This is a genomic window from Streptococcus australis (assembly GCF_047463015.1).
In the GTDB taxonomy this organism is placed as follows: domain Bacteria; phylum Bacillota; class Bacilli; order Lactobacillales; family Streptococcaceae; genus Streptococcus; species Streptococcus australis_F.
The window spans coordinates 1-57,671 of the sequence record NZ_JASHER010000001.1; the positions used below are offsets into that span (position 1 = coordinate 1).

Below are 57,671 nucleotides of genomic sequence, written 5' to 3' on the forward strand. Positions count from 1 at the left end.
ACCTTACCGGTTGTTGGGTCGGTTGACTTGAGGTGACCTTGGTCATCCACTTCACCAACTGTGTAGTTACCCGCTGGGACCAATTCATAGGTCTTGCCTTCGAATGCAATCTCTTGTGGGCGGTTGTCTACCACTGTATCGTAGTCTTTGTCCACTGGTTGAGCGTCTTCATCCGTCACGTCTGACTTGATGGTCTTGCCTTCTGTATCTACATAGTGTACATAGACGTTACCCTTAGGTTCTTCTTTCAATTTGTAGATGTAGGTAACGTTCTTATCTTCTTTAGCAACTTCTCCAGTTGTAGGATCAGAAGACTTGAGGTGTCCTTGGTCATCCACTTCACCTACTGTGTAAGTACCTGCCGGTACCAATTCATAGGTCTTGCCTTGGAATTCAATTTCTTGTGGGCGGTTATCCACGACTGTGTCATAGTGTTTGTTAACTGGCTGTTGATCTTCGTCAGTTACAGAATTCTTAAGGGTTGTTCCTTCAGTATCTTTATAGTGAACGAAGACATTTCCTTTAACATCAGACTTGACAAAGTAATAATTTACATCCGTCGATGGTTTAATCGCAGTTGGAATTGAGTAGTTGTTTGAGAATGATGAATAACCCTTCAAATTAGAGTATACTTTACCATTTGGTGCTGTTGGGTCATTCGCAACAGATCCTTCTGCTTGGATTTCTGGAACTTTACCAGCAATAACGTTGTAACTGTTATTACCAGCACCCGCAGGTGTCAGTGAAGTACTTGGAGCACCTTTGAATGGACGTGGATAAGTGTGCAAAGTTCCGTCCATTTGTTTATAAGTATCTGTCTCAGTAGCAGACGACCAACCAGTGATAATGAGGGATTTGCTTCCAGCAGTTTCATTAACTTCCAGATAGTAGTCCCCATTTTTACTGTTTACTTTTGTAACTTTTGTCTCGTCAGCCTTCCACTCTTCACCAGCCTTGTTAACTTTACTTGTGTAGATGAGTGTGTACTTAGACACATCTTCAGTACCAATATCAGATGTAGCAAAATTGTTCACTTGAGATGGATCAAGGGCGTAGAATTTCGTTACAGTTGAACCTTCCGTATCAACGATTTCAGAAATACGTTTCACATAGTAGTGGTTTGCTCCACCTTGAAGTTCAACCAATTTTTGACCAACAACACCTTTACCAAGGATACCAGATGTTTTTTGAGTTGCGTCTGTTGTTGCTGGAACTTGTTTGTAACCCTCAATATTACGGTTTCCTGAAGCTGTGAATTGTTGACCTGCAAGACCAGTTTGAGTATAGCTTGCAAGAACTGTTTCATTTCCAGTCGGTGTGTATGTTTGACCTTCTGTGTACTTGCTACTGTCAACAACTTTATAGTAAGTTGTTTGATCAGCTTTAGCATAAGGAACAGAAGTTTGAACGTTTGGTTTATCTTCATTTTCGTTACCTGGGTAGTTGGTATCACGAATTTGAAGTGTTTCATACTCAAGGTTAGCGTTGACCAATGAGAAGGTTACGTTACCTGGATTAGTTCCGTTAGCAGCTGCGTATGTCAAAGTATTGGTTACATCAGAGTTGTTGTTTGTGATGTAGCTTGGAAGAGAGATATTGCTTTCACCAGCATGAATAGTACGTGTATAAGCTTCTGTACCATCAGATTTCTTCACAATACGCAAGTAAACATCTGGATTAGCTGAAAGGCTACCAGTGATGGCTGAACGGTCTACTGCAAGAGTAGCGTAGTAATCAAAGTTTGTTTTAGCTCCAGTAGCGTGATCTGTTTTAAGGAATTGCCATACACCAAAAGTATAGCGATCAGCATTTGGATCCAAAGCGTAACCAGATTTATTGAAAGCTGCATCTTCAATCGTTGCACCATTCGCATTTGAAATAACTGGATTAGTATCGACGCTACCAGTAGTGCTTGTTGATATTGGAGCCAACTGTGCAGCTACTGCTGGTGCACCATTAACAGTTGTATTTCCATTGAAACCAGCATCCTTCAAGGTTGCCATCATATCATCTACTGACTTGTTCAAGCGTTCTCGTTGTTCAGCATATGATTGTGGTTTTACTTCAGAATTGCTCGAAGCTTCTTTTGTTGGCAATTCAGCTTGAACTTTTGCAACAGCCTCTTTGATAGCAGCCTTCTGCTCTTCATTTTGATGGTTGGAAGCATATTTTTCTGCTATTTGATTCAATAAAGCTGCTTCAGAAGCATTTTGTTCCAAGATTGCTTTATCATCCGATGCTACAGCACTTTCGACCACTTGGGATGAACTTGCTACTTGAGGTTTTGTTTCTGTAGCAGTTTCATTTTGAGGGACTGAGACTTCTTTCGAACCTTCTTCAGTCAATGGAGCTGCTTCAGGTGAAACGACTGGAGCACTCACTGCTGTAGAGGAAGAAACTACTTCGTTTCCTACTTCATCCGCAAACGTAGTATTTGCAACTGTAGTAGCACTTAAAACAGCCGCTGCTACTACGATCCCTTTTAAGAAGTGATGGCTCTTAGTAGAAACAGCATCTTCACGCACCTCAGCTACAACTGTCTCTTCGACTTGACCACGAATCACTTTGAGCAAACCAAAGTTTGAAGTGGCCGCACGCAACCAGTTCTTACCTGACTTGATCAATTTGAAACGAGTCACTCGATCAGTTTCACGGAATTCTCCGTTTGAACGTTTAAAAATCATTTGATTCTCCTTTTTTTAGTTTTTCAACTATATTATACCCTTTTCCTGTACTTATGCAAGCGTTTTAATGTTTATCAAGTTTATCATAAGGAAATAGCGTTCTGAAACCATTCAAACGAACAAAAAAGCTACCCGAAGGTAGCTTTGATTTCTAATTAAAGTGAGTTAACATCCACTTTGATACCAGGACCTTGAGTTGTAGTCAAAGTCAAGCTAGTTACGTAAGTACCTTTAGCTGTAGCTGGTTTTGCTTTTTGGATAACATCGTTGAAAGCTTTGAAGTTTTCAACCAATTTATCAGCGTCAAATGACACTTTACCGATGATGGCTTGAACGATACCTGCACGGTCTGCACGGTAAGTGATTTTACCACCTTTAGACTCTTCAACTGCTTTAGCAACATCCATTGTTACAGTACCAGTTTTAGGGTTTGGCATCAAGTTACGTGGTCCAAGGACACGTCCAAGACGTCCAACAAGAGCCATCATATCAGGTGTAGCGATAACAACGTCGAAGTCCAACCAACCGTCGTTGATTTTCGCAACAAGGTCATCTTCACCTACGAAGTCTGCACCAGCTGCTTTTGCTTCTTCAGCTTTTGCACCACGTGCAAATACAAGAACGCGAGCGGTTTTACCAGTTCCGTTTGGCAATACCATTGCGCCACGGATTTGTTGGTCAGCTTTTTTCACGTCGATGTTCAAGTTGTAAGCAACTTCTACAGTTGCGTCAAATTTTGCAAAGTTAGTTTCTTTTGCAAGAGCTACAGCTTCTTCTACGCTGTATGCTTTTGTGCTGTCGATTTTTTCAAGTGCAGCACGAAGTTGTTTGCTTTTTTTAGCCATTTTATCTTTCTCCTTGTAATGTGGTCATATCGATTTTCATCTCCCACGTCACTCGTCTCATGATCAAGTGTATTGCGGGCAAATAGGATTGTTACAATTAGTCAGTAACAGTGAATCCCATAGAACGAGCAGTACCTTCGATCATACGCATTGCAGACTCAATGTTTGCAGCGTTCAAATCTGGCATCTTAGTTTCAGCAATTTCTTGTACTTGCGCACGAGTAACTGTTGCAACTTTCGTTTTGTTAGGTGTACCTGATCCTTTTTCAACACCTGCAGCTTTTTTCAAAAGAACAGCAGCTGGTGGTGTTTTTGTAACGAAATCAAATGATTTATCTTCATAAACAGTGATCACAACTGGGATAATCATTCCAGCTTGGTCAGCTGTACGAGCGTTAAACTCTTTAGTGAATCCCATGATGTTGATACCTGCTTGACCAAGTGCTGGTCCAACCGGTGGAGCTGGAGTAGCTTTACCAGCAGGGATTTGCAATTTTACAAGTTTTTCGACTTTTTTAGCCATTTCTTAAATCCTCCTTTGTGGTTTTGGCGGTAATTACAGATTTTTACCTCCCACAAGTATGCTCTGCGCATACCTTTCTATTATACACTATTTTCTTCCGAATGCAAGAAAAAATTTCATTTCCATCACACTTTTTTTACTTTTGTGATAAAATGGAGGTATGTTAATAAAAGTTGCTTCCCTTGTATTTATTTTTTTGACCCTGATTCTCAGTGGGATTATTATTCGAGTCTTTAAACTGCGTCGATATGGCTGGAATTTTGCCGATCTGGCTTTTCCTCTGTTCGCGCTTGAATACTATTTGATTTCAGATGCGGCTTACTATCATAATTTGTTGCCGCAATTGTTATTGGCCTTGTCCCTCTTAGCTATCGGCTTGACTATCTATTTCTTGAAAAAGAGACGTAGCTTTTACTATCCGAAATTTTTCAAGTACTTTTGGCGCGCAGGCTTTCTCATTACCTTCTTCCTTTACCTCATTATGACGATTAGCCTCTTTATCTGATTTTAATAATAAAATAACGGTATTAACTAGATCCAAGATGATTTAGCTAATACCGTTTTTTTTATTTGTTTCTGGACTTATGCAGATGGGTCACCAAGGTATAGACAAGACGATTCATCACCCATAAAACTCCTTCCATGACCAGTCCTAGGACAAGAGTCAAGATCCAGCCAGTCAGATGAAGATGGCTGAGATTAAAAATGGAAGAAAATACAAAGACCGACAGACAAAATCCTGTTACATTAAGAAGGATGATGCCCAATTTTACATGATTGAAGGGAAGGCTGAGTTGGTATACTTTTGTAAAGCCAATCAAAGCCAGCAGGTAAATCGAGATGGTTGAAATATCTCCCTGACTTAATCCAAGGAAAGGACCCAGAACCACAAGAAAAAGGACTGATATGAGATTGGTCAAGGCAGCTGGAAGAGCTTGCTCTATCACGGTTTCAATAAAGTCTCCTTCTATCCGGGCACGATTCTTCTCCAAGGCCAGTAAGAAACCGGGGATTCCGATGGTAAATCCACTGATCAAGGACATCTGAGAAGCCTGAATGGGATAAGTGAAAGCAAAGAGAATGGCCAAAATAGCCAATAATATTGAAAAGATATTCTTGACCAAAAAGAGACTCGCTGAACGTTGAATATTGTTGACCACTCGGCGGCCTTCATCTACAATCGAAGGCATGTGGGAGAAGTCCGAATCTAAAAGCACAACCTGAGCTACCTTTTTGGTCGCATCATGCCCCGTATTCATGGCAATACTACAATCAGCTTTTTTCATAGCGAGGATATCATTGACCCCATCTCCTGTCATTCCGACCTTATGACCATCTGCCTGCAAGCTCTCTACGAGGATTTGTTTTTGCTCTGGACTAACCCGTCCAAAGACTGTGTAGGTCCGTGCTGCATCTACTACCTCCTCATACGTCTTAAGCTGACTCGCATCGACCACTTGATCTGCATCAGGAATACCTGCTTTTTGAGCTACGGCGGCAACTGTTACAGGATGATCCCCTGAGATAACCTTGATGGTCACCCCTTGTTTTTGGAAATAAGCAAAGGTTTCAGGAGCAGTCGATCGTACAGGATTCTCCAAGACCAAAGCTAGGAGGGGAAGGACTGGAGCTTCTAATACTTCCGTCAATTGCTCCCCCTGGTAATGCCCCAAAATAAGGACACGCGCCCCTCGTTCAATCTCTCGCTGCCAGACTTCTTGGTAAGCATCGAGATCATCTCGAAGCAAAACATCCGGTGCCCCTAATAGGTAAATGCCTTGTTGGAACTGAAGGCCCCCAAATTTCTTCTTAGATGAAAAAGGAAGACGGTCTTGAACGGTCCATACTTGGGTGGGTTGGACTGAGTGATACTGCCGAATGGCCGTGATGGTATCATTCCGATCTTCACTTGCCTGAAGATAGTGACTTAATATTTCTTTGCCTTCTTTTTCATCTAGTGCCAAGGGGAGGAGCTCACTCACCTGCATTCTGTGTTCGGTAATGGTTCCCGTCTTGTCTAGACAGAGGACGTCGATACGGGATAGGGTTTCAATCCCCTTCATACTGTTGAGTAGGACCTTCTGAAGGGCTAAGCGGGTTGCTCCAAGCACCAAGGCCAGGGTCATTAAGAGGTAGAGTCCTTCTGGAATCATCCCAATGATGGCACCAACCATAGAGGTAATGCTAACTTTGAGGGAGTCTTGATTTCCTAGATAGCTCTGCAAGAACAAGAGCAAGCCAATCGGGATGAGAATCATTCCGATCATTCGGACGAGACCATCCACCGCATGAACCATTTCGGATTCTTCGTGTCCCTTGACTTTCTTAGCAGATAGACTCAGCTGATTAATATAAGACGCATCTCCTACTTGTTCCAAGACGGCAACTGCTTGACCTGAAATGACAAAACTCCCTGACATGAGTTTCTGATTCTCACCTTTAGGGATTTCATCTGCTTCACCTGTTAATTGAGACTCATCGACCATGATCGAGCCATCCAGAACCTTGGCATCCGCATAGATCTGATCTCCTGATTGGAACAAGACGACATCTCCCTCTACCACCTGGTCGACAGGAAGGTCCAGCCGTTCTCCTTCACGAATCACTCGAGCTTTCTCCACTTGAAGGAGGCGCATCTTATTCAAAATCCGACGGGACCGCAATTCTTGAACAATCCCGATCAAGGAGTTAACGACTACAATGGGAACAAATAACATATTGTTCCAAGACCGTACTAGTATCAATAAGATAGCTAGAATACCAAAAACCAGGTTGAAATAGGTAAAGACATTTGAATAAATAATCTCTCTGGTCGACTTTTCCGCCGTGATGGTTACTCGATTTTGTTTGCCTTCTCTAATTCTGCTTTGGACTTGCTCATTCGTTAGCCCGCTATATCGCTTCTCTTCCATATTTTCTTCTTTCTTTTTTCTGTATCTAGTTTAGCAAAAAGAATGTCTTCTGGCTTGAGACTAGAGACCGAAGATTGTGTAGACCTATTCGTGAAGTTCAAGAGGCAAGCCATCTGGATCAAAGAAGAAAGCCATTTTGCGCCCATCAAAATCATCCACCCGTAGCTCTGTATGAGGGATTCCTAATTGGTCAAACTCTGCTAGACAGGCTTGAACATCTTCCACTTTAAAAGCCAGATGACGGAGTCCGGTATGTTCTGGATGAGGGAGAAAGGGTCTCTTGGGGGCATCTGGTTTGATAAATATTTCCAAGGTCAGGTTTCCCTTTCGAATATTAAAGAGAATATCCTGCTTTTCTGGTCGATGGTGTTCGTCTAAAGGTTCAAAGCCTAACTTGTCTACATAAAATTCTCTGGTTTTATCATAATCGTGGCCAATAATGGCAATGTGGTGAATGGTATCGAGATGCATCTGCTGTCCTTTTCTTTTTTATCGTAAACAAAACCTGCCCCTTGTACAGGCAGGTTTTTGCTATTGTCAAATATCTCATTCCTTCTTCATTTAAAGAAAGATTAATTGGTCTGTAAGACCTTTCTTGGCTTGGTTCCTTCAGCTGGTCCGATGACACCTGCTGCTTCCAAGTCTTCCATGAGGCGAGTGGCCCGGTTAAAGCCAACCGATAAACGACGCTGAATCATGGAAGCACTGGCTTTTTGAGTTTCAATGACGAGTGCTTTAGCCTCTTCAAAGAGAGGATCGCCTTCGTCTGAGCCACCCATACCTCCATCAAAATCTGACTCAGATACTTCACCTGGATCAAAGGTATCATCATAATCCGCTTCTGCCTGCTCTTTGACAAAGTTGACAATCCGCTCCACATCATCATCAGAGATAAAGGATCCTTGTAGACGGATCGGGTGATTTTCATCAATCGGTTTAAAGAGCATGTCTCCACGACCAAGCAATTTCTCTGCTCCATTTTCATCCAAGATGGTCCGTGAGTCGGTCCCGGATGATACCGCAAAAGCGACACGAGAAGGCACATTGGCCTTGATCAAACCTGAGATAACGTCAACCGATGGCCGTTGGGTTGCCAAGATCATGTGGATCCCTGCTGCACGCGCCTTCTGTCCCAGACGAATAATGGCATCTTCCACTTCTTTACTTGCGACCATCATCAAGTCTGCCAACTCATCGACAATGACCACGATCAAAGGAAGGGGCACTTGCTTCATCTCAGACTGAGCATTGTACTCAGCCACCTTGGCATTAAAGCCAGCAATATTGCGAGCACCAACTTTCGAGAAGAGCTCGTAGCGATTTTCCATCTCATCAACGACCTTCTGTAGGGCCCGACTGGCCTTGCGTGGGTTGGTCACCACTGGGATCAACAGGTGAGGAATATCATTGTAGACAGAAAGCTCCACCATCTTTGGATCGACCATCATAAATTTGACTTCGTCCGGACGGGCCTTCATCAAGATACTCGAAATAATGCCATTGACCGCTACCGACTTACCAGAACCGGTCGAACCCGCTACCAAGAGGTGGGGCATCCGAGCCAAATCAAAGGTCCGAGCTGAGCCATCTACAGCCTTCCCAAGAGGAATCTCAAGGAGTTTGGTAGGATCAGTTTTGGACTGTTCCCACAATTCACGGAAAGAAACGGTCGCAATCTCTGAGTTGGGCACCTCAATCCCGACCAGAGACTTCCCTGGAATCGGTGCTTCAATCCGCACATCCTTGGCTGCTAGGGCCAAGGCCAAATCATCTGCTAGGTTGGAGATGCGGTTGACCCGCACACCGACAGCCGGTTTTACTTCATACTTAGTAACAGAGGGGCCGATTTCCGCCCGCTCCACTGTCGCCTTGATATTGAAACTTGCAAAGGTCTCTTCCAAAATGCGAATATTCTGACGAACGATATTTTTCTCTTTGGATTGATTTTTCGGCTTGTCAGGTGCGAAGAGATCAATGGTTGGAAGTTTGTATTGAAGGAGTTCCTTAGGCGTGAAGTCTACAGTGACTTCTTCATCCATATCCTCCTCTTCTGCGACTTCCTCCATCTCCTCTGGGTAGTCCTCCGACCATTCTTCCGAATAGCCTTCCTCTTCATTTGGTAGATAAATTTGAGGGTAGGCCTCCTCTGCAGGCGCTTCTGTTTCGATCACAGGTTCCATGACCTCGCCTGTCTCAAGATCTACAGGATAGCTTTCTATACTCATGGGACTAGCTTCTGCAAGTTGCTCGATGCGGGCAGCCTCCTCTGCTTCTGCTTGAAGGGCCTTCTTCTCTTCACGCTCGACAAAGCGCTCTTGGCGACGAATTTCTCGTTTTTCCATAAAGGAGTGAAAAGCTGCGACAGCTTGCTCATACAAGTCATAAACCGAATAAGAACTCATCAAGAGAAGTCCTAATACGATCAAGAGTCCTCCAATGAAATAAGTCCCGATGTTCGAGAGCAAGAAGGCAATCGGCGTGTACAAGATAGCACCCAGTAAACCACCTCCTGCAAAAGAAGAGACGCGAAGGTGCACGAGGTCCCCTAAGATACGTGAGAAGGTTGGCCCGAAAGAAGAGCCGTCAAGTTTCAAGAGGGAGACAAAGTAAGCTTGATAGATCAGTAGCAAGCCTGCAAAAAGACTTAAAAAGCCAGACAAGGTCCCCTCATGCTTCTCAATCCATTTGAAAAAGAAGAGGTAGACAATAACAGCCGTCATCGCTACGTAAGCCAGACTACCTACCAAGAGACGGATAAGGTTGTAGGTCACTAAGCCTAAGGCTCCTAATCGTAAAAAGGCGAAAATGAAGACGAGAGTTAAGACAATCGTCATAATCATTCGGCGAATTGCTTTTTTTCTTTCTATTTCTGCTTTAGACAGTCGTCTTGTCGACCGTGTTTTTTTTGATTGATTATTGTTTGCCATAACCTTAATTATACCACATTTCTAGACTAGTTCTCTAGTAAAATCCTTTTCTCTCATCTGCGAAAGCAACAACAAAAAACAGCACCTCACAGGTACTGTTACTTATAGATTTTTCTTTGGGTGGCGGTCGACGATAACTTGATGCTCTTTCAACGCTTGTTTTCCTTTTTCCGTCAACTGATAGCCCCGAACTGTGAACTCTTGTGCCAACTCTTCTTCGGTAAAGTGATCCGCCAAAGCTTGGTTCAAATCGGCTGCTTTCATTTTGGACAAGCCCGCGACTCCCTTCTTTTTGAGAATGGCTTTTTTCATGGTCGCATTGATATGGTCCAGCGAATCAAAAGCGGATTCGATAACTGCATACCCCTTATCTACCAAAGCCTTCAAATGTTCCGGCGCATGAATCCCATAAGTATATTCGAAGTACTTAGGAAACCAAGTCTCCGTCGTAAATGTTCCAAAATGGATCCGCTACAAGAGAATGATATCCCCCGCAAGCAAGCCATCTTGGAGCAACTCCATATTTCGTTTAGAAACAGGCTTTGGATCCAACAACCAAGCTTCCAAGTCTCTCTCAAGCGAAATATAAGGTTTCACCTCGTAATCTGCATAAAATTTTTCTAGTATATCTGAAATAGTTGTCATCTGTTTCTCCATTTTAATCCTATCTCTCTTTACCTATTTATACCTTCATTTGGAAAAATTCTGTTTTGATTGGAGGATTTATAGATAATTCCCCTCATCCTTCAAGTATTGTTGCGCCTTTCGAACGATATAGAGCGACTCATCTTCTGAAACCAACTTGCGAAAGAGCTCTTCCGCTCTAGACTTATCGCCTTTAAGAGTAGCATTCAAGGCTTGGTAGTAGATCATTTCCAACTGCTGGTACTTGAAATCATTACATAAATCTTCGAAATAGTCATTGCTTTGGTGGGCAATGGTTAAATCATAAAGAGCGAGACAGACCTTTTTAGTTTTCTCAGCTAGTGTAGGGTCTGTAATGGTCAAACCATTTAGCCTAGCCTCCAGCTCTTCTCTAGACAAATCAGTATCTGTCAGCACGATCGAACGAATAAGATAACTCTCAAAAAAGTTCTTATATTTCTGCGGTAGTTCCTTCTGGCTGAGTGCTTCCCTAGCTTCTTTTATGACAGTATCGAAATCTCCCATCATAAAAGAATAGGCAACCGATGTCAGCTTCATATCTATCTGTAAAATGGGCTTTTTCACATTCTTGTTCAACTGAAGGTATTGCTGCCAAAAAGCTAAATCTAAGTCTACATGCAGCAAGGTGTTGCACTTGTTGGTGTAGCTCTTCTTAAGCAAGTAGATAAATAAAAACAAGCCTGCAAGGACCAATAAGAGGCCAGCAGTCTGAAGAAGAGTATCTCTGACCACGAACCCCACGCAAATAATCAAAAGCATTGCCAAGACGCCTGCAGATCTAATATAGAGTCTATAGTTTTTACGTAGAGTTTTATAATCCATCTTGTAGCCTCCTTTCCATGATTTGTTTTATTTTAGGAATTCGTTCATTTTCCAACAAAACGACTTACCTCCCATCATACCTCATTTTTCATAGGCCCGCAAGCTGAATATCGCCTCATTCCAAGGCTAGATTTGAATCAAATGGAAAATTAAGGTACAATAGAGGATAGACTAATGTGTTGAAAGGATTAATATGAAAAAATTAATTGCCCTACTTGTATTTTCCGGTTTAGCTTTGGCAGGATGTGGCTCTAATCAATCAGATACAAAGACATCCTCTAGCTCGGCTTCAGAAACTAAGCAAACAACTACTTCTAGCGTAGATGCTAGTGAACAAAAGAAATTAGATCAGCTTCGTAAGGATATCCAAGATGCGATGACCAATGAAAATGCGGTCTTTCCTCAGCTCTCCAACGAAGTTGCTGAAGATGAAGCTGTCGTGAAAATCACGACCAACAAAGGGGACATTACCGTTAAGCTCTTTCCGAAATACGCACCTTTAGCCGTTGAGAATTTCTTAACTCACGCTAAGGAAGGCTATTATAATGGTCTCCTCTTCCACCGCGTGATTAATAACTTTATGGTCCAAACAGGAGATCCTAAAGGAGATGGTACAGGTGGTGAGTCCATTTGGAAAGGAAAAGATACCTCTAAAGATTCAGGAGCAGGCTTTGAAAATGAATACTCCCCTTACCTCTACAATCTTCGTGGTGCTTTAGCTATGGCCAATTCTGGACCAAATACAAATGGTAGCCAATTCTATATTAACCAAAATAAAGAAGACTGGTCCAGCAAGCTTCCAACTGAGCGCTTCCCTGCTAAAATCATCGAAGCCTATAAGAATGGTGGGAACCCTACCCTTGATGGTGGGAACTACACTGTCTTTGGACAAGTCATCGACGGCATGGATGTAGTCGACAAAATCGCCGAAGTTGAAACGGACGACAAAGACAAACCAAAAGAAGATGTCAAAATTGAAAAAATGGAAATCGTAAAAGACTACGATTTCAAGAAATAAGCAAAAGAGAACCAAGCGGTTCTCTTTTTGTGTTTACGTCAATTCATTAAAGTCCCAGATTTGGTCCATCCAACCTTCATAGAAATCTGGCTCGTGGCAAACCATGAGGATCGATCCCTTGTACTCTTTAAGGGCCCGTTTCAATTCATCTTTGGCATCCACATCCAAGTGGTTGGTCGGCTCATCTAGTACCAAGACATTGTTTTCACGGTTCATCAAGAGACAGAAGCGTACCTTGGCTTGCTCCCCACCGGATAGTACCTGAATTTGGCTCTCGATATGCTTGGTCGTCAAGCCACAGCGAGCAAGGGCAGCACGAACCTCTGCTTGATTGAGAGCTGGAAAGGCATTCCAGACTGCTTCCAGCGGTGTCTGACGATTGCCCCCTTCGACCTCTTGCTCGAAATAGCCAAGCTCTAGGTAATCTCCCCGCTCTACTTCTCCAGCAATCGGTGGGATGATTCCTAGCAAGCTCTTCAAGAGAGTGGTTTTCCCGATCCCATTAGCTCCGATAATGGCGACCTTTTGATTGCGTTCAAAGGTTAGATTCAAAGGTTTGGTCAAAGGACGGTCATAGCCAATCTGGAGATCCTTGGCCTGGAAGATAAAGCGTCCAGGAGTCCGGGCATTTTTAAATTCAAAGGAGGGCTTTGGTTTCTCACTTTGTAACTCAATGAGTTCCATCTTGTCCAGCTTCTTCTGACGAGACATAGCCATATTCCGTGTAGCCACACGTGCCTTATTGCGAGCTACGAAATCTTTCAAATCAGCAATCTCTTTTTGTTGCCGCTCATAAGCCGCTTCCAATTGCGATTTCTTCATTTCATAGACTTCGAGGAATTGGTAGTAGTCTCCGGAATAGCGGGTCAACTGCTGATTTTCCACATGGTAGACGATGTTGATCACATCATTCAAGAAAGGAATATCGTGGGAAATAAGGACAAAGGCATTTTCATAGTTCTGCAAGTAGCGTTTGAGCCAATCGATGTGCTCCGCATCCAAGTAGTTGGTCGGCTCGTCCAAGAGAAGGATATCTGGTTTTTCAAGGAGCAATTTAGCCAAAAGGACCTTGGTCCGCTGCCCACCTGAAAGGGCCGTCACATCGGTCTCCATGCCAAAGTCCATGACCCCAAGAGCACGCGCCACTTCATCAATCTTGGCATCCAAAGTATAGAAATCCCGACTCTCTAACCGATCCTGGAGCTCTCCGACTTCTTCCATGAGAGCATCCATATCCGCTCCATCCTCAGCCATTTCCATATAGAGGTCATTGATGCGAGCCTCTGCTTTAAAGAGTTCATCAAAGGCTGTCCGCAAGACATCGCGCACCGTTTGCCCTTCTTTTAGGACAGCATGCTGGTCAAGATAGCCAGCGGTCACATACTTAGACCACTCAACCTTCCCTTCGTCGGGTTGCATCTTGCCGGTCACGATGCTCATGAAGGTGGATTTTCCTTCACCATTGGCTCCAACCAAACCGATATGCTCTCCCTTTAACAAGCGGAAGGACACATCCTCAAAAATAGCCCGGTCTCCAAAGCCGTGGCTTAAATTTTTCACCTCTAAAATACTCATGATTGACTCTCTTTCATTGATTTCACTCGTATGATTATATCATCTTCAAGACAAAATGAAAAGGGAGTCCAACTCCCTTTTTTCTTACAAACCTAAGTCCGCATATGGCTTCCGGTAACCCACTTGAACAACTTTTCCGTCCTTCACTAAGAGAGGGCGTTTGATCAGCATGCCATCGCTAGCTAAAAGGTCTGCCGCTTCTTCTATCGAAAGCTGATCCACCTTGTCTTTCAAGCCCAACTCCCGATACTTCATCCCACTAGTGTTAAAGAAGGATTTGATTGGTAGGGAAGACTCCTTGATCCAGGTTTGCAGTTGCTCACTGGTCGGAGTGTCTACCACAATATCTTGGCTATCAAACTCACAGCCTAAGCTCGTTAATTCCGATTTCGCCTTGCGGCAGGTCGAACATTTTGGGTATTCAATAAATGATAACATCTTTTCTCCTTATTCTTTCCAAGATATGGCCTCATGTTGCAACAGCCAACGCTTGCGATCTAATCCAGCCGCATAGCCTGTCAACTTTTTCTCCGTCCCCAGCACCCGGTGACACGGGATGAGGAGGAGCAAGGGATTTCGACCTATTGCTTGACCGATGGCTTGAGCCGATCTGCAAGACAAGGCATGGGCAATCTCTCCGTAGGTTCGACTTTCCCCATAAGGGATCTGAGCTAGATAGGCCCAAACTCTTTGTTGAAAGTCTGTCCCTTGAGGAGACAGGGGAAAGGGCATGGAAGGATTTTCCCCTATAAAGTATCGATCCAGCCATTCAAAGACAGCTCCATGAAGTGGCTGACAAGCTTCTTCGATATGCTCAAGCCCCTGCTCACAATTGGCTTGGTCACAAAACCAGATCCCAACTAGGCTTTCCTCATCCACCACAATAGATAGAGGTCCTAAGGGACTCTGATAGAGTTGGCGATAGAACCTAGTCATTTTGAGATTGTTCTGCACGGTAGTCCCAACGATCATCTTCACTAATCACTTGGAAGAGGCTGGTTTCTGCCTTCCGTTTGATCTTCTGATAAGCGAGACGAACTCCATCAATTGGCACCTTTCCACAGTAATGGAAGCCTAACTTCTCTAAAAGGTGTTGCATGACCTTGTTGTCAGGATGGGTATCACAGCGAAAATCTGGGCCCTTTTCTCCTTCGATCAAACCTTGAAGGAAGGTTTGGGCTACTCCTCGACCAGCAGCTTCTTTGGCAACAGTGACCCGGTGGAAACTGATATAGAGATAGTTATCATGTTCCCATTTTCCATCATAAATGTCATTATAGGCGGCTTCATTTCCCTTGTAGAGAGCGGCATAGGCTACGACTTCTTGATTCTCTACAGCTACATAACCACGGCTTTCGAGGATATCCTCAAAAATGATTTCTTGATTGGGATAACCATCCTGCCATTGGTCCACACCAGCTGCAGCTAAGCTGTCCTTGCCATCTTGGATGATTTCCATAATCCGATTGATTTCATTGGGATAGGCCATTCTAATTTCCATCAGACTCTCCTTATTCTTCCTCTTGGTGGTATCGGGCATAAAGTTCACTCTTTTGTAGCCCAAATTGTTTGGCAACCTGTTTAATCGCTTGGTTCTTTTTCATACCAGATTGGACCAGTAGATCAATCTCTTGGATCAGATCCACTTCTTCTAGATCTGGCTCCTGCTCACTGGCCCCCTCCACGATCAGGAGACACTCTCCTTTAAGGGGATTTCCCTCTAGATAGTCCACTAACTCTGCGATGGTCCCTCGCGTATACTCTTCGTAGATCTTGGTCAGTTCTCGGACCAGGACAACTGGGCGGTCTCCATAGACTGCCAGCATATTTTCAAGGGTCGCTCGTACCCGGTGCGGGGACTCATAAAAGATCTGAGTCTCAGGATAGGCTAGCTTTTCCTGGAAAAAGGCCTTTTGCTGCCCTTCCTTGCGTGGAAGAAAGCCATAAAAGATATGGGGCTGGGGTGCCAGGCCACTGGCAATTAGGCCGGTAATGCCGGCGCTCGGGCCAGGAACTGCCACAACAGGGATTTCTCGCTCAATCGCTGCCTTGACCAGGTCGTGACCTGGATCCGAAATACTAGGCAGTCCTGCATCCGAAACCTGGGCTAGGTCCTTTCCAGACTCTAAATGAGCTAGCAAATCAGGGATTTTCTCCATGGCATTGTGCTCGTGAAAGCTGGTTTGCGGAGTAGAAATCTCAAAATGCTTGAGCAAGAGTCCTGTATTGCGTGTATCTTCTGCTGCTATCAGATCCACCTCTTTTAGAGTTTGGATCATGCGGTAGCTCATGTCATCCCGATTGCCAATTGGGGTTGGCACTAAAAAGAGAGTCCCTGTCGCTTTATCCCCTTTAAAACTTCGTTGAATCTGCATGTTTACTCCCTAAATAACAATTCATCACAGAAAATACACTCTTCATCATTTTCACGACGTTGACCATAGGAGTCTGTACAAACATGAAATCCATCGTTGTAAATTCTTTGTAAATTTTCACGACCATTGCGATGAAATTTAGGGGAGCTGGTTTTCTCCACTTCTCCTAAGCGCTCTCTCAATTTATCATTTTCAAGACGCAGAGCTGTATTTTCCTCGACAATGAGTTTGAGATTTTTCTTAATAGCTTCAACCTCTGCTAATGTAACCAGCAATTCCTGGGAGAAGCCATCCAAAGCATCAAATAATTCTTTTTTATTCATCTCTTTACCTTCTATTTTTCAACTGTAGGACCATATACTCGAGAGCATTTTGAAAACTCACATTCCGTTCCCACATCAGTTTGGCCAAGACCAATTTTTCTAGATAGTCTCTTCCTAAGGACTGACTGATGGAGCGTGCAAAGAGCAATTCCAACAAGCGAAAGGCTTGGGCCTGCTTTTCTTTATCATCCGTCTCTTGAACCAAGCGAGAGACCAGTAAGTAGATATGCGGATCTGCTTTTAGACAAGCTGCAACGAAACGCTCACACTCCCTCGCCAGATCGAAAAAGGAGGTATTCTGAGCGAGAATTTGAGCCTCTTGGAAACCTTGACTAAAGTTGGCTAACAGATCTGCTTGTTGAAGCAAGAGACCTTCCTGAAGGAGATACTCTTTTAGGAAATCTTGGTTTTTTGGAAAATGGACCTGCTGCGCCCGACTTTTTATGGTCGGGAGAACCAGTTGCTCATCTGCTGTCAGCAGAAAAATATGAACTTCACTCTGAGGTTCTTCAATCACCTTGAGGAGGGAATTGGCCGCATTGACATGCATCCGGTCTGCATCGCAGATGATAAAGACTTGCTTGGATCCTTCGTAGCCTGACTGAGAAAAATGCTGGATCAAATCCCGGATCCGATCCGTTTTGATGATTTGATTGACCGGTCGGACAACCGTTACATCTGAGAATTCATCCTCTTCAATCAAGCGACAAGCCCGACAAGTCCCACAGGGCCAAACACCCTTCTTGTCCGTACAAAAGAGACTTTGGGACAAGAGCTGGGCCATCTCAAAACTGCCAAAATCTCCTGTAAAGAGATAGGCGTGGCTCAAGCGGTCCTGTTCTAAAATAGCTTGGAAGCGATCGACTAACTGAGGTTGAAGTTTTTGCACTTGTTCTAACTTCATTCACTAATCTCCAAGACTTCTTTCAATAATAGCCAAGTATCCTCGACCACCTGGTCAAAAGGTTGACTGGCATCAATTTTCACCACACGTTGTGGTTCTTTTTCGAGGATGGCCAGATAGCCTTGACGGACTTTCTGATGGAGACTGAGTCCTTCTAGATCCAAGCGATTGACTTCACGGCTAGCACTCTTAGCAATTCTCGCCAACCCTTCTTCTACATCAATGTCAAAGTAGAAGGTCCGATTGGGTTTCAGACCATCAGTCGCAAATTGGTTCAACCATTCAATATCTGCTACTGCTAATCCACGCCCAAAGCCTTGGTATGCTACCGAACTGTCGATAAAACGATCCATGATAACTAGCTTCCCTGCTTTCAAAGCTGGAAGGACACGTTCTGCCAAGTGTTGGCGACGACTGGCGATATAAAGAAGCAATTCTGTCTTGGGATCCATTTCCGTATGGGATGGATCTAGAATGACCTCGCGTATTTTTTCTGCTATTTCGACACCCCCTGGCTCCCGCGTGGTAATATAGGCAATCCCTGCCTTTTCCAAGCGTGGTAGCAAGGCTTCTAAAACGGAGGATTTCCCTGCACCTTCTGGGCCTTCAATTGAAATTAATGTTCCCTGTTTCATTCTCTTATCTTAACTTTCTATACTCATTTCTCTAGCATGCATCACTTCTTTTTATTTTACCAAAAATAGGGGTAAAAATCCTGTCCGAATTCGTGAAAATTGATGAAAATTATTTCCTATTTTTCATTTTTTTGGTAAAATGTATGGTGAAAAATGAATAGGAGAACGAGCATGTTTAAGGCAAAAAATATTCTGGCCATTATTTTGGGGGCTGGCATTTTTTCTTTTGGAATCTTCTTTTTAGTCATTCCATTTCACTTTTATGAGGGAGGAGCTACAGGGATTACCCTGATTACCTACTACCTCTTTAAAATTCCCGTTTCGGTCATGAACTTGGCCATCAATATTCCCCTCTTTTTCCTAGCCTGGAAATTACTGGGGCTCCGATCCCTCTATCTCAGTTTGATTGGAACTTTTTCGGTCTCTATTTGGATGGCCATCTTCGAGCTGATCCCTGGAAGTCATCATCTTCAAACTGCAGTCTTTACGGCTCTTGACGGAGATATCCTTCTGGCCTGTATCGGATCAGGGGTTATCCTTGGAACTGGACTGGGGATTATCTTCAACGCTGGAGGAACAACAGGTGGAACCGATATTGTCGCACGTATCTTTAACAAGTACACGACGCTTTCCATGGGACGCCTCATGTTGATTGTGGATGCCATCGTCTTGACAACTGTTTTGATCGTCTTTAAGGACTTCCGAATTGCAGCCTACACCCTCCTCTTTATCCTGATTGACACCGTCGTCATTGATATCGTCGGTGAAGGAGGTTTTGCAGGAAAAGGATTCCTCGTGGTTACATCTAAACCAGATGAAATTGCCAAACAAATCACGACTGATTTGGGCCGAGGAGTCACCTTCGTAAACGGCATGGGCTATTATAGCCAACAAGAAATGAAGATTGTCTACTGCGTGGTCTCACGGAATGAAATGAAACAAATGAAAGATATCATCAATAAGATCGATCCATTTGCCTTCATTACCATTACAGAAGCCCACGAAATCCTAGGAGAAGGATTTACCTTGGATACCAACAAGCAACCCATTGCTCGCTAAAACAAAGAGCCTGAGAATATCTCAGGCTCTTTCTTTATTTAAAAGGCTTTTGCAGATGTGCGACTAATTTCATCCACACGAATACCATTTTCTTCAAATTTCTTCTTGATAACTTCCGTATCGGTAATGCCATCAATCTGAACTTCGATAACGACATGATCATCTTTGGTTGGGATATTGACTGTATTGGCGATATTGTATCCTTCTTCTACAATCAAATGAATGATTTGTTCTAGAACACCAACCTTATCTTCTGTCACAAAGCGAACACGAACTCCTTCTTCTCCATAACCGGATACTTCGAGGAAGGCACGGAAAATATCACGGTCTGTGATGACACCGGATACTTGGTCATTGTCTACAACCGGAAGAATTCCCACCTTGTTCTTATACATGAGATAGGTCGCATCTTCGAGGCTGGCAAATTTAGAGACAGTAATGACATCACGAAGCATGACATCTTTGACCTTGGTCTTGTTCAACAGATAGTTCATCTCAAAAATAGACAAGCTTGTTGCTTTAGATGGACTTGCTTCTGCAATCGTGCCCTCTGTCACCAAGCCGACCAATTTGTCATTTTCAATGACTGGCAAGCGGTGCAAGCCTTGTTCCCGCATCAAATCTGCCGCATGAGCAATTGTTGTATCTGGACTAATATACACTACTTTACGGGTCATAAAATCTTTAACAGCCATAATCATTCTCCTATGCTTTTCTTAGTTTTATTATACTTGATTTTTAGAATGATTTCAAACGCTTTCAGCAGTTTTCTCTTGTTTTCAAAATTTAGAAAAATCAAACAAGAGAGATGAAAAAAGAAAGGCCTTTAGGACCTTTCCTTTCAAACAAACTTTAAAAATCTTATCCACCAAGGTAGGCCTTGCGGACTTCTTCTGAGGCTAAGAGTTCTTTTCCTGTTCCGGTAAGAACGACTTTCCCTGTTTCGAGAACATAACCGCGGTCTGCGATGGCAAGGGCCTTGTTGGCATTTTGTTCAATCAAGAGAACCGTTGTTCCTTGTTTTTGGATATCTTGGATGATATCAAAGATTTCTTGGATAAAGATTGGGGCCAATCCCATAGAAGGTTCATCCAGGAGCAAAAGTTTTGGCGTCGACATGAGGGCACGACCCATTGCAAGCATTTGTTGCTCCCCACCAGATAGGGTGGCTGCATCTTGGTTCTTCCGTTCTTCCAAACGTGGGAAACGGGAGAAGACCTTCTTCAAGTTCGCTTGGTTTTCTTCTCGGTCTTTCTTCAAGAAAGCTCCCATTTCCAAGTTTTCCATAACGGTCAAGCCTGGAAAGACGTGGCGACCTTCTGGAACTTGAGAGAGTCCTGCTGCTACAATCTTTTGAGCTGGAACCTTTTGAATCTCCTGACCCAAAAACTCAATTTTCCCAGCACTTGGACGCACCAAACCTGAAATGGTACGAAGAATAGATGTTTTCCCAGCACCGTTAGCACCGATAAGAGAAACAACTTCTCCTTCATTTACCTCGAAACTGACATCACGGACAGCCTGGATCATGCCATAGTGTACAGAAAGATTTTCAACTTTTAACATAGACATTAGGCTTCACCTCCTAGATAGGCTTCGATTACACGTTTGTTGTTCTTGATTTCATCTGGCGTTCCATGGGCAATCAAGCGGCCATATTCTAATACATAAATCCGTTCTGTTACTTCCATGACCAAGCTCATATCGTGCTCAATCAGCATGATCGTAATATTAAATTCTTTTTGAATGCGACGGATCAATTGGGTCAATTCTGCTGTTTCTTGAGGGTTCATCCCTGCAGCAGGTTCATCCAAGAAGAGGATTTTTGGCTCTGTAGCAAGGGCACGAACGATCTCCAAGTGACGTTGTTGTCCGTAAGCCAAGTTTTTAGCCAAAGTATCTGCTTCTTTTTCCAAACCGAAAATGGCTAACAATTCAAGGGCTTTTGCTTTCAAAGCTTCTTCATTCTTGTAATAGCTTGGCAAGCGGAAAAGACTCGCAAAGACATGTGGTTTGTGGTGGTTGGCAAAGGCAATCAAGACATTGTCCAAAACGCTCAAATCTTTAAAGAGACGAATATTTTGGAAAGTCCGTCCCAGACCACCTGCAGCGATTTTATAAGGTGCTTTACCATTTAATAGGTGACCATCTAAGGTAATGGTCCCTTCACTTGGTTCATATACTCCTGTTAGGAGGTTGAAGAGGGTTGTTTTACCGGCACCGTTGGGCCCGATCAACCCAACCAATTCCCCTTCATTGAGTTCCATGGTCACATCCCCAACGGCTGTCAAACCACCAAAGTTTTTTGTTAAATTTTTTACTTCAAGAAGTGCCATTAGTTAGCCTCCTTTTTTGAGAGTAGTTTTTTCAAGCTGAATTCCCATGTTCCAAGAAGACCACCTGGACGGAAGATCATCACGAGAATCAAAGCCAAGGAGTAAATGATCATACGAACGCTTGAGAAGTCTTGAAGCACCATGTTCAAGATCCCCAAGACGATGGCCGCCACAACTGTTCCTGACATCGATCCCAAACCACCGAAAACGACAATGATCAAGACATTAATGGTATTAGTAAAGGAATAATCTTTCGGAACGACAGATCCAATGAAACCGGCTTGGAGAGATCCTGCAATCGCTGCTGTAATCGCACCGAAAACAAAGGCAATAACTTTAACTTTGGTCGTATTGATCCCAACAGATTCTGCTGCAATTTCATCTTCACGAACAGAAAGGGTGGAACGCCCAATTGGACTGCGTAAGAAGTTGATGGTAAAGATAGTTGTAATCACGACAAAAAGGTAAACCAATTGCCAGGTTGTAAAGGCTGGCAAACCAAGGATCCCAGCGGCACCATTTGTCAGAGTACCCCCATTGACGATCAAAATCCGGATGATTTCAGAAACCCCCAGTGTCGCAATCGCGAGGTAGTCCCCTTTCAAACGAAGGGTTGGAACCCCAACGATCAAGGCAACGAGACCTGCGATCAAAGCACCTAAAACCATCGCACCAAAGAAAGCCCCGTAGGTTGGTGATTTGGAACCGAGAATGGCTGCAGAATAGGCACCAATCGCCATAAATCCAGCATGTCCGAGTGAGAATTGACCTGAAAAACCAACGATGAGGTTCAAACCAACAGCAAGGATGATATTAATCCCGATTTGTTCCAAAATTTGGATATAGAAGAGGTTGAGGACACCTGCTGCAACCAAGACTTGGATCAAGGCAAAACCTGCGATCAAAAGACCAAGCCAGACTAAATTCACTTTTAAATTTTGTTTCATGGCTTACACCTTCTCTTTCACATTTTTACCGAGGATACCTGCTGGACGGATGAGCAAGATCACAATCAAGATGGCATACACAATGGCATCACGGAAATCTGAGAGACCGATCGCTGTGGCGAAGGTTTCCAACAAACCGATAACAAATCCACCTAGGGCCGCACCTGGAATGATTCCGATTCCTCCAAGAACGGCTGCGACAAAGGCTTTGATCCCTGGTGTCATCCCCATCAAAGGTTCGATCGAGTTGTAATACAAACCGATCAAGACCCCACCAGCACCAGCTAAGGCTGATCCCAAAGCAAAGGTAAAGCTGATGGTCCGGTTTACGTTAATCCCCATCAATTGAGCGGCATCGCTATCAACAGAAACGGCACGCATGGCTTTCCCCATCTTTGTCTTTTGGATAATAAATTGAAGAGCGACCATCAAGAAAATAGACACTCCTAAGATCATCAACTGAATGTTGGAGATCGAAATAGGACCAAAGTTGTAACGAACAGTTTCAATGACTTGCGGAAAGGAACGGGTATTGGCCCCTACAAAGAAGACCATCCCATATTCAAGCAAGAAGGAAACCCCGATGGCAGTGATCAAGGCTGCAATTCGAGTCGAATGACGAAGCGGACGATAAGCCAAGTATTCAATTACAACCCCTAAAATAGCTGTCCCGACCATAGCCAGAAGCAAGGCTACAAAGAAGTTAACTTTCAATGAGTTCAATAAGAAATACCCCATAAAGGCACCTACCATGTAGATATCCCCATGGGCAAAGTTGATCAATTTGATAATTCCATACACCATAGTATAACCAAGGGCCAAGAGTGCATAGACACTTCCCAAGATTAGACCGTTCACTAATTGCTGGAGCATTTGAACCATCCTTTCTAATAATAAAGAGCGAGGCCAGGAATTTTCATTCTCCCAGCCTCTTGTACAAACAACAAATGATAATTAAGGTTTAACCGACTCAACTGACTCAACTTTACCATCTTTTAAGCCAATCATAAGTGCAGATTTAACCGGATTATGGTCTTTGTCAATAGACATTGTACCAGTAACACCTTCCAAGTCTTTCAACTTCGCAAGGTTGTCTTTCAATTCGACAGAGTTCTTAGCACCTTTAGATGCTTCTGCAACCATGTAAACTGAATCATATGCCAAAGCTGCAAACATTGAAGGTTCTTCGTTGTATTTTGCTTTATAAGCTTCTACGAATTTCTTGGCTTTATCAGTCATTTCACCTTCAGTAGAGAATCCAGCTACGTAGTAGATGTCTGTAGCTGCAGCAGGTGTTGCTTGTTCAACGAATTTAGCATCGCTAAATCCATCACCACCAATGATTGGTTGTTTGATTCCCATACCACGTGCTTGGTTTACGATTTTACCAGTTTCAGTGTAGTACCCTGGAAGGACAATCGCATCGAAGTCTTTGTCTTTGATTTTTGTAAGAGCAGCTTGGAAGTCTGTATCCTTAGATTGGAAAGTTTCTGTTGCTACGATTTCACCTTTATAAGATTTCTTAAAGGCTTCAGCAATCCCTTTCGCATAGTCAGATGAATTATCGTAATAAAGAACAACTTTCTTCGCTTTCAAGTTATCCGTTGTATATTTAGCAATGATTTGTCCTTGGAAGCTATCGATGAAGGTTGCACGGAAAAGGTAATCTTGACCTTTTGTCAAATTATCTTGTGTTGCTGATGGTGTTACCAATGGAACACCTGCTTTACCAGCATTCGCAACAGCCGCGGCAGTGGCACCTGAAGTAGCAGGCCCTACAAGAGCGTTCACTTTTGATTGAGTGACAAGGTTTGTAGTGATTGTAGCTGCTTCAGCTGTTTCAGATTTGTTATCTTTGTCTGTGACAACAATCTTCTTACCATCAGCACCACCATTAGCATTGATTTCATCAACGGCTAATTGAGCACCTTTTTGTTCAGCACTACCATATGCTGCTACTTCACCAGTTTTTTCAAAGTTAAAACCGATTTTTAGTTCTTTTCCGATTTCGTTACCAGTTGTGTTTGAACCTGAAGTTGAAACTTCACCACAGGCCGCAAGAAGAGCGACACTTGCAATTGTTAAAAATGAAAGAGCAAATTTTTTCTTCATTTGTAATAATCTCCTTAAATAATCTTAAAATAAATAGATATTAAGAATATACCGAATTATCTGACAATTGTCAATATAAAAAACGCAATCCTTTAAATGATTGCGTTTTCTACTTGTGTTTCATCCTGTTGACGATGCAAACTTCCTACAAAATCACGATCCAATTCTTGAATATGGCAAATTTGAACCTTCTTTACAAAGCGTTCTTTTTTTAATTGCTGCATAATTTCAAGAACTTGAGAACTATCGACATAGACCTGGACATAGCGCATTTTTTTGGAATGATAGATCACATCCCCAATTTCCTGTAATTTCTTTGCATCTCGATTATAATACAATTTTACAATTAAGCCTGTTCTAGCTTGCTTCTCAAACATACACAATCCCTTTCTGCTTCTGTTACAAGTATAGCAAATTTCAGGTAAAAATACTATCTTTTTCTAGAAAGTAAAGAATGTCCTAAAAAAACCTCTCCTGTCAAAGGAGAGGGCTGGATAGTTAAGATTTCTTATCCGAGATTGTTGTTAGCCATGATTTCATCGATGAAACCATAAGCTAAGGTTTCTTCTGCAGTCATCCAATTATCCCGTTCTGCATCAGCGTGGATTTTCTTGATGGTTTGACCTGAATTTTCTGCCAAGATTTTTTCCAATCTGTGACGTGTTTTCAAGAGGTGTTCTGCTGCAATGGCCATATCCGTTTGTTGAGTACCGCCACCAGTACCACCCATTGGTTGGTGGATCATGTACTCAGCATTTGGCAACATGAAGCGTTTGCCTTTGGCACCACTTGATGCAATCACAGTCCCCATTGAAGCGGCCATCCCCATGACGATGGTTTGGACGTCTGATTTGATAAAGTTCATGGTATCGACGATTGCCAAACCTGCAGAGACAGAGCCTCCTGGCGTATTGATATACATATAGATATCTTTGGTATTATCTTGGGCATCCAAGAAGAGCAATTGGGCAATAATCGAATTGGCCATTTGGTCTTCTACCGGTCCTGTCACCATGATAATACGGTCTTTTAAGAGGCGTGAGTAAATGTCGTATGAGCGTTCGCCACGACTAGTTTGTTCAATTACTACTGGAATCATTCATTCATCTCCTTTTATCCATTATAACCGGCACCATCTCACGAGTTTCATCCGGTTGATTCGAGAGGCTAGCTCTCCTTCCATTCTTTATAAAAGCTATTATATCCCATTGGTCAACAAAGGTCAAATTTTTACTTTCCTAAAGATGGATTGGAAATGTGCTTATTTGGTACCAAACAAACGGTCCCCAGCATCACCTAAACCTGGAACGATATAGCCGTTTTCGTTGAGGCGTTCATCCAAGGCTGCAGCAAAGATTTCGACATCTGGATGAGCTGTTTGAAGAGCTTCCACTCCTTCTGGTGCTGCAACCAAGCAGACAAACTTAATATGGCTTGCACCACGTTTCTTTAATGAATCGACCGCTAGGATTGCAGATCCCCCAGTCGCCAACATTGGGTCTACCACAAAGATTTGACGTTGGTCGATATCTTCTGGCAATTTCACCAAGTATTCAACTGGTTTCAAGGTTTCTTCATCCCGGTACATTCCGATGTGACCAACTTTAGCAGCGGGTACCAAACTCAAGAGTCCGTCTACCATCCCGATCCCTGCACGAAGGATTGGAACAATCGCTAGTTTTTTACCAGCAATCTGTTTTTGAACTGTTTTTGTAATTGGTGTTTCGATTTCTACATCTTCAAGAGGAAGTTCGCGCAAAACCTCGTATCCCATCAACATAGCAATTTCATCTACTAATTCACGAAAAGCCTTTGTAGAGGTATCAGTCCGACGCAAAATAGACAATTTATGCTGAATCAGTGGATGTTTAATAACTTCAAGTTTTCCCATTGTGGTTCCTTCTTTCTCTATATTCATCTTATTATATCAAAAAGGAAGAAAAAGGCCTACAAATATGCAAACCTTTTCTTTTCTTATTTTAATGACTATCTTATAGCCACTCCTTGTACTTGCCAATATAATAGTGTTTGACCAGGGTGACACTTGCCATATAAAGGAAGAGGATTCCCGCCAGTAATAGGAAGTAAAGACTATTTAGTGGCGCTACTTTCAACAAGGAAGCCAGTGGGCCATATGGTAGGAAGGTCACAAAGAGGGCCCCCAATAAAGTCGTTGCCATGACTGCAAGGGCTGGCCAACTTTGAACAAAAGGCAATTTTGGAGAGCGGAGCATATAGATGACCATAGTTTGGGACCACATGGACTCGATAAACCAGCCGGTTTGAAAGAGCATGATGAAGAGTCCCGCACTGTCTGCTCCATGGACATAGCCATAGCCTGTAATCATAGGTACGATGATAAAGTAGAGAGCGATAAAGGTCAAGATGTCAAAGACAGAGGAAATAGGACCAAACCAGGCCATAAAGCGGGTAATGGATTTTGCTTCCCAAATCCGAGGTTTCTTCAAGAAGTCCTTATCCACTCGGTCAAAAGGCAAGGCGATACAGGAAAGGTCATAAACCAAGTTTAAAACGATGAGATGGATGGGGGCCATTGGAAGAAAAGGAAGGAAAATACTAGCAAAGAGAAGAGAGAAGATATTTCCGAAATTAGAAGAAACAGTCATCTTGATGTACTTGGTCATGTTGGCATAAACTTTGCGGCCTTCTACCAAGCCTTTTTCGAGGACCATCAAGTCTTTATCCAGAAGGATAACATCTGCTGTTTCTTTGGCAATATCGACAGCTGTATCAACCGAAATCCCCACATCTGCCACTTTCATAGAAGGAGCATCGTTGATCCCATCTCCCATATAGCCGACCTTGTGGCCATTTGCTTTGAGTTGCAAGATAATGCGTGCTTTTTGATCTGGAGATAATTTTGCAAAAACGGTGGTGGTTTCTACTGCTTGGGCCAAGTCTGAATCAGAGAGACTGTCGATATCGCTACCCAGCAAAATGCGGTCAACATCCAGTCCCACCTTTTCACAAACCGCTTGGGTCACTTTCTCATTATCACCCGTAAGGATTTTAGTAGCAACTCCGTATTCCGCAAGGGTATTGATGGCTGGTGCTGCGGATGGTTTTGGTGGATCCAAGAAGGCTAGGTAACCCGTCAAGATCATGTCTGCTTCATCTGCCACTTCAAAGGCATAGCCTTCCTCAAGATTTGATTTGTAACTAACCCCTAGCACGCGCAAACCTTGTTCATTCAGTTGAGCTACTTCTGCCAAGACGTCTTCCCGCACTTGGTCTGTCAGGGGAATAATCTCATCCTTGTATTCCACATAGTTAGAGACTGCTAGCATTTCTTCCAAGGCTCCCTTGGTGACCATGCTCACGACTCCCTCCTCATCTTTGACAATGACACTCATCCGCCGGCGTTCAAAGTCAAAAGGCAATTCATCAATTTTTTGGAAGCTTTGGTCCAAGCCTCTGACAATCTCATGTTTCTTAGCTTCTCTTTCTGTCCGACTGATAATGGCCCGGTCCATCAAATTTTTTAGGCCGGTTTGGAAGTAAGAATTGAGATAGGCCCGACGAAGGACAGACAAATCCAAGTCCCCATGAATGTCGAGGGGGTATTCGAGTACAATCTCATCTTGGGTCAAGGTTCCTGTCTTGTCCGTACAGAGGATATCAATAGCGCCTAGATCTTGAATAGCGTTGAGCTTTTTGATGACCACCTTTTCTTTGGCCATGATAATGGAACCCTTGGCCAAGCTGGCTGTGATAATCATTGGGAGCATTTCCGGAGTCAAGCCCACCCCTACACTGAGGGCAAAGACCCCTGCTTCCAGCCAGTCCCCATCTGTCAAACCATTGATAAAGAAGACGATGGGTACCATGACCATCATGAGTCGGATCAACAACCAAGAGATGGTGTTCATTTCTCGTTCAAAAGAGGTTGGTTCATCATACGTATTGATGGTTTGCTCAATCGCTCCCATCATGGTTTCATCCCCAACGACCAAGACCAAGGCTGTTGCTCGACCCGAGATGACATTGGTCCCCATGAAAGCTAGACTTTCACTCTCCAAAAGACTGTCCAGATTTTGGCCACTTGCTTTTTTCAAGCAGACTTTTTCGACAGCATCGCTCTCTCCAGTCAAACCGGATTGTTGGACGAAGAAGTCTCGTGAATCCAACAAGACCACATCTGCTGGGATCATGTCGCCTGCACTCAGTTTGATCAAGTCTCCCACCACAATCTCATCAATGGGAATTTCTTCTTCCTTGCCTTCTCTAATCACTGTTGCTGTATTGACAATCATGCGAGAAAGGTTGCTAGCAGCCTTGTCACTTCGCAATTCTTGGATAAAGCGAATCCCTCCAGAGAGAAGGACGAGAACGACGATGATGAGAGAGGTCGTTGGATCTTCCTCACCTGGTTTGGCTAACCAAACATTGGTCACCAGAGAAACAAGAGCAATGAGCAGTAAGATGACTGTGAAGGGATTGATGATGGATTCAACAATCCGTTTCCAGATAGAATCATCTTGCCCCTTTGTGAGGACATTTTCTCCATAGCTATCCCGGTTTTCCTCTACTTGGTCTTCCGTCAAACCAGACCAGCTAGATTGATAGGTTGCTAAGGTTCTTGTTTCTACATCTTGCAATGCAGCTATGAGTCTTTCTTTTGTTGTTTGCATTGGAATCTCCTTTTAAATCAGGAGCCAAACGCTTATAGAGTCCCGATGACACAAATCAGCGATTGGCTGGCTATGTGCGGTTCGGGATGATCGTCGATTTGTATCATAGTGTTCTCCTTTTCTACTTGATAGGTGAGAGGCTTCTTAAGCATAAGAAAAAAGCCCTCCCCTTTTATAGGTAGGACTCATTAAACTCGTCGTTTATTTTTTAATAAAAATTCTCAAAAAATAGACCGTCCAAGCTTTAGCTCCGCAAGGCAATGAAATGAGCTTAGTCTTGACCTTTGCGATCAGGACTGTTGACCAACGAGTAGTGTCTCCACTGCTTTGCGGTAGTCATCCGTATCCTTGTGGTAGCCTCACCTACCGTTATTCCCCTTGAGTATACTCCTCCCCTATAGAAAAGTCAACCCTTAAAATCAACCTTTTTTAGGAAAATTTGTTACGATCCGATCGACAATCTCTTGGACTAGGGTTTTCGGAGCTGCCACATTCAAACGGGCATGTTGCTTCCCTTCTACTCCAAAGTCTGTCCCTTTATTAAGGATGACCTTAGCCTGGTCATGAAGTCGAGCATGGAGTTCTTCCTCTGACAAACCGTAGGCAGAAAAATCAAGCCAGAGCAGATAGGTCCCTTGCGGTTTCATCACACCAATGTCTGTCTGCTCACGCAAAACTTCTACAGTGTAGTTGATATTTTCTTCCAAGACTTCCTTTAAGTCCTCTAACCAAGCCTTTCCATTCTGATAGGCTACTTCGGTGGCGATAAATCCAAGGGCAGAAATTTCATGTTGATTGTTTCGCAACTGCTGAGCTTGGAAGGATTTTCTTAGTGCATCATTTTCGATGATGGCATAGGAATTTTTTGTCCCTGCGATGTTGAAGGTTTTGGTCGCACTCGATAAGACAAGGGTGAAGTCCTTAAAGCTTGGATCTACCGTATTAAAAGAAACGTGCTGGTGCCCAAACAATACCAAATCTTGGTGAATTTCATCGGAAACAAGCAAGACCCCATATTTTTGACAGAGGCGACCAATCTTTTCTAGGACTTCTCGTTCCCAGACGCGACCGCCTGGATTATGAGGATTGCACAGGATGTAGAGCTTGACTTGGTGCTCCACAAAGTCTTTTTCCAATTGCTCAAAATCAATTTGGAAAAGTCCATCCACTTCTACTAAGGAATTGGTCACTAATTTGCGTTGATTGAGGCGGACGCTACGGGCAAAGGGTGGATAGACTGGCGTATTGATGAGAACAGCCTCTCCTTCCTTAGTGAAAGCCTGAATAGCCGTTGAAATAGACGGAACCACACCTTCCATAAAGACAATGGCTTCCTTCTCAAACACATATCCATGCTCTGACTTTTCCCACTCCTGAACAGCTCGGTAAAGCTCTTCACTAGGATAGGTGTAGCCGTAGACTAATTGATCCGCGTAATTTCGAATGGCTTGTCGAACCGCAGGTAAGGATTCAAAATCCATATCTGCAATCCAGGCAGGAAGAAGTTCTGGATCTTGCTCTGACTCCTTCCACTTGCTAGTATGATGCCCCAAACGATTAGGGACAGTCAAAAATTGTTCTTTTCCCATGATGGACTCCTATCTAGCCAATGCTTGTTCTAAATCCTCAATCAAATCTCGCGCATCTTCAATTCCGATGGAAAGGCGAAGCAAGTCATCCGTTAACCCATAGGAATGACGAACCTCTGCAGGAATATCCGCGTGGGTCTGTGTAGTTGGGTAGGTAATCAAACTCTCCACTCCACCTAAGCTTTCTGCAAAGGTTAAGACTTGCAAGTGGTTCAAAATGGTTGGAATCTTTTCTTGGTGGCTTACTTTAAAGGAAACCATGCCTCCCTTGCCAGTATACAAGACTTCCTTAACAGCTGGATGCCCCTTCAAGAATTCCACTACCTTCTTCGCATTTTCTGTAGAGCGCTCCATACGAAGGGCTAAGGTTTTTAAACCACGGATCAATTGGTAGCTGTCAAAAGGAGAGAGAACAGCTCCAGTTGTGTTTAAGTTATAAAAGAGTTGCTCATAAAGGCCTTCATCATCAGTCACCACAACACCAGCCAAAACGTCATTATGACCTGCTAGATACTTGGTCGCTGAGTGGAGGACGATGTCTGCTCCTTCTTCAATTGGACGTTGGTAGATAGGGCTATAGAAGGTATTGTCTACAATCACTTTTGCCCCTTTTTCATGAGCGAGTTTAGCTAATTTCTGGATGTCAAACTCCAGCATGAGTGGGTTGGTAGGCGTTTCAATATAGAGAATATCCACCTCTCCCTTCAATCCTTCTACCAATTCTTCTTCTGAATTTGCATAGGTAAAGAAAAAGCGTCCTTCTTGTTCCATTTGGTTGAACCAGCGGAAAGAGCCTCCATAAAGATCTCTTACTGCCAAGACCTTACTGCCAACAGGAAAAATACTAAAGGCTAAGACAATGGCAGACATACCTGAGCTCGTCACCAAGGCATGCTCTGCACTCTCAATAGCTGCCAAGGTCTTTTCAGCGTTTACCCGAGTCGGATTCTTGGTACGGATATAGTCAAAACCAGTAGATTGACCAAACTCTGGATGCTGGTAAGTGGTTGAAAAATGAAGCGGAGTAATCAAAGCCCCTGTTGCTGGATCCGACTTGATTCCCGCTTGAGCTAGGATGGTGTTAATATTCTTTTTGTGACTCATACAAACCTCCAATGGACGTAAATTCAATTGTCTCTATTGTATCACTTCTTTAGATGATTCGGTTTTTCCTTTTTCAAGAGCTAGATATAGCTTCAAACTATAATGAAAAAAGAGGTGGGATAGACCCAACCTCTACTGGTTATGAAATATGAAATTTATTTCGAAGACTGGCTGCCTTGCTACCAATGAAGCGATCTAAGAAACGAAGACGAAGACCGAGGCCACCGTATACGACGATTCCCACACCACCAATCAGAGCTACATAGAGCATGCTGGTCACTCGACCATTTGGTTTGATCACCATGCCGAGGATAAAGCCTGCAACTAGGACTACCAAGAGCATAATCAAGGTGAGAATGGCTGTCAATAAGCTTCGTTTGAAGACTGTCTTGCGATTGAAATGAGTCACCTGATGAATTTCCTTGTACATAAGAACAATCGGAATCATGAGGCCAATCGTAGTAGAAAGAAGAGGACCATAAGCCTTAAAGAGATAAATGAACGGTACTTGGAGAATCAGTTTTACCAATACTCCATAACCAAAGTAAAGAATCGCCTTCCGATTTTGGAAAAGAGCCTGGATCATTGGAGAGAGAACCGTATACAAGCCTAGAATGACCGTTTGTAACATGGCTAGGATAAAGAGTCCCAAAGCCAGGGAATCTGGTTTCCCGTAAAAGACCGTATAGAGAGGCTCTGCAATAGCTACAGCTCCAATCGTCGCTGGAAGCAAGAAGGCTACTAGCATGGTCAAATTATCTTGAACCAGCTTACCTGCAGCCCGGAAATCGCCCTTGACATAGTTCTCTGTAAGGAGAGGGATTCCCACCCCACCGATCGATGTCGCAACTGCAATTAAAATCATGGTGATCTTGTTCGGATTCGCTGAGAAGTAGCTGAACTGAACCAAAAGCTCTGAACGAGTGAAGTTGGTGAACCAAGACATGACATTGCTATAGGTCATCTGGTCGATAATTTGAAAGAGTTGAATGGCTGATCCTGTCACAATGAACGGAATCGCTTCACGAATAGTATCCCACAAGAGAGCCTTGGTATCAATCTGGCTATCAGACTCCGGGCGATGAATAATGTGCTGTAGAAGTCCTGTTTTCCAGAGGTAATAGACGAGGACTAGAAGACTCGCTCCCATCCCAATAAAGGCTGCAAAAGTGGACTGGGTCACGGCTTCAACGTAATCACCTGAACCGACCTTCATAATGAAGTAGGCTGTCAAGAGCATCCAGATAACCCGAATCACTTGCTCAGCAATTTGACTGATAGCATAAGGTTTCAGATTGTTATGCCCTTGGAAGAAGCCACGAATGACACTCATGGAAGGGAAAATGAGGACCGCCCAAGATAAGCTCTGCATGACAGGGATTAGGTCTTTCCCACCTCCTGATAGGTTTGCAAAGACTGGGGAAAGCACATACATGATAATGGCAAAAATCAAGCCCAATAAAGACATGAACTTAAGGAAGCCACGAATCATGGCAAAACTGTGCTCTTCTTGCCCCTTGGTATTATACTTAGCGACTTGCTTAGCGACTGCTACTGGGACACCTGCTGTTGAAATCAGCAAAAACCAAGCGTAGATATTGTAGCCCATAGTGAAGAGACCGTTTGCCTCTGCTCCATGTTTACCCATCCAGATATACCAAGGGATGATATAGGCCGCACCCAAGAGACGACTAATGAAATTGCTAGCTGTTAACCAGACTGTACCTCGAAGCATCTGGGCCTGTTGATTACTTGTTTCGTTACTCATATGTTTCCTCTACTTTATAGTCTTCTTTCATTATAAACTTTTCCTTTACACTTGTAAAATAAGGTCTTTCAGTTTAAAATAGGATTATGATAAAGATAGAAACTGTACTAAACATTTTAAAAGAGGATCACAACTTTCGTGAGATCCTACAAGACGGAGAATACCACTATTCAGCAAGTGGTGTTTCTTTTAATCAAATAAGCTACGATAGTCGAAAAGTCAACTCCGAGACCCTCTTTTTTGTCAAGGGGGCAAATTTCAAGAAGGAATTTTTGGAGCAAGCGATCGAGCAAGGTCTCCAGTGGTATGTCGCTGAGCAAGACTTTGAGGTCAGCATCCCAGCCATTATCGTTACGGATATCAAACAGGCTATGAGCTTGATTGCCATGGAATTCTATGGCCACCCTGAGCGCCAGCTAAAACTCTTAGCTTTTACAGGGACCAAGGGCAAAACGACTTCTGCTTACTATGCCTACAAGATTCTTGAGCAAGGACACCGTCCAGCCATGCTATCCACTATGAACACAACCTTGGATGGCAAGACCTTCTTCAAATCAACCTTGACCACTCCAGAAAGCATTGATCTTTTTGAAATGATGGCCCAAGCAGTTGCCAACGATCGGACCCACCTGATTATGGAGGTTTCTAGCCAAGCTTATTTGGTGAAACGGGTTTACGGTCTGACCTTTGATGTCGGTGTCTTCCTCAACATCAGCCCTGACCATATTGGACCAATTGAACATCCAACCTTTGAAGACTACTTCTACCACAAACGTCTCTTGATGGAAAATAGCCGTGCTGTTGTTGTCAATAGCGATATGGATCATTTTGAGATTCTTGCGGAGCAGGTCGCGGAGCAAGACCACGACTTCTACGGCAGTCAATCAAGCAACCAAGTCCAGAACTCAAAAGCCTTTAGCTTTTCTGTCACTGGTAAGCTGGCGGGAGATTATGATACCCAGCTCATCGGTCACTTCAACCAAGAAAATGCTGTGGCTGCAGGTCTTGCCTGCCTTCGCCTAGGAGCGAGTCCCGAGGATATCCAAAAAGGGATTGCTAAGACGCGTGTTCCTGGCCGAATGGAAGTCTTGACTCAGAAAAATGGAGCCAAGGTCTTCATCGACTACGCCCATAATGGAGATAGCTTGAAAAAGCTGCTCTCAGTAGTTGAAACCCATCAAACGGGGACCATTTCACTAGTCCTTGGATCAACCGGTAATAAGGGAGAAAGCCGCCGCAAAGACTTTGGCTTACTCTTAGAAGACCATCCTGAGATCCAAGTCTTCCTCACAGCGGATGATCCCAACTATGAAGATCCTTTGGCTATCGCTGAAGAGATTAGTAGTTATATCACGCGACCTGTCGAAAAAATCGCAGATCGCGAGCAAGCCATTCAACTAGCTATGGCAACGACCAGCAAGCCTGAAGATGCCGTCATTATCGCCGGAAAAGGAGCTGACTGCTACCAAATCGTCAATGGCGTAAAAGAAGAATATCCAGGCGATGCCGCCATCGCTGAACGTTACCTATAATCAAACGAAAGAAGAGGCTGGGACAAAAGTCCTAGCCTCTCAATTGTCTTTGGATTGTCGAGCAAGACGCAGTGGTTGAGTGGGCTCTACTACGCTGATTTCATCAGCTTTTACAGCCCTACTCAACTGTGCGGAGGTGGGACGACGAAATCGAATTCTAACGAATTACCGATTTCTGTCCCACTCTCTTTCTATTGTTTACTAAACATCAGTCTTTCCTTATCCAAGTCCACTGCTAATTCATATTTGCCTTCATCATTTTTGCGGATATAGCCTAAGACTTCTAAGCTATCAACAAAGATGTCTCTGCGCTTTTGCTGGACTTCTTCTTTTTTGAGGAACTTGAGCAAAAAGCTGGTCATATACTTGAGAGCATACTCGGGATTCACATCGCCCAAAATAGCATAGAGTTTCTCTTGCTCCTCCGTCAAAGGATATTGGTGTTTCACCTTGTAGAAGTAATTGGAAAGTGTCTGTGCATGTCGTTCGAAGTCAGTCTCCTCTATCAAAATCGCTGCATTGGTAGTATTGCGGAGTTCTGTTTGGAAGACCTTGGCTTTTAATTCTTGATAAACTGCACTGTCCTCTCGAACAAAGACCTCTTGATCCAGTTCAACTCGATCAGCTGACTCTAAGAAAGGCAAATTGAGAGTGTAGCGTTTATTTTCTCGAAGGATGAAGCCCGCTTTGATATACTCCTCCATCAGCTTATCCACTGGTTGATCTGGAAATTGGGCCTTGATTTGCCGCAGGATCACATCATCCTGCTGGTCCAGATAGTTGATCAAGTCCTTGAAAAATGGCTGACGTGTCAAACGTGTGGGATTAATGATTGTAATCATCCAAATACCTTTCTTTAAACTGTAGATGGGGTGATTGAGCTAACTGACTCGGGTTAGTCCCAAGCTGATCTAGGGGAACGGCTAGGCCAAGTTCCTTGTAGTAATCCAGCCAGAACGGACTAATCTCCTCTTCCCCATCTCCAAACTTCATGGGAATGGTCTCAAAAACAGGGAGTAGTTCAGCGATGAACTGGGAACAATAGAAACCTTTTCCATCTGGATAAAAGGACGCATTGTAGGGAGCTCCTAAAAGGCTCTCTGCTCGCTTTTTGACTTCTTCGTAATCAATCGCCGTATAGCGATAAAGGTCATAGACTTTTCCAGCTTCAAAGAAATCTTCGGGTGACTGGGAAAGAACGCCACCTTCCACCCTAGCATGATAGACCTGTCCGTCCAAAAAGATAGCCACATGGCTATAGTTGCCAGTTGATGCCTGGATGGCTTGCCCTATATCCGAATCATCTTTCACAAAGATTAAATCACCATTTTCTAGCATATTTCTCTCCTAGAAAAAAAGGAGCCAAAACTCCTTTTTAACAATAGGCTTCCCCATCTATCATTATGCATTAAAGCTTTCAGTCAATTGTGGTACCACTTGTTTCTTACGTGAAACAGCACCTGGAAGGAAAGCGTGGTTGTTTTCAAGTTTGAAGTTGAAAGCTGCTTCTACCTTATCCATGTTAGCACCAAGAGCCAAAATTTCTGAGTTAGAGTTGACAATGTCTGTAATCATCAAAACAAAGTCAGAGTAGCCGTTAGCTGCATTTGCGGCTTGGATAGCTGCTTCGATTTCAGATTGGCGTTCCAAGACTTCAGCAATATCAACTGTATTCACTTGAGCCACACGAACGTTGTTTCCGTTGAGTTCAAAAGTCTTAGCATCGATGTCGATCAATTCTTCTGCTGATTTGCTTGCCAAGTTGGTACCAGCCTTAAGCATGGCAAGACCGTATTCTTCCAAGTTCACACCAGCCAATTCAGCCAATTCAGGCGCAATCACTTTATCAGATGGATGAGTTGTTGGAGATTTCAAAAGAAGGGTATCTGAAATCAAACCTGAAAGCATCAAACCTGCGATTTCTTTTGGCACTGCTACACCATGTTCTTTGAACATGCGGTAAACGATAGAAGATGCTGATCCTACTGGTTCCAAACGCATGTAAAGTGGGCTGGCAGTTTCAAAGTTAGCCACACGGTGGTGATCCACTACACCGTAAACTTCTACTTCAGCGATATCTGAAACAGATTGTTGGAACTCATTGTGGTCCGTCAAGATGACTTGCTCTGCACCTTCTGCTTTAGCTGATGTGATGACGCGTGGTGCTTCCACACCAAAATAGTCCAACACGAAAGCTGTTTCTTCATTTGGAGTTCCAAGAGCCACTGCTTCTGTATCCAAACCGTAAGCTTCTTTTGCAAGATAAGCAAAGGCTACAGATGAACCGATGGCATCTGAGTCAGGATTTTGGTGACCAAAAACGAGAATTTTTGACATGTTTCTACCTCTTCATTTTCATTTGTATATTCACTCTATTTTAGCACGTTTTTCCGTTTAAAGAAAGGGGATAGTTGTTCATTTCATCAGAAAAAGACAGCTGGAAGGACCAACTGTCTCGATCTATTTTATCCTTTAACCCGTTTCAAGTAATCTTGGTAACTTTCCGTTTCCATCAAGTCCTTCGCATTTTGGACCCGTTCTTTTGTCGGTGGTTTCACACCCTCCAACTTGTACGGAATACCCAATTCCCGCCATTTGAATTCACCCATGGTATGGTAGGGTAGAATTTCAAATTTATCAACATTTTTAAGGGTTTTAACAAATTTCCCAAGTTCGATCAGGTCATCATCTCGGTCTGTCAAACCTGGGACCAAAACGTGACGAATCCAGACGGGTTTTCCAATATCAGACAAATACTTGGCACAGGCTAAAATATTCTTGTTCGTTTGACTGGTTACAAATCTGTGCCGCTCATCGTTAATTTCCTTGATATCCAGAAGCACCAAGTCTGTCACTGCCATTAATTTATCAAATTTTTCCAGGTAACGAGGGGTATTGCGGAAAGGTAGAGCACAGGTATCGAGCGTGCAGTGAATGCCCAATTCTTGAGCCTTGGTGAAGAGGGCAATCAAAAAGTCTATCTGCAAGAGGGCTTCTCCACCACTAACCGTGATCCCACCTTTTTGACCCCAAAATCCACGATAGCGGAGGGCTTCTTCTAGGACATCATCCACTGTTCGTTCTCTAGACATGTTGGTTTCCATAGCCCAAGTATCCGGGTTATGGCAATACTGACACCGCATTTGACAGCCTTGAAGAAAGACAATAAAACGGATCCCTGGTCCATCTACAGCACCGAAGCTTTCCGTAGAGTGTACCATTCCTGTTACTTTTCCATAGTCAACTGTTTCATTTTCCATGTCTTGTCCTTCTCTCTTGAAAACGTTTTATGGTCTTATTATAACATGATTCCTTGTGAATAAAAGGATTTTGACTAGTTTTTAGAAAATAAACTGTTTTTCAATTTCATACAATTGTATTAGTACAGGTCATTCCAGTCGGCCTTACTCTTACCGATTCTCTATGGCAAAAATCAATAGCTTATTTATCTCCTATTTCTCTACTATTTTAAGAAATAACACTCTCAAATATGCATCTTACCTAAATGCTATTGACATTTTCCTGTTTCCCTATTAAATTGGATATGATAGAAATAAATATGAAGGGACTGTCTTTAATCAATAATGTAAGCGATCTCAAAAAAATAGAGGAGAGTTCTATGGACCAAAGATTTTGGGAAACATCCTGTCGTTATAGTATCCGTAAACTAACAGTTGGCACTGCTTCTGTTTTACTAGGTGCATTTTTTCTCAGCTTACACCAGGTAGATGCTGATAGTATTGTTGGAAGTCAAAACGAAAGCAACCACCTTGAAGCTGCCCCATCAATAGAGAGTCCGACTGACAGAACTGGAGGATCCAAGTCAGAGAATCCACATATCGCTCCTATTTCTGAAGAAAGAAGCTCAACTCCTGATAGAGCTGTTGAAAGTCATCATACAGACGATTCGACTACTTCGATTGAGACGAATAAAGATACGGAAACGATGAAAGTTGAGACTCCTGTGGCAAAACAAACAGATTATCAATTAAGTTACAATCAACCTGCTGCTGCTACCTATGATGGTTGGGAAAAACAAGCCCTTCCAGTCGGAAACGGGGAAATGGGGGCTAAGGTTTTCGGACTCATCGGTGAAGAAAGAATCCAATACAACGAAAAAACTCTTTGGTCTGGAGGACCACAACCAGATAGCACCGACTACAACGGAGGAAACTATCAGGATCGCCATAAGGTCTTAGCAGAAATTCGTAAAGCATTGGAAGAAGAAAACCGCCAAAAAGCCAAACAATTAGCCGAAGAACATCTAGTAGGCCCAAACAATGCTCAGTATGGCCGTTACTTATCTTTTGGTGATATCTTTATGGTCTTCAACAACCAAAAGAAAGGCCTGGAGAATGTTACCGACTATCATCGTGGCTTAGATATTACTGAAGCTATCACGACTACTTCTTATAGCCAAGATGGAACCACTTTTAAACGCGAAACCTTCTCTAGCTATCCTGACGATGTTACAGTGACCCACTTGAGTAAAAAAGGGGATAAGACCCTTGATTTTACCCTTTGGAATAGCTTGACAGAAGATTTACTTGCGAATGGCGATTACTCTTGGGAATATTCGAATTATAAACAAGGAGGAGTTACCACTGATTCGAATGGTATTTTGCTCAAGGGGACTGTCAAAGATAATGGTCTTCAATTTGCTTCCTATCTTGGAATCAAGACGGACGGACAAGTCACTGCCCAAGACGGCTATTTGACCGTCACTGGAGCCAGCTATGCGACCCTTTTACTCAGTGCCAAGACCAACTTTGCTCAAAATCCAAAAACTAATTATCGGAAAGAGATTAATTTAGAAGAAACTGTCAAATCGATCGTTGAAGCTGCCAAAGAAAAAGACTATGAAACTCTAAAACACGACCACATCAAGGACTATCAAAGTCTTTTCAACCGTGTTCAACTAAATCTTGGGGGTAACAAATCTAGCCAAACTACAAAAGATGCTCTTCAAACCTATAATCCTACAAAAGGACAAAAGTTAGAAGAACTCTTCTTCCAATACGGACGTTACCTACTGATTAGTTCTTCTCGTGATCGGACAGATGCCCTTCCAGCCAACCTACAAGGAGTCTGGAATGCTGTAGATAATCCACCATGGAACTCTGACTATCACCTCAATGTCAACCTACAGATGAACTACTGGCCTGCCTATATGAGCAATCTTGCAGAAACTGCCAAGCCAATGATCAATTATATTGATGACATGCGCTACTATGGCCGTATCGCTGCCAAGGAATACGCTGGTATCGAATCCAAAGAAGGACAAGAAAATGGTTGGTTGGTTCATACCCAAGCAACGCCATTCGGCTGGACAACTCCTGGTTGGAATTACTATTGGGGCTGGTCTCCTGCTGCCAATGCTTGGATGATGCAGAACGTCTATGACTACTATAAATTCACCAAGGATGAGACCTATCTTAAAGAAAAGATTTATCCAATGCTCAAGGAAACGGCCAAGTTCTGGAATTCCTTCTTGCACTACGACAAAGCAAGTGACCGTTGGGTATCTTCTCCATCCTACTCACCAGAGCATGGAACTATCACGATTGGGAATACCTTCGACCAGTCTCTGGTTTGGCAGCTCTTCCACGACTATATGGAAGCAGCCAAGCATCTCAATGTCGACCAAGACTTAGTTACCGAAGTGAAGGCTAAATTTGACAAGCTCAAACCACTTCATATCAACCAAGATGGCCGCATCAAGGAATGGTACGAAGAAGACAGTCCTCAATTTACGAATGAAGGCATTGAAAATCACCACCGTCACGTTTCTCATCTGGTTGGTCTCTTCCCAGGTACTTTATTTGACAAGGATCAGCCTGAATACCTAGAGGCGGCACGCGCAACCTTAAACCACCGTGGAGATGGTGGAACGGGTTGGTCTAAGGCCAATAAAATCAACCTCTGGGCTCGTCTGCTTGATGGAAATCGTGCCCATCGTTTATTGGCAGAACAGCTCAAATCCTCAACCCTAGAAAATCTCTGGGATACCCACGAGCCTTTCCAAATCGATGGTAACTTTGGTGCCACTAGCGGGATGGCAGAAATGCTCCTTCAATCCCACACTGGCTACATTGCCCCATTACCAGCCCTTCCAGATGCCTGGAAAGACGGGCAAGTTTCAGGTCTCGTGGCACGTGGCAACTTTGAAGTCAGCATGAAATGGAAAGAAAAGAATCTTGAGACATTAGCTTTCCTTTCCCATGCAGGTGGAGATTTAGTCGTCGATTATCCAGACATCGAGTCGAGTATTGTCAAGATTAATGGGAAAGAAATCAAACCTACTCTTCTGAAGGGCAATCGGATTCAGATTGCCACTCAAAAAGGGGATCAGGTTACCTTTGAAAAGTTACCAGAGAGGGTCACCCGCCTATCTGCCGTGAGAAAAGATGCTGTAACTGCTGAACTCGATTTCAATCCAGTTAAAGATGCGACTCACTATGTCATTCGTCGAGAAAGCAAAGATGAAAGCAGTGACGCTCCTTCTGTCAAAGAATTCCTAACCAATGTCACTCATTTCATTGACCGCTCCATTGATTCTCTTCATAGCTATAGTTATAGCGTTAAAGCTATGATTGGGGAGCGCTCAAGGCAAACATCAGAAGCCGCATCAATCCAACCAGTTGTCGAATTGATGGACGATAGAGATCCTCGTGTTCAATACGGTCCTGCCTTCAATAACTGGGAAGATGCTGACTTGTATGCAGGAACTGAAAAATACGCCGACCTATCCCTTGATAGCTACTCTGACAAAGATGCAACTGCTAGCATCTCTTTCAATGGACGAGGAATTGAAATCTATGGTCTCAAATCGTCTGAATTAGGCTTAGCAGAAGTCCAAATCGATGGAAAAAAAGTGGGAGATCTGGATTTCTACACATCTGGAGAAACGGAAAAAAGCGCTCTAATCGGTCGTTTTACAGGACTTCCTGATGGAAATCATATCCTAACTCTGACCGTGAAGAAGGAGCACTTAAACCGTGGGAATGAACGCTCAAAAATTTCCTTGGATTATTTTAAAATCTATCCTGGTCAAGACGCGACTGTTGAAAAGATGGATGACAGAGATCCTCGTATCCACTATGGTTCTTTGTTCAAAGACTGGAATGAATCAGGCTTATATCAAACGACAGAAAAATACGCGACTCTCCAAAACGTAGATCCATCTCAGTATTCTGAGGCCAAGGCAATCATTCCTTTCACTGGTACAGGTATCCGCATCTACGGTTTGAAATCTTCTGGCTATGGAAAAGCCTTAGTAACCCTGGATGGAAAAGAAATGCCAAGTTTGGACTTCTACTCAAGTGCTGACTATGAAAAGAATGTATTGATTGGCGAGTATACAAACTTAAGCAATGGAAATCATATTCTCACCTTGACAGTGGATCCTAACTCTCCAGATGGTAGAAAGATGATTTCTCTGGATTCATTTGACATATTGAAGCCAGCAACAGTATCCCTAGATACTCCAAGTCTAGCCCCAATACAAGCAGGCGATCAAACCATTACCCTCACACTTCCGTCTGGAGAATGGGATGCTATTGCTGTACAATTCCCTGGTACAAAGGATCCTGTTTTCCTCAAGAAAACCGATGACCAACACGTCACCCTATCAGATGGAAATCGAGTGTTGCCGATTAAAAACCAGCAAATTGAACTCCCAATCCCAGAAACTGCTCATCAAAAACAAGATCAGATCATCTCAGCCTATGCCATCCGAGGGAAAACCATCACTAGTCCAGTGGTCTCTCTCTTACCTGCTCTTGTGACAAGTTTGGGAGAGGAAGAACCACCTGTAGTAACCCTTCCTGAGTACACAGACCCAATCGGCACAGCTGGACAAGAAGCACCTATCCTTTCTCTACCTGAATATGTCCTGCGGGTACTGAAAGACCAAGCCAGCAAGGTAGAGGTCATTAGTGGAGAAAATGAGATTGGAACAGAAAGTCATTTAGAGATCCAAAAGGTCCTTGACCAAGGTCTCTTCGGCGAGACCTACGATGCTTTCAACCTTCAACTGAGGGATAAAGAGGGAAATCCAGTTCCAGTGAAGGGAAGTGTATTGGTTCGACTTCCACTATCAGGAGAAGTGAAGCAACTCTATGTCTTGACTCCTGATCAAGAACTCCAAGCAGTAGAATTTACACTACGAGAGGGCATGATTGAATTCATGGCACAAGAGTTAGGAACCTATGCCATTGTCTACAAGACAAAATCAGAAACTGTACCATTCATTTCAAGTCTTCATGAGAAAGTTGAGCCGACTGTATCAGAAAGAAGGGAGCCATACAAGCCAAATTCAGAGAACACTAGTCCAAGGAAGGCCGGTGATACTTTGATGAGTGTTCCCAACTCTAAACAAGACGACGCTTCACAAGGACAACTTCCAAAAACGAATGCTAAACTCAGTTCATACCTACTCTTCTTAGCAGGACTTAGCCTTGTTCTCGCAGCTACTTTCCTAGAGAAAAAGAAAACCGATTAGCTTGATGTAGCTAACAAGATCAATAAAAAGGATGGAATCTCCATCCTTTTTCGTTTATCCTAAAACCAATTCGTCACTCACCAAGGTTTCACCACTGTTCTGATGGAAAAGGCGCATCAAGTCTTCAACTGTCAGGTTCTTCTTTTCTTCTCCTTTAACATCGACCACGATCTTGCCTTGGTAGAGCATGATCAAGCGGTTGCCGTATTCAATTGCATGGTTCATATCATGCGTAATCATTAAGGTTGTCAAATCATGGCTTTCCACGATTTTTTGTGTCAATTCCATGACCATTTCACTGGTCTTTGGATCGAGCGCTGCGGTATGTTCATCCAGTAGCAAGAGTTTTGGTTTGACCAAGGCAGCCATGACCAAGGTCAAAGCTTGCCGTTGTCCCCCTGATAAGTATTGCGTGTCCACTTTGAGGCGATTTTCCAAACCAATATTGAGTTCCTTCAAAGCCGTTTTAAATTCTTCGCGGTCTTTTTCTTTGACCCCCCAACTGAGTCCCCGTCTTGCTCCACGTTTTTTAGCAATGGCCATATTTTCTTCAATGGTCAAGCGGGAAGCCGTCCCCATCTTAGGATCCTGGAAAACACGCGCAATATCCTTGGCACGCTTCCGAACGCTGGTCTGCTTAATCGATTTCCCTTCTAAAAGGATTTCTCCTTGGTCCACTTGCAGGCCACCTGCCAGAATATTCATCAAGGTCGATTTACCGGCTCCATTTCCTCCAATGACGGAAATGAAATCTCCTTCTTCTACTGTCAGATCCAAGCCTTTGAGAACATGGTTTTCATTGACCGTACCTGCTTCGAATGTCTTATGGATATCTTCAATTTTTAACAATGTTGCCATTTATCTTCTCCTTCTAGTTGTTGCTTAATTTCAATCCACGAATCTTGAGACGTTTCTGGGCTTCTGGTGCGAACAAGACCAAGGCCAAGAGAATGGCGTTAAACAAACGGACCAAGTTTTGGTCTAGGTTTGGAATTTCGTAGATATTGAGGATAATGAGGCGGTAGACAATTGCCCCCACTCCAATCGAAAGCAAGCGTCCTCCAATGGTCAAATCATGGATCAAGACTTCTGCTAAAATAACAGCACTGAGACCTACGACGATGGTACCTGTACCAGAAGTCACGTCTGAGAAGCCATCTGTCTGAGCGAAGAGAGCCCCACACAATGCCACCAAGCCATTGGAAATCATGTAACCGAAAATCTTCATGGTGTCCACATTCACCCCATTGGCTTCACTCATCGGGATATTGTCACCAGTCGAACGAAGAACCAAACCAATCTGGGTTTTCATCAAGAGGGTCAAAATCAGACAGACCAATAACAAACAAGCAATACTAACAGCAAAGACTGCTTCCTCATTGGACAAACCCAAGCCCATCACAGACTTGAAAATGGTACTAGAATCTCCAATGGATAAATTAGGGACGCCCCCCATGATCTTAATATTGATTGAATAGAGTCCCGTCAGGGTCACAATCCCTGTTAAGAGCGCTGGGATCTTCATCTTGGTATGAAGAAGACCAGAGACCAAACCTGCTAGCATCCCTGCTAAAATCGAGAAGAGGGTCGCTAGCCAAGGGTTTTGCCCTGCTTGGATTTGGGAAGCAACGACTGCAGCCCCAAGCGGGAAAGCCCCTTCTGCTGTCATATCCGCTATATCTAAAATGCGGAATGTTAAGAAAATACCAATGGCCATAATCGACCACAATAAACCTTCAGATAAACTTGATAATACTAAATCCATCATCCATCTCCTATTTCTTTTCGTTTATACCAGAGAGATCAATTCCTAATTTCTTAGCCATCTCTTTGTTAACATACAATTCTAGATTTTTAGGGGCCTCCACTGCCAGTTCGCCTGCCTTTTCCCCTTTCAGGATACGAATCGCCATCCGAGCAGATTGACGCCCTAACTCGGTGTAGTCTGTCCCATAGGTATAGAGCCCTCCTACTTGGGCCATTTCAATCGAACCTCCAATAACTGGAACCTGATGTTTCAGAGACACTTGTTTGATGGTTTCCATTGTGGAAGAAATGATGTTGTCTGTAGGGACAAAGACCATATCGACTTCTGACATCAAACTGTCAGCTGCTGCCTTTACATTATTACTATCTAAGATAGTCTTCTCTACGACACGATAGCCTTTGGCCTCAAGAACCTTCTTGGCTTCCTCTTTTTGAACGACTGAGTTGGGTTCACTTTGCGTATAGAGGATCCCAATCGTCTTAGCTGTTGGCAAAACCTTTTGAATCAGATCGACTTGCGTAGCAATGGCATCTGAAGATTGGTCGCTCGTTCCTGTCACATTGCCACCAGGCTGATCCAAGTTCTTGACCAGCTTGGCAGCCAGAGGATCCGTCACTGCAGAAAAGACTACAGGAGTCGTTTTGCTTGTATTGGCGATGCTTTGTGCTGATGGAGTCGCAATGGCAAATACAAGATCACTTTCCTGTGACAATTGATTTGAAATATTTTTCAAATTTCGCTGCTCCCCTTGGGCATTTTGATAATCAATTTCAATCTCTTCTCCATCCACATAACCTTGTTTGGCTAACTCTTCGACAAAGCCTTTTCGAGTCGCATCTAGAGACTTATGGGTAATATACTGGGAAATCCCAATCTTGATCTTTTGATGCTTAGAGGTCTTCAAGTGGTGGAGGGTCAAGAGGGAGGTCATCAGTAGACCAACTACCAGGACCGGTGCAATTAACTTCTTTACAATTTTCATGAAACATGTCTCCTTCTCTAAAACATTCAAACAGAATACAAAAAACCGTTTAGATGATTCTAAACGGTTGGTATCATTCCTCACAAACTTAAAAGTATGCCAGCATTGCCGTCCATTTAGATATCATCTATATGGACCACAATCAAAAATCTTAGCCACATAGATACAAACAAATTGCTCGTTTCGTTTGTATCCATGAGTTCATGTCTACAAACATTATCTAAAGTAGCTAAAGTAAAAGTTTTGATTCAACAATGTGGAGTTCGTGTTTTTCATAAGATTCTGCTTTCGTTTTTTTATGTTGACTATCTTACCGAAAATTTTTCAAGCTGTCAAGCCGAAATTCAGAATTTTTTTAATTATCTTATTTTTTTCTACGTATATCAACAAAAAAAGTGCCCGATTAGGGCACTAAATGAGCGAATATCTTATTTTTTGAAGGTGTATTTAAAATCATCCTCTTCATTCTGATAAACCGTTAACGTTCCGTTTACCAATTTATATTTGAGATTGTATTGCATTACAAAGTTCCCACCACTATTTACAAGAAATTCATGAGTTTTTTCAGACAACTCGCCTTCAAATAGCACCATATCAATGGTTCCTTTTTTTACATCAATTTCAACTCCTATTTCCTTCAAGTACCCCCATTTGCTTCGTTCCTCAATGTACTCCAATGCATTTTCCATAGAATATAAATAACTTTTATCGCCTTCAAGGAGTTTTTTTGCTGCTCCTTTAAAATCAACTTTTCCTGATGTAGAAATTTTTACTTTGTTACCCTCTACTTCCACAATCATTTCGACATCTTTAATAAATTCACTAGAGATATCTAAAGTCGAGGTGAAACTTTCTTTAAAACCAGATGTCATTTCTTTCTTCAGTTCAGGAGTAGCTGACCATTTCCCTTGAATACTATTAGGATTTTTAGCAAATAAGAAAAATGCAAGCACAGATAAAACTGCAACGGCGACAAGACTACATAATCCAATAATCAGCCCTTTCTTAGACTTCTTACCGGGTATTGGGGCTTGTCCCATATATGAGGAATTAGTCTGGTAATTCAGTTGCCCATTGTTTGGATAACCTCCCTGCATCTGAGCATTGTTATAGGATGTGAAAGGCACTCCTGCTTGAGCCGACTCCTGAACAGGAGCTTGTGGCTGAGTTCCACCTTGCCCAAAAGCTTGTCCTTGATGTTGAAACGGACTTGTTCCACCTTGGTATTGATTTGAAGTTGGGCTTGCACCTCCAAATGGAGATTGAATTGAATTTACGGGCGTATTCGGTGTCGCTTGTGTTTTTGGACTTCCAAATTGACCAAAAAGCTGTTGGAATTCCTCCTGATTGGCCGGTCGACCATGGACTCTCTCGAACTCTGCTAACCATTCTTCTGATTTCATGACTATCACCTTCTAACCTTTACTTATTTTATTATAAAGGAAATTCATAGGAGAAGCAAACCCTACTAAAATGAGTATAAAAATCAGGAAAAACCCTGATTTTATGGCTCTATAATTTCTGTAGTGGATAAAACCACCATAGGAATTATGGAGCCTATTTTGTTGTAGAAAACAAGAACATCAAAAAGGAGAGAACCAATTTGGTCCTCTCCAGGGTATAACTTTTCATCAACCCACTACAGTTGACAATGAGCCTAAATAAGCGAATATCTTATTTTTTAAAGGAGTATTCAATTCCATAATCATTTCCATCCACGGAAACTTTTAGCGTTCCATTTTCAATTTTATACTTGAGATCGTATTTAAGGAAATGACTCGCATCTTCATCCTGAATGAATCGATGATCTTTTTCATCTACCTCACCTTCAAAGGCTACCATTTTAAGAGTGCCTTTTTTCACATCGATTTCAAGTCCCATATCCTCTAAATAGGAATTCTCACTGTTTTCTTGGATATAGTCTAAGGCATCCTCAACAGAGTAAAAATCATTGTCCCCATCATCATAGAGTTCCTTTGCAGCTCCCTTGAAATCAATCTTACCAATCACACTGATGGTTACTTTTTTCCCCTTTACCTCTACGATCATATCCATATCTTTTACAAATTCACTAGAAATATCTGATGTAGTAGAGAAAGTGCCTGCAAAAGCAGACTTCATTGTCTTTTTCATTTCAGGAGTAGCCGACCATTTTCCTTGAATACTATTTGGATTTTTAGTAAAAAAGAAAAATGCAAGCACAGATAAAACTGCAACAGCAACAAGACTACATAAACCAATAATCAGCCCTTTTTTAGACTTCTTACCTGGTATTGGAGCTTGGCCCATATATGGAGAATTAGCCTGGTAATTCAGTTGCCCATTGTTTGGGTAGCCTCCCTGCATCTGAGTGTTGTTATAAGATGCGAAGGGCGCTCCTGTTTGAGCCGCCTCCTGAACAGGAGCTTGTGGCTGAGTTCCACCTTGCCCAAAAGCTTGTTCTTGATGTTGATACTGACTTGCTCCACCTTGGAATTGATTTGGAGCTGGGCTTGCACCTCCAAATGGGGCTTGGGCCGGAGCTGGACCTCCGAACTGTGCTTGTTCTGGTGGTGGCGTCACACCTCCAAACTGTGTTTGCTCTGAAGTTGGCGCTGCTCCTCCAAATGGCGTTTGCTCTGGAGTTGGCGCTGCATCTCCGAACTGGGTTTGTTCTGGGGCTGGCGCTGCTCCTCCAAATTTAGCTTGTTCTGGAAACGGTAAAGGGCCTCCAAATTGTCCTTGATTGGAAACAGGTGCTGCACCTTCAAATGGAGATTGGATTGGGTTTACGGGCGTATTCGGTGTCGTTTGTGTTTCTGGACTTCCAAACGTACCAAAAGCCTGTTGGATTTCCTCCTGATTGGCCGGTCGACCATGAACCCTCTCAAACTCTGCTAACCATTCTTCTTGTTTCATTGTGATCTCCTTCTACCTTTATTTATTTTATTATAAAGGAATTTCATGAGAGATGCAAATCCGACTAAAATGAGCATAAAAAAATCAGGGAAACTCCCTGATTTGATGTTCTTATTCTTGACCTTTTGTCGCTTGCTCATCTTCATCGACTAGGTCACTGACCTCAACCTTCACCTTGGTGACACGACCATTTTTTACCTTATCGTTTGTAAGGATCAGATGCTTCTTCATACTGTCTACTTCAAAACTCAAGCGTTCCTTGTGACCTGGAATCCGTCCGACACCAGTCAGGTAGTAGCCTGCAATGGTATCCACATCATCACTTTCCAACTTCACATCAAAATACTCATTGAAATCATTTAGAGTCACAATCCCCTGCACAATATAGAGGTTAGGCTCAATTTCAAAAACATCATTCTCAGCCTTATCGGTTTCATCATCGATTTCCCCGACAATTTCCTCAAGAAGGTCTTCCAAGGTTACCAGACCAGCCATTCCTCCATACTCATCCAGCAAAATGGCCATCTGATTTTGTGTATTCCGGAGCTCCTTCAAGAGATCATCTACAAAGATTGTTTCCGGTACAAAGAGCGGTTCCTGAAGGATCTTGCGAAGAGCAATATTATCAAATCCATTCACAAAACCTTCATTAAGCAAACGTTTGGTATGGATCAGACCAATGACATTGTCCTTGTCATCATCATAGACAGGAATACGAGAAAAATTCTGTTTTAAGATGCTTTCGATGATTTCTCTGGTATCATCTTGGATATCCACCATAAAGGCATCCGTACGAGGAACCATTAGCTCACGCGCCATCAGCTCATCTAGTGAAAAGACTCCTTGCAACATTTCAATCTCGTCAGCATCCAGACTTGTTTCACTCTTAGCCAGCATATAGGCAATCTCATCTCGTGACATCTCTTCGTCTGCATCATCGAATTGCATAGGAGTCAGACGACTGACCAGATTGGTTGATGCCGATAAGAGCCAGACAAAGGGGCTAACGATTTTTCCTAGTAAAATCACAATTGGAGCCGTTCGAATAGCCAAGCTATCTTTCAGATTCATGGCAATACGCTTCGGATATAACTCACCAAATACAATCGAAATATAGGTCAGAAAAGCCAGTGAGAGGAAGCTAGCTATCGCACGTGCTGTCTCCGTATTTCCCATCCAAGAAGCGATTACTTTCCCAAGATCATCAGCTAAGCTTGCCCCAGACAAGATGGTAATCAAGGTAATACCAACCTGAATCGTAGATAAAAAGTGGTTGGGATTTTCCAATACCTTTAAGAGACGAATATATTTTTTATCGCCTTCCTCAGCCTTTTGCTCTACGCGAGAACGGTTCAGCGATACCATCGACATCTCCGTTGCAGAGAAAAATGCATTTAATAAGGTCAATACAAATAGTAAAACAAATTGCAGTATTAAATCCTGACTGCCAGGGTCTTCCATGGATATTCTCCTCAATGTATAGTAATAATGCCCATTATATCATATTTTTTGAAATGGTGCATAGTCGCAAAAATTTCCCTCCTAAAAGAGGAGGGAAGGCTCAGTTATACTCCATAACGTGTGAAATCATAAAAGAGTACATTCAGTTTTTCTACAAGTTCCAAAAGGGTCAAACTACTTGTACAAATAAATTTTTTCCCTTTGATATTCGGAATCATAAAGTTGGCAACAATAACATCATATTCGGTATGCTCTAGTTCATGAAGATTAAAGTCATGCTTGATGACCTGTGAAAACTCAAAGTTATCCGTACAATAGAATTTTAAGAAATCAATCATGGACTTGGCATGGTGGTCATCGTATCGGCTAATGATTAAGACCTTGACAGCTGTCCGTCTCCTTAATAGTTGAGGCAATAGATTTTCCCAATGTGAAAATACGGTATAAATCTGATGCTTGAGGTTTTCAGGATTTTCATGAAAGCCCATCTCTTTGAGATAGTGATACAAACCTGTTTCAACATCCTGATAAAATTTAGGGAAGAGGGTTCGATAATCCTCATTGGTATAGCTCTTGGTATCATAGAGAAGAAATTCACCAAAGATTTCACGCCGCTCCAAATAGGCGGTGTTGTGAATATGCATAATCATCTCTTCATAATTCTCAAGTTCTAAACCATAAGATTCACTCAGGTGATCAAGAAATTGAGAGGCTAAAATATAGGATTTTTTTGTAACAGCATCTTCCTCAGTGGAGTCAATCAGATCCTGTGGGGTAAAATAGAAGCGTTTCTGTAGGAAGATAATAAAGAGCTGTTCTATGATTTCTTCGTTAAATTCTACACCCAGCTGCAAACCAAAATAACGAAGCATCTCATTGATTTTTGGGAGCTCTTGATAGAGATAGGCGTATTGTTCAAAATTATTGGCCCCTTCAATTCGATACCCTTGCTTAATCCGGTAAAGGTAGACCGTTAGCATAATTTTATAAGAATGGAAGATCGAATAAGTCAGTGGGATTTCTGTCAGTTTATAGAAGAAGGTAATGAAATCAATAATGACTTGCTCTCTAATATCTGGAAATGGCCACTCTAAATAATAATACCGCTCTGCAAAATACTGGGAATAGAAAAAGCGAATATCGACTTCGTCCCCCACGACATTTAGAGGATTCAAGGTGATTCGTATATTGTACTTTTCCTGAATAATTTGGTTGATATTTCGAATCAAGCGATAAAATGACTGTTGGCTGAGATCATACCGTCTACAAATTAAGTCACTGGAAACATCCTTATGGAAGAACAAGTATTCCAAGAGGGAGAAAGCTGTAGATTCTTTAAAGAAGTGATGGTAGACCACCTCAATCCCAATCGAATCGTCATAACTAATCTTAATACCATTTGTCGAGGACTCAATCAAAAACTCATTAAAGACCGTTCGTAAATTTGAAAGATCCTCCTTCAATGACCGTTCTGTACAATCTAACATTTCAGCGAGTTCCTTCAAATGAAACCAGCGCTTCTCTCGAATTAATGTTTCTAGCAAACGCATTTGGCGTCGCTGCTTTTTGGCAAGCAATTCTATCATCTTATAGAAACTCCTCGATTTTGTATCATTACTAATTCATTATAACATATTTTCTAAAAGGAAAGGTAAAAGTTTACGATTCAAAAACTTATCCTAGTCTTTCACGTTATTTAAACAAAAAAGGAATGGTTGTCCATTCCTTTTGTATTTATTCTACTAGGATTTATTGATAATCCCAAATTCTTCCTGCTTGCGCTGCTTCTGTGTCTTTTTATGATTTTCATACAAGGCTGCGAGGAATTTTACAATCTCTTTACCAATCGAATAAACCGGAATCGCCACAACCATCCCAATCACACCATAGATGTTACTGGATAAGAGCAAGAGGACCATGATCATAATGGGATGCACCTTCATTACGCCTCCGACAATTCGTGGATAAAGGATGTTTCCGTCAATCTGTTGGACGATGAGCATGAAGATAACAGCTTTGATCATCATATTGAAATCCGTGAAGGCATAGGTAACCACCATAGGAATCAAGCCAATCGTCGGCCCAATATAGGGAATAAGGTTAGTCAAGGCTGAGAAAATCGCAAAGACTAAGGCATACTTCAAACCGATAAAACTGTATCCAATAAAGGCTAGAGTTCCAATAATCAAGGCATCAATAGAAATTCCACTAATATAGCGAGAAACCGTTTGGTTGAGGCTCACTAAGAGAGAGGTAATATTCCGTCGGTCATTCTTCAGGATGGTCCGCTCCAACATCGGAAGCAGTTTTTTCCCATCAATCAAGAAGTAAACCAGGAATATCGGTGTCATCACCAGAATGAAGAGTGTATTGACAATCGTTGACACCACACTACCCAAACTATTGGTCACACTGTTTAAGATATTTTGTAGAATATCCACATAAGACAGGTTTAACTGCTGAATGGTCGATTGGATATTGATACTCTGAAAGGCTGGATTCTTAGATAACTTCGTTACAAAACTTTGCACTTCCCAATACAAACCTTGGGTTGAATTAATCAAGCTTGTCAACTGGTTGATCAAAATAGGCAAGATATAAACAATCCCATAAATAATCAATCCAAAAAGGGTTACCAAGGTTAATAGAATGCCCAAAATTCGATTTAGATGAAATTTCTTTTCCAAAAATTCTACGATTGGGTTGGTGATATAATACAAGAAACCAGCAATTAAAAATGGAAGAATAATGGTATTCAGAACAGATACAAATGGAGAAATGAGACTTCCCATACTTCCCCAAATATAGAATATAATCGTTAATATTAGGACTTCACAGGTCCAGAAAAATAATTTACTTTTATGAAACATCCCTTTCCTCCTATCTGCTATTTTATCATATTTATGGTAAAATAGACAATATTTTTATGAAGGTTAAAAAGATGAAAGATAGCTTAATTGAACTGAAAGATGTCACTCTCAGAAAAGAAGGGAAAAATCTCCTTTCCCGTTTGAATTGGACCGTCAATAAGGGGGAAACCTGGGCCATCCTTGGACTGAATGGTGCTGGCAAATCGACCCTACTCCGTCTCTTAATGGCGGAATATTGGAAAACGGAAGGGGAAGTTTCTGTCCTTGGAACACAATTTGGCCAAGGAGGGATTCCTGAACTCCGCAAGCGAATCGGAGTGGTCAGCTCCTTTATTTCTGAGCGCATCCCTGAATCTCTATCCCCAGAAGAAATCGTCCTCACTGGAAAATACAAGAGTAGCATTCTTTATACAGCTTATGGAGAAAAAGAACTCGAGGAAGCACGATCCATGTTGCGTCGCATCGGGGCTGCTTCTTTGATTGGGCGAAAATACCGGACTCTCTCTCAAGGGGAAAAACAGACGATTCTAATCGCCCGTAGTCTCATGGAAGAGCCCGATCTTCTCATCTTTGACGAAGCCTCTAGTGGGCTTGACTTATTTGCTCGGGAAGCGATCTTTCAGCTAATCCAACAGATCAAGCAGATGGAAAAGGCGCCGACCATTCTCTTTGTCACCCACCATGCAGAGGAAATCACCAAGTCCTTTAGCCATGTCCTTCTCCTCAAGGAGGGACAAAGTTTTGCCCAAGGACCTAAGGAGGAAATTCTCACCCAAGAAACGCTATCAGCTTTTTATGGGGGAAAGGTCCAGCTGATTCCAATCGGGGAAGAACGCTATTATATCCAGCCAGAGCAGTAAAAAGACTTACTAAGATACAAAACAAAGAGATTGGGACAAGCGTCACCAATCTCTTTTCTTCTATTAAAGCGGAAACTCACTTTTACCGATTGCGAGCATAATTGATCATGTCATAAGGAAGAGTATTGGCACTTTCTCTTAAGGAATAGTTTTCCAATTCGTTGACATTTTGGCGCATGCGACGCGCATACTTGGCCGAAATCAAGTGCTGCTCCTCATATTCGAAAATCAATTTTCTTTCTAAGTAATAGCCTCTTAGCATCTCGTCAATATTATTGGGCTTGATGCGATTGATAACCCGCTCTACAAAAGCACCACTGGTAATCAATGATGTTTCTCGCAGACGAGATTCTTGAAGGAAGGAAATCAAGGTACTCCGATAAATCCCTTTTAGGTTTTCCAAACTCTCGATAATGATTTCCGTATTGGCCAGATACAAGGCAGCAATCTGGTCATAGTCGATGGCTTCAAGCTTGTAATTCTCTCCGTTTTTCCATGCCCGAATACCGGATCCAAAGGTCACAAGCTCGTGCAACAGCAGTCGGAGCAAGCGGAAGAGCACCAAGAAATAATAGGTCAGGCGCGATGACAGATTGCGGTTAACCTTCTGCTCCATGGATCGAAGATAACGTTGGTAGACATGGTAACTTCTATCTCGAATCTTTCCTTCTTCATAAGCCTGTTCCAAACCATCGTTCTCGATACTAAGAATAAGGAGTTTTAGTTGTTCCCAGTCTCTTTGAGTCGCCTTATCTTCCTGACTGAGAATCATATTTTCTATCCGCCCATGATAATTATCAATCGCAGCATAGAGAGGTCCCTTCTGCTTGGTCACCGTCAAGTCTTTCTCCAATAGCATGACGACATCATTCAAGATAGCAATATGCATCAAATGATCATTGGATTCCTCTTTTCCCTCGGATAGTTTTGGGAGGACTAGAAGTCCGATTAAGAAACTACACAAGGTGACCCCTGCTACTAAAAACAAGAGAACTGGATATTCTGCTTCTAGATTCGTCGGTATCAAGAGAATGGTCGCAATGGACACTGTTCCTTTGACCCCTGAAAAGGTCAACAAGAGGGCATCTTTCAGATACTTATCAATGGATTTTTTCAACCGGAAACCCCGATACCAGTAAAATCCATACACCATCAAAAAGCGAATCAGGAACAAGAGCCCCGTCAATAAGAGAACAGTCACAATCAAGAGCAGATTGTTGTAAAAGGGAGTCCTCAAAATTGGCTCAGAAATCATCTCCAGCTCCATCCCCAAGAGGACAAAGACAGACCCATTGAGGACAAAATTGACTGTATTCCATACCGTATGCGTGACCGTATCCACCTTGGCTTCTAGTAGGGTAATTTTCTTAAACCGACTAGCCTTTAGGATCCCAGCCACGACAACCGCAATAATCCCTGATACATGGATCTCTTCTGCGATAAAGAAGGTCAGTAAGGGGAGACTCAATTCTAAAATGAGTTCACTGGCAATATCCGTTGCCCGAACACTGAGCAGTAATTTTTGAAGCCCACGGTTGACAGCAGCTGTCACAATCCCGACCGCAAACCCTCCTAAAATAGAGATGACCAAGTCCCAACTAGCTTGGCCCAAGGAAAAGACTCCAGTGGTCCATGCGGCTAGAGCCACACGAAAGGCCACCAAACCTGAAGCATCGTTGAGCAAGCCCTCTCCTTTTAGAATGTTGGAGATTCGTTTTGGAAAGGCAAAGCGTTCCGACAGAGAGGCAAAGGCCACCAAATCAGTCGGCCCGAGCGCCGCTCCAACTGCCATGCAGGCCGCTAGTGGAATTCCTAGCCACAAAAGATGGGCCAACCACCCCAAGCTAAGGGTCGAAATAAAAATGACCGGGAAGATTAAAAAGGCGATAATGCGCCAGTGCTTCAGAATCGAGGTAATGTCTGCTTCTTCTGCTTCTCGAAAGAGGAGCGGTCCAATAACCAAGGCCAAAAAGAGCTCGGTATCTAAGTGGTACTCCGAATTAGGTAAGAGAAAGCCAATCCCAATCCCCAATAATATCTGGATCAAAGGGAGGGGTAAAGTCGGAATCAACTTATTGGTCGCATTGGAGACAATCAGAATCAAGGAAAAGATAATGGCGTATACAAGAATCTCCATTCCTTATCCTCCTGATCGTTGGTTACAACAGTCCTCAAAGAGTTGCTTTTGTTCTTGGATCTTTTGATCAATCTTTGTCAGATCCTTGTGCTCAATTTTCTTCTGGCAACGTTCCATTTCAAGAGAGACCAGCTTCTTCTTGATTTTGATCATCTTTTTGCTCATCTGTGCTTCATCTAAAAAACCAACGGCACGTTCATGAGAGGTGGACTCCACAAAATCGTGGCGAAGAGCATCAATTTTATTTTTTAAAAATTCTTTATCCATGGCGATAACTTTCTAATTTTTCGATCATGACCAAAAATGGGGGATGGTTGATCTGGTTCAGGGTCCGGTAAGTAGTGACCGTAAATTCTTGTTGAGGAAGTTGGGAGACAAACTCCAAGACAGCATCTTTTTCTAGGTCCCCACCCTCATGACCATAATAGATCATAATGGCTATTCGCCCTCCCTTGATCAAGCGGTGACAGAGTTTATCAATGGCTTGGATCGTTGTTTTAGGCTGGGTAATAATCGACTTGTCTGCTGAAGGAAGATAGCCTAAGTTGAAGATAGCCGCCTTGACCTGGTCCACATAGCGATCTACTTCTTCATGCCCCTTTAACAGAAGGTGGGCATTGGAAAGACCTGCTTCTTCCAAACGCTTTTGCGTTTGGACCAAGGCCTGCTCTTGAATATCAAATGCATAGACTTCTTTGGCTAGTTTTGCCAAGAAAAGGGTATCATGCCCATTGCCCATGGTCGCATCAACTACAGTATCTTGATCTGTAATGACCTCCCTAAGAAAATCATGGGCCATCTCTAATGGTCGCAACATGCTACTCCTCCTATTTTCCTATTTTCCTACTTTACAACCTTGAACACTTCCACGACGACGCATCTCA

The 57,671-nt window shown here is 42.9% G+C and carries 50 protein-coding genes, 1 pseudogene and 1 riboswitch (1 of these 52 running past the window's edge); of the genes and pseudogenes, 6 read left to right on the plus strand and 45 right to left on the minus strand.

Annotated features, from left to right (window positions below; translation table 11 throughout):
- The 3 genes from QM873_RS00005 to rplK form a co-directional block, all read right to left on the minus strand.
- A partial coding sequence (locus tag QM873_RS00005) for an accessory Sec-dependent serine-rich glycoprotein adhesin (protein WP_414278591.1) occupies positions 1-2,684 on the minus strand: 2,684 nt, incomplete at its 3' end.
- 155 nt (positions 2,685-2,839) lie between these two features.
- A complete protein-coding gene (gene rplA, locus QM873_RS00010; RefSeq protein ID WP_006595851.1) occupies positions 2,840-3,529 on the minus strand; it encodes a 50S ribosomal protein L1 in 690 nt (229 codons plus the stop codon).
- A gap of 97 nt (positions 3,530-3,626) precedes the next feature.
- Complete coding sequence (gene rplK / locus QM873_RS00015; protein ID WP_006595850.1) at positions 3,627-4,052, minus strand: 50S ribosomal protein L11; 426 nt, start codon at positions 4,050-4,052, stop codon at positions 3,627-3,629.
- Positions 4,053-4,212: 160 nt separating this feature from the next.
- Here rplK and QM873_RS00020 point away from each other — a divergent pair, with 160 nt between their 5' ends.
- Positions 4,213-4,557, plus strand: a complete 345-nt coding sequence (locus QM873_RS00020; protein WP_006595849.1) for a DUF3397 family protein — start codon at positions 4,213-4,215, stop codon at positions 4,555-4,557.
- A 61-nt stretch (positions 4,558-4,618) separates the two neighbouring features.
- Here the strand turns inward: QM873_RS00020 and QM873_RS00025 are convergent, their stop codons facing one another.
- The 5 genes and pseudogenes from QM873_RS00025 to QM873_RS00045 form a co-directional block, all read right to left on the minus strand.
- Positions 4,619-6,964: an HAD-IC family P-type ATPase gene (locus tag QM873_RS00025; RefSeq protein WP_368387864.1), complete on the minus strand. Its 2,346-nt coding sequence runs from the start codon at positions 6,962-6,964 to the stop codon at positions 4,619-4,621.
- 84 nt (positions 6,965-7,048) lie between these two features.
- Positions 7,049-7,435, minus strand: a complete 387-nt coding sequence (gene gloA2 / locus QM873_RS00030) for an SMU1112c/YaeR family gloxylase I-like metalloprotein (RefSeq protein ID WP_048689655.1) — start codon at positions 7,433-7,435, stop codon at positions 7,049-7,051.
- 101 nt (positions 7,436-7,536) lie between these two features.
- Entirely contained in the window at positions 7,537-9,891 is a 2,355-nt protein-coding gene (locus tag QM873_RS00035) for a DNA translocase FtsK (RefSeq protein ID WP_414278592.1), read from the minus strand.
- Positions 9,892-9,993: 102 nt separating this feature from the next.
- Positions 9,994-10,548 (minus strand): annotated as a pseudogene (locus tag QM873_RS00040) (hypothetical protein).
- Between the two features lie 66 nt (positions 10,549-10,614).
- On the minus strand, positions 10,615-11,379 hold the full coding sequence (locus QM873_RS00045) for a hypothetical protein (protein ID WP_414278593.1): 765 nt from the start codon (positions 11,377-11,379) through the stop codon (positions 10,615-10,617).
- A 193-nt stretch (positions 11,380-11,572) separates the two neighbouring features.
- Between QM873_RS00045 and QM873_RS00050 the strand changes: the two genes are divergently transcribed.
- On the plus strand, positions 11,573-12,397 hold the full coding sequence (locus QM873_RS00050) for a peptidylprolyl isomerase (RefSeq protein WP_048689668.1): 825 nt from the start codon (positions 11,573-11,575) through the stop codon (positions 12,395-12,397).
- Positions 12,398-12,430: 33 nt separating this feature from the next.
- Here the strand turns inward: QM873_RS00050 and QM873_RS00055 are convergent, their stop codons facing one another.
- The 8 genes from QM873_RS00055 to tmk all read right to left on the minus strand — a co-directional run bounded on the left by QM873_RS00055 (position 12,431) and on the right by tmk (position 18,209).
- A complete protein-coding gene (locus QM873_RS00055) occupies positions 12,431-13,972 on the minus strand; it encodes an ABC-F family ATP-binding cassette domain-containing protein (RefSeq protein WP_048689672.1) in 1,542 nt (513 codons plus the stop codon).
- Between the two features lie 84 nt (positions 13,973-14,056).
- A complete protein-coding gene (locus QM873_RS00060) occupies positions 14,057-14,410 on the minus strand; it encodes an arsenate reductase family protein (RefSeq protein WP_048789566.1) in 354 nt (117 codons plus the stop codon).
- A 9-nt stretch (positions 14,411-14,419) separates the two neighbouring features.
- Positions 14,420-14,908, minus strand: a complete 489-nt coding sequence (locus tag QM873_RS00065; protein WP_306474992.1) for a methylated-DNA--[protein]-cysteine S-methyltransferase — start codon at positions 14,906-14,908, stop codon at positions 14,420-14,422.
- Positions 14,901-15,473, minus strand: coding sequence for a GNAT family N-acetyltransferase (locus QM873_RS00070; RefSeq protein ID WP_306474993.1), 573 nt, complete (start codon positions 15,471-15,473; stop codon positions 14,901-14,903). The genes QM873_RS00065 and QM873_RS00070 overlap by 8 nt, the downstream gene beginning before the upstream one ends.
- 10 nt (positions 15,474-15,483) lie before the next feature.
- Entirely contained in the window at positions 15,484-16,347 is an 864-nt protein-coding gene (rsmI, locus tag QM873_RS00075) for a 16S rRNA (cytidine(1402)-2'-O)-methyltransferase (RefSeq protein ID WP_306474994.1), read from the minus strand.
- A gap of 2 nt (positions 16,348-16,349) precedes the next feature.
- On the minus strand, positions 16,350-16,670 hold the full coding sequence (gene yabA / locus QM873_RS00080; RefSeq protein ID WP_023024026.1) for a DNA replication initiation control protein YabA: 321 nt from the start codon (positions 16,668-16,670) through the stop codon (positions 16,350-16,352).
- Positions 16,671-16,674: 4 nt separating this feature from the next.
- A complete protein-coding gene (locus tag QM873_RS00085; RefSeq protein ID WP_048789563.1) occupies positions 16,675-17,574 on the minus strand; it encodes a DNA polymerase III subunit delta' in 900 nt (299 codons plus the stop codon).
- A complete protein-coding gene (tmk, locus tag QM873_RS00090; RefSeq protein ID WP_048715350.1) occupies positions 17,571-18,209 on the minus strand; it encodes a dTMP kinase in 639 nt (212 codons plus the stop codon). The genes QM873_RS00085 and tmk overlap by 4 nt, the downstream gene beginning before the upstream one ends.
- Positions 18,210-18,380: 171 nt before the next feature.
- Here tmk and QM873_RS00095 point away from each other — a divergent pair, with 171 nt between their 5' ends.
- The gene (locus QM873_RS00095; RefSeq protein ID WP_048689693.1) at positions 18,381-19,268 is read left to right on the plus strand and encodes a YitT family protein; all 888 of its coding nucleotides are present in this window, start codon (positions 18,381-18,383) and stop codon (positions 19,266-19,268) included.
- A gap of 38 nt (positions 19,269-19,306) precedes the next feature.
- Here the strand turns inward: QM873_RS00095 and QM873_RS00100 are convergent, their stop codons facing one another.
- The 13 genes from QM873_RS00100 to QM873_RS00160 all read right to left on the minus strand — a co-directional run bounded on the left by QM873_RS00100 (position 19,307) and on the right by QM873_RS00160 (position 33,776).
- The gene (locus QM873_RS00100; RefSeq protein WP_048789562.1) at positions 19,307-19,963 is read right to left on the minus strand and encodes a CBS and ACT domain-containing protein; all 657 of its coding nucleotides are present in this window, start codon (positions 19,961-19,963) and stop codon (positions 19,307-19,309) included.
- A 166-nt stretch (positions 19,964-20,129) separates the two neighbouring features.
- Positions 20,130-20,840 carry an ABC transporter ATP-binding protein gene (locus tag QM873_RS00105; protein WP_003005434.1) on the minus strand — a complete coding sequence of 237 codons (711 nt, stop codon included), beginning with the start codon at positions 20,838-20,840 and terminating at the stop codon, positions 20,130-20,132.
- On the minus strand, positions 20,840-21,604 hold the full coding sequence (locus tag QM873_RS00110; protein WP_048689704.1) for an ABC transporter ATP-binding protein: 765 nt from the start codon (positions 21,602-21,604) through the stop codon (positions 20,840-20,842). Before QM873_RS00110 ends, QM873_RS00105 begins: the two co-directional genes overlap by 1 nt.
- Entirely contained in the window at positions 21,604-22,551 is a 948-nt protein-coding gene (locus QM873_RS00115; protein WP_006595829.1) for a branched-chain amino acid ABC transporter permease, read from the minus strand. The genes QM873_RS00110 and QM873_RS00115 overlap by 1 nt, the downstream gene beginning before the upstream one ends.
- 3 nt (positions 22,552-22,554) lie before the next feature.
- Entirely contained in the window at positions 22,555-23,424 is an 870-nt protein-coding gene (locus QM873_RS00120; protein WP_009731472.1) for a branched-chain amino acid ABC transporter permease, read from the minus strand.
- A gap of 81 nt (positions 23,425-23,505) precedes the next feature.
- Positions 23,506-24,663 carry an ABC transporter substrate-binding protein gene (locus QM873_RS00125; RefSeq protein WP_006595827.1) on the minus strand — a complete coding sequence of 386 codons (1,158 nt, stop codon included), beginning with the start codon at positions 24,661-24,663 and terminating at the stop codon, positions 23,506-23,508.
- Positions 24,664-24,755: 92 nt separating this feature from the next.
- Complete coding sequence (locus QM873_RS00130) at positions 24,756-25,040, minus strand: DUF2129 domain-containing protein (protein ID WP_129270245.1); 285 nt, start codon at positions 25,038-25,040, stop codon at positions 24,756-24,758.
- A gap of 131 nt (positions 25,041-25,171) precedes the next feature.
- On the minus strand, positions 25,172-25,762 hold the full coding sequence (locus QM873_RS00135; RefSeq protein ID WP_023024046.1) for an ATP-dependent Clp protease proteolytic subunit: 591 nt from the start codon (positions 25,760-25,762) through the stop codon (positions 25,172-25,174).
- Positions 25,763-25,924: 162 nt separating this feature from the next.
- Positions 25,925-26,554 (minus strand): uracil phosphoribosyltransferase, encoded by a 630-nt coding sequence (gene upp / locus QM873_RS00140; protein WP_048689715.1) that lies wholly within the window; start codon positions 26,552-26,554, stop codon positions 25,925-25,927.
- Positions 26,555-26,654: 100 nt separating this feature from the next.
- Positions 26,655-29,315, minus strand: a complete 2,661-nt coding sequence (gene mgtA, locus QM873_RS00145) for a magnesium-translocating P-type ATPase (protein ID WP_154853523.1) — start codon at positions 29,313-29,315, stop codon at positions 26,655-26,657.
- 223 nt (positions 29,316-29,538) lie between these two features.
- Positions 29,539-29,693, minus strand: a riboswitch (M-box (ykoK) riboswitch).
- Positions 29,694-29,734: 41 nt separating this feature from the next.
- Positions 29,735-30,904 (minus strand): MalY/PatB family protein, encoded by a 1,170-nt coding sequence (locus tag QM873_RS00150; RefSeq protein WP_154853525.1) that lies wholly within the window; start codon positions 30,902-30,904, stop codon positions 29,735-29,737.
- 9 nt (positions 30,905-30,913) lie between these two features.
- Positions 30,914-32,008 (minus strand): cystathionine gamma-synthase, encoded by a 1,095-nt coding sequence (locus QM873_RS00155; protein WP_129270239.1) that lies wholly within the window; start codon positions 32,006-32,008, stop codon positions 30,914-30,916.
- A 139-nt stretch (positions 32,009-32,147) separates the two neighbouring features.
- Positions 32,148-33,776 (minus strand): putative polysaccharide biosynthesis protein, encoded by a 1,629-nt coding sequence (locus QM873_RS00160; protein WP_154853528.1) that lies wholly within the window; start codon positions 33,774-33,776, stop codon positions 32,148-32,150.
- Between the two features lie 86 nt (positions 33,777-33,862).
- On the opposite strand from QM873_RS00160, the gene QM873_RS00165 reads away from it, so the two are divergent.
- Positions 33,863-35,308 (plus strand): UDP-N-acetylmuramoyl-L-alanyl-D-glutamate--L-lysine ligase, encoded by a 1,446-nt coding sequence (locus tag QM873_RS00165; protein ID WP_414278594.1) that lies wholly within the window; start codon positions 33,863-33,865, stop codon positions 35,306-35,308.
- A gap of 191 nt (positions 35,309-35,499) precedes the next feature.
- On the opposite strand, the gene QM873_RS00170 is transcribed toward QM873_RS00165, so the two are convergent.
- The 4 genes from QM873_RS00170 to pflA all read right to left on the minus strand — a co-directional run bounded on the left by QM873_RS00170 (position 35,500) and on the right by pflA (position 38,568).
- Entirely contained in the window at positions 35,500-36,150 is a 651-nt protein-coding gene (locus QM873_RS00170) for a DUF1803 domain-containing protein (protein WP_195348079.1), read from the minus strand.
- The gene (locus QM873_RS00175; protein WP_195348078.1) at positions 36,134-36,646 is read right to left on the minus strand and encodes a YiiX/YebB-like N1pC/P60 family cysteine hydrolase; all 513 of its coding nucleotides are present in this window, start codon (positions 36,644-36,646) and stop codon (positions 36,134-36,136) included. Before QM873_RS00175 ends, QM873_RS00170 begins: the two co-directional genes overlap by 17 nt.
- 63 nt (positions 36,647-36,709) lie before the next feature.
- Positions 36,710-37,645 carry a manganese-dependent inorganic pyrophosphatase gene (locus tag QM873_RS00180; RefSeq protein WP_414278595.1) on the minus strand — a complete coding sequence of 312 codons (936 nt, stop codon included), beginning with the start codon at positions 37,643-37,645 and terminating at the stop codon, positions 36,710-36,712.
- Positions 37,646-37,773: 128 nt separating this feature from the next.
- Positions 37,774-38,568, minus strand: coding sequence for a pyruvate formate-lyase-activating protein (pflA, locus tag QM873_RS00185; protein WP_048689741.1), 795 nt, complete (start codon positions 38,566-38,568; stop codon positions 37,774-37,776).
- Positions 38,569-38,927: 359 nt separating this feature from the next.
- Between pflA and QM873_RS00190 the strand changes: the two genes are divergently transcribed.
- Positions 38,928-43,811, plus strand: coding sequence for a glycosyl hydrolase family 95 catalytic domain-containing protein (locus tag QM873_RS00190; RefSeq protein ID WP_414278596.1), 4,884 nt, complete (start codon positions 38,928-38,930; stop codon positions 43,809-43,811).
- 54 nt (positions 43,812-43,865) lie between these two features.
- Here QM873_RS00190 and QM873_RS00195 read toward each other — a convergent pair whose 3' ends face one another.
- The 8 genes from QM873_RS00195 to QM873_RS00230 form a co-directional block, all read right to left on the minus strand.
- A complete protein-coding gene (locus QM873_RS00195) occupies positions 43,866-44,669 on the minus strand; it encodes an ABC transporter ATP-binding protein (RefSeq protein ID WP_123159480.1) in 804 nt (267 codons plus the stop codon).
- 13 nt (positions 44,670-44,682) lie between these two features.
- Entirely contained in the window at positions 44,683-45,576 is an 894-nt protein-coding gene (locus QM873_RS00200; protein WP_154853544.1) for an ABC transporter permease, read from the minus strand.
- A 10-nt stretch (positions 45,577-45,586) separates the two neighbouring features.
- A complete protein-coding gene (locus tag QM873_RS00205; RefSeq protein WP_154853547.1) occupies positions 45,587-46,561 on the minus strand; it encodes an ABC transporter substrate-binding protein in 975 nt (324 codons plus the stop codon).
- A 428-nt stretch (positions 46,562-46,989) separates the two neighbouring features.
- Positions 46,990-47,964, minus strand: coding sequence for a hypothetical protein (locus tag QM873_RS00210; RefSeq protein WP_414278597.1), 975 nt, complete (start codon positions 47,962-47,964; stop codon positions 46,990-46,992).
- A 271-nt stretch (positions 47,965-48,235) separates the two neighbouring features.
- Complete coding sequence (locus QM873_RS00215) at positions 48,236-49,459, minus strand: hypothetical protein (protein ID WP_023027139.1); 1,224 nt, start codon at positions 49,457-49,459, stop codon at positions 48,236-48,238.
- 111 nt (positions 49,460-49,570) lie between these two features.
- A complete protein-coding gene (locus QM873_RS00220) occupies positions 49,571-50,920 on the minus strand; it encodes a hemolysin family protein (protein WP_023027140.1) in 1,350 nt (449 codons plus the stop codon).
- 104 nt (positions 50,921-51,024) lie between these two features.
- The gene (locus QM873_RS00225; RefSeq protein WP_154853550.1) at positions 51,025-52,506 is read right to left on the minus strand and encodes a M protein trans-acting positive regulator PRD domain-containing protein; all 1,482 of its coding nucleotides are present in this window, start codon (positions 52,504-52,506) and stop codon (positions 51,025-51,027) included.
- A 156-nt stretch (positions 52,507-52,662) separates the two neighbouring features.
- On the minus strand, positions 52,663-53,790 hold the full coding sequence (locus QM873_RS00230) for an AI-2E family transporter (RefSeq protein WP_414278598.1): 1,128 nt from the start codon (positions 53,788-53,790) through the stop codon (positions 52,663-52,665).
- A 56-nt stretch (positions 53,791-53,846) separates the two neighbouring features.
- On the opposite strand from QM873_RS00230, the gene QM873_RS00235 reads away from it, so the two are divergent.
- Positions 53,847-54,650, plus strand: coding sequence for an ABC transporter ATP-binding protein (locus QM873_RS00235; RefSeq protein WP_414278599.1), 804 nt, complete (start codon positions 53,847-53,849; stop codon positions 54,648-54,650).
- 82 nt (positions 54,651-54,732) lie between these two features.
- Here QM873_RS00235 and QM873_RS00240 read toward each other — a convergent pair whose 3' ends face one another.
- The 4 genes in view from QM873_RS00240 to mnmL are tightly spaced (at most 18 nt apart) and all read right to left on the minus strand, a layout consistent with a single transcriptional unit that may run on beyond the window.
- The gene (locus QM873_RS00240; RefSeq protein WP_414278600.1) at positions 54,733-56,787 is read right to left on the minus strand and encodes a cation:proton antiporter; all 2,055 of its coding nucleotides are present in this window, start codon (positions 56,785-56,787) and stop codon (positions 54,733-54,735) included.
- Positions 56,788-56,790: 3 nt separating this feature from the next.
- The gene (locus tag QM873_RS00245) at positions 56,791-57,054 is read right to left on the minus strand and encodes a hypothetical protein (RefSeq protein ID WP_414278601.1); all 264 of its coding nucleotides are present in this window, start codon (positions 57,052-57,054) and stop codon (positions 56,791-56,793) included.
- On the minus strand, positions 57,047-57,604 hold the full coding sequence (mnmM, locus tag QM873_RS00250; RefSeq protein ID WP_414278602.1) for a tRNA 5-(aminomethyl)-2-thiouridylate-methyltransferase MnmM: 558 nt from the start codon (positions 57,602-57,604) through the stop codon (positions 57,047-57,049). The genes QM873_RS00245 and mnmM overlap by 8 nt, the downstream gene beginning before the upstream one ends.
- An 18-nt stretch (positions 57,605-57,622) precedes the next feature.
- Positions 57,623-57,671, minus strand: the 3' portion of a protein-coding gene (mnmL, locus tag QM873_RS00255) for a tRNA modification radical SAM protein MnmL/YtqA (RefSeq protein WP_048688267.1). It continues 884 nt past the right edge of the window; the window shows 49 of its 933 coding nt (coding positions 885-933); its start codon lies off the right edge, out of view; its stop codon occupies positions 57,623-57,625.

Coding starts and splice junctions, on each gene's coding strand:
- QM873_RS00245 (WP_414278601.1), bottom strand. CDS start 57,054: ATGGATAAAGAATTTTTAAAAAATAAAATTGATGCTCTTCGCCACGAT.
- QM873_RS00070 (WP_306474993.1), bottom strand. CDS start 15,473: ATGGAAATTAGAATGGCCTATCCCAATGAAATCAATCGGATTATGGAA.
- gloA2 (WP_048689655.1), bottom strand. CDS start 7,435: ATGCATCTCGATACCATTCACCACATTGCCATTATTGGCCACGATTAT.
- QM873_RS00205 (WP_154853547.1), bottom strand. CDS start 46,561: ATGAAAATTGTAAAGAAGTTAATTGCACCGGTCCTGGTAGTTGGTCTA.
- QM873_RS00095 (WP_048689693.1), top strand. CDS start 18,381: ATGTTTAAGGCAAAAAATATTCTGGCCATTATTTTGGGGGCTGGCATT.
- yabA (WP_023024026.1), bottom strand. CDS start 16,670: ATGAATAAAAAAGAATTATTTGATGCTTTGGATGGCTTCTCCCAGGAA.
- QM873_RS00125 (WP_006595827.1), bottom strand. CDS start 24,663: ATGAAGAAAAAATTTGCTCTTTCATTTTTAACAATTGCAAGTGTCGCT.
- QM873_RS00055 (WP_048689672.1), bottom strand. CDS start 13,972: ATGAGTATTTTAGAGGTGAAAAATTTAAGCCACGGCTTTGGAGACCGG.
- QM873_RS00115 (WP_006595829.1), bottom strand. CDS start 22,551: ATGAAACAAAATTTAAAAGTGAATTTAGTCTGGCTTGGTCTTTTGATC.
- QM873_RS00100 (WP_048789562.1), bottom strand. CDS start 19,963: ATGGCTGTTAAAGATTTTATGACCCGTAAAGTAGTGTATATTAGTCCA.
- QM873_RS00215 (WP_023027139.1), bottom strand. CDS start 49,459: ATGAAACAAGAAGAATGGTTAGCAGAGTTTGAGAGGGTTCATGGTCGA.
- QM873_RS00195 (WP_123159480.1), bottom strand. CDS start 44,669: ATGGCAACATTGTTAAAAATTGAAGATATCCATAAGACATTCGAAGCA.
- QM873_RS00130 (WP_129270245.1), bottom strand. CDS start 25,040: ATGTTTGAGAAGCAAGCTAGAACAGGCTTAATTGTAAAATTGTATTAT.
- QM873_RS00235 (WP_414278599.1), top strand. CDS start 53,847: ATGAAGGTTAAAAAGATGAAAGATAGCTTAATTGAACTGAAAGATGTC.
- QM873_RS00155 (WP_129270239.1), bottom strand. CDS start 32,008: ATGAGTCACAAAAAGAATATTAACACCATCCTAGCTCAAGCGGGAATC.
- QM873_RS00060 (WP_048789566.1), bottom strand. CDS start 14,410: ATGTTATCATTTATTGAATACCCAAAATGTTCGACCTGCCGCAAGGCG.
- QM873_RS00175 (WP_195348078.1), bottom strand. CDS start 36,646: ATGCTAGAAAATGGTGATTTAATCTTTGTGAAAGATGATTCGGATATA.
- QM873_RS00150 (WP_154853525.1), bottom strand. CDS start 30,904: ATGGGAAAAGAACAATTTTTGACTGTCCCTAATCGTTTGGGGCATCAT.
- QM873_RS00105 (WP_003005434.1), bottom strand. CDS start 20,840: ATGTCTATGTTAAAAGTTGAAAATCTTTCTGTACACTATGGCATGATC.
- QM873_RS00025 (WP_368387864.1), bottom strand. CDS start 6,964: ATGGAAGAGAAGCGATATAGCGGGCTAACGAATGAGCAAGTCCAAAGC.
- QM873_RS00230 (WP_414278598.1), bottom strand. CDS start 53,790: ATGTTTCATAAAAGTAAATTATTTTTCTGGACCTGTGAAGTCCTAATA.
- rplK (WP_006595850.1), bottom strand. CDS start 4,052: ATGGCTAAAAAAGTCGAAAAACTTGTAAAATTGCAAATCCCTGCTGGT.
- QM873_RS00180 (WP_414278595.1), bottom strand. CDS start 37,645: ATGTCAAAAATTCTCGTTTTTGGTCACCAAAATCCTGACTCAGATGCC.
- QM873_RS00045 (WP_414278593.1), bottom strand. CDS start 11,379: ATGGATTATAAAACTCTACGTAAAAACTATAGACTCTATATTAGATCT.
- QM873_RS00085 (WP_048789563.1), bottom strand. CDS start 17,574: ATGAAGTTAGAACAAGTGCAAAAACTTCAACCTCAGTTAGTCGATCGC.
- QM873_RS00050 (WP_048689668.1), top strand. CDS start 11,573: ATGAAAAAATTAATTGCCCTACTTGTATTTTCCGGTTTAGCTTTGGCA.
- upp (WP_048689715.1), bottom strand. CDS start 26,554: ATGGGAAAACTTGAAGTTATTAAACATCCACTGATTCAGCATAAATTG.
- QM873_RS00165 (WP_414278594.1), top strand. CDS start 33,863: ATGATAAAGATAGAAACTGTACTAAACATTTTAAAAGAGGATCACAAC.
- QM873_RS00160 (WP_154853528.1), bottom strand. CDS start 33,776: ATGAGTAACGAAACAAGTAATCAACAGGCCCAGATGCTTCGAGGTACA.
- QM873_RS00210 (WP_414278597.1), bottom strand. CDS start 47,964: ATGAAATCAGAAGAATGGTTAGCAGAGTTCGAGAGAGTCCATGGTCGA.
- QM873_RS00200 (WP_154853544.1), bottom strand. CDS start 45,576: ATGGATTTAGTATTATCAAGTTTATCTGAAGGTTTATTGTGGTCGATT.
- QM873_RS00190 (WP_414278596.1), top strand. CDS start 38,928: ATGGACCAAAGATTTTGGGAAACATCCTGTCGTTATAGTATCCGTAAA.
- QM873_RS00110 (WP_048689704.1), bottom strand. CDS start 21,604: ATGGCACTTCTTGAAGTAAAAAATTTAACAAAAAACTTTGGTGGTTTG.
- QM873_RS00225 (WP_154853550.1), bottom strand. CDS start 52,506: ATGATAGAATTGCTTGCCAAAAAGCAGCGACGCCAAATGCGTTTGCTA.
- QM873_RS00035 (WP_414278592.1), bottom strand. CDS start 9,891: ATGGCAAACAATAATCAATCAAAAAAAACACGGTCGACAAGACGACTG.
- QM873_RS00240 (WP_414278600.1), bottom strand. CDS start 56,787: ATGGAGATTCTTGTATACGCCATTATCTTTTCCTTGATTCTGATTGTC.
- mgtA (WP_154853523.1), bottom strand. CDS start 29,315: ATGCAAACAACAAAAGAAAGACTCATAGCTGCATTGCAAGATGTAGAA.
- QM873_RS00170 (WP_195348079.1), bottom strand. CDS start 36,150: ATGATTACAATCATTAATCCCACACGTTTGACACGTCAGCCATTTTTC.
- rsmI (WP_306474994.1), bottom strand. CDS start 16,347: ATGCAGATTCAACGAAGTTTTAAAGGGGATAAAGCGACAGGGACTCTC.
- QM873_RS00220 (WP_023027140.1), bottom strand. CDS start 50,920: ATGGAAGACCCTGGCAGTCAGGATTTAATACTGCAATTTGTTTTACTA.
- mnmM (WP_414278602.1), bottom strand. CDS start 57,604: ATGTTGCGACCATTAGAGATGGCCCATGATTTTCTTAGGGAGGTCATT.
- QM873_RS00120 (WP_009731472.1), bottom strand. CDS start 23,424: ATGCTCCAGCAATTAGTGAACGGTCTAATCTTGGGAAGTGTCTATGCA.
- QM873_RS00135 (WP_023024046.1), bottom strand. CDS start 25,762: ATGATTCCAGTAGTAATTGAACAAACTAGTCGTGGCGAACGCTCATAC.
- QM873_RS00065 (WP_306474992.1), bottom strand. CDS start 14,908: ATGACTAGGTTCTATCGCCAACTCTATCAGAGTCCCTTAGGACCTCTA.
- pflA (WP_048689741.1), bottom strand. CDS start 38,568: ATGGAAAATGAAACAGTTGACTATGGAAAAGTAACAGGAATGGTACAC.
- tmk (WP_048715350.1), bottom strand. CDS start 18,209: ATGAAACAGGGAACATTAATTTCAATTGAAGGCCCAGAAGGTGCAGGG.
- rplA (WP_006595851.1), bottom strand. CDS start 3,529: ATGGCTAAAAAAAGCAAACAACTTCGTGCTGCACTTGAAAAAATCGAC.
- QM873_RS00020 (WP_006595849.1), top strand. CDS start 4,213: ATGTTAATAAAAGTTGCTTCCCTTGTATTTATTTTTTTGACCCTGATT.